The sequence below is a fragment of the Vibrio sonorensis genome (assembly GCF_001854765.1).
Taxonomy (GTDB): domain Bacteria; phylum Pseudomonadota; class Gammaproteobacteria; order Enterobacterales; family Vibrionaceae; genus Vibrio; species Vibrio sonorensis.
The window spans coordinates 1-57671 of the sequence record NZ_LJJE01000094.1 but is presented as its reverse complement, the minus strand read 5'-3'; the positions used below and the strand labels follow the sequence as shown (position 1 = coordinate 57671).

General features: G+C 45.2%; 52 protein-coding genes, 4 tRNA genes and 3 pseudogenes (1 of these 59 running past the window's edge). 26 read left to right on the top strand and 33 right to left on the bottom strand.

Annotation, left to right across the window (positions count from 1 at the left end):
• A protein-coding gene (locus tag BLO31_RS17845; protein WP_070969920.1) for a methyl-accepting chemotaxis protein crosses the window boundary here: on the bottom strand, nucleotides 1-43 show its 5' portion. Its footprint begins 1598 nt before the window's first position; only the first 43 of its 1641 coding nucleotides appear in the window; it begins with the start codon at nucleotides 41-43; its stop codon lies off the left edge, out of view.
• 609 nt (nucleotides 44-652) lie between these two features.
• Here BLO31_RS17845 and BLO31_RS17840 point away from each other — a divergent pair.
• The 9 genes from BLO31_RS17840 to BLO31_RS17800 all read left to right on the top strand — a co-directional run bounded on the left by BLO31_RS17840 (nucleotide 653) and on the right by BLO31_RS17800 (nucleotide 7995).
• Nucleotides 653-1867 (top strand): tyrosine-type recombinase/integrase, encoded by a 1215-nt coding sequence (locus BLO31_RS17840; protein WP_070969917.1) that lies wholly within the window; start codon nucleotides 653-655, stop codon nucleotides 1865-1867.
• Between the two features lie 85 nt (nucleotides 1868-1952).
• Nucleotides 1953-2396, top strand: a complete 444-nt coding sequence (locus BLO31_RS17835; protein WP_070969914.1) for a hypothetical protein — start codon at nucleotides 1953-1955, stop codon at nucleotides 2394-2396.
• A gap of 89 nt (nucleotides 2397-2485) precedes the next feature.
• Nucleotides 2486-2683, top strand: coding sequence for a helix-turn-helix transcriptional regulator (locus tag BLO31_RS17830; RefSeq protein WP_070969911.1), 198 nt, complete (start codon nucleotides 2486-2488; stop codon nucleotides 2681-2683).
• Nucleotides 2684-2685: 2 nt separating this feature from the next.
• On the top strand, nucleotides 2686-3234 hold the full coding sequence (locus BLO31_RS17825; RefSeq protein ID WP_070969908.1) for a hypothetical protein: 549 nt from the start codon (nucleotides 2686-2688) through the stop codon (nucleotides 3232-3234).
• A gap of 214 nt (nucleotides 3235-3448) precedes the next feature.
• Nucleotides 3449-6061 carry a DUF3987 domain-containing protein gene (locus BLO31_RS17820; protein ID WP_070969905.1) on the top strand — a complete coding sequence of 871 codons (2613 nt, stop codon included), beginning with the start codon at nucleotides 3449-3451 and terminating at the stop codon, nucleotides 6059-6061.
• 273 nt (nucleotides 6062-6334) lie between these two features.
• Nucleotides 6335-6613 carry a hypothetical protein gene (locus BLO31_RS17815; RefSeq protein ID WP_070969902.1) on the top strand — a complete coding sequence of 93 codons (279 nt, stop codon included), beginning with the start codon at nucleotides 6335-6337 and terminating at the stop codon, nucleotides 6611-6613.
• A 5-nt stretch (nucleotides 6614-6618) separates the two neighbouring features.
• Nucleotides 6619-7464, top strand: coding sequence for a hypothetical protein (locus BLO31_RS17810; RefSeq protein WP_070969899.1), 846 nt, complete (start codon nucleotides 6619-6621; stop codon nucleotides 7462-7464).
• Nucleotides 7465-7537: 73 nt separating this feature from the next.
• Nucleotides 7538-7720, top strand: coding sequence for a hypothetical protein (locus tag BLO31_RS17805; RefSeq protein WP_070969896.1), 183 nt, complete (start codon nucleotides 7538-7540; stop codon nucleotides 7718-7720).
• 53 nt (nucleotides 7721-7773) lie between these two features.
• On the top strand, nucleotides 7774-7995 hold the full coding sequence (locus tag BLO31_RS17800) for a hypothetical protein (RefSeq protein ID WP_070969893.1): 222 nt from the start codon (nucleotides 7774-7776) through the stop codon (nucleotides 7993-7995).
• A gap of 687 nt (nucleotides 7996-8682) precedes the next feature.
• On the opposite strand, the gene fis is transcribed toward BLO31_RS17800, so the two are convergent.
• The 9 genes and pseudogenes from fis to BLO31_RS17750 form a co-directional block, all read right to left on the bottom strand.
• Nucleotides 8683-8979 carry a DNA-binding transcriptional regulator Fis gene (fis, locus tag BLO31_RS17790; protein ID WP_000462885.1) on the bottom strand — a complete coding sequence of 99 codons (297 nt, stop codon included), beginning with the start codon at nucleotides 8977-8979 and terminating at the stop codon, nucleotides 8683-8685.
• A 19-nt stretch (nucleotides 8980-8998) separates the two neighbouring features.
• Nucleotides 8999-9970, bottom strand: a complete 972-nt coding sequence (dusB, locus tag BLO31_RS17785; protein ID WP_070969951.1) for a tRNA dihydrouridine synthase DusB — start codon at nucleotides 9968-9970, stop codon at nucleotides 8999-9001.
• Between the two features lie 139 nt (nucleotides 9971-10109).
• Nucleotides 10110-10997 (bottom strand): 50S ribosomal protein L11 methyltransferase, encoded by an 888-nt coding sequence (prmA, locus tag BLO31_RS17780; protein WP_070969887.1) that lies wholly within the window; start codon nucleotides 10995-10997, stop codon nucleotides 10110-10112.
• 138 nt (nucleotides 10998-11135) lie between these two features.
• Nucleotides 11136-12479 (bottom strand): acetyl-CoA carboxylase biotin carboxylase subunit, encoded by a 1344-nt coding sequence (gene accC, locus BLO31_RS17775; RefSeq protein ID WP_070969884.1) that lies wholly within the window; start codon nucleotides 12477-12479, stop codon nucleotides 11136-11138.
• Between the two features lie 15 nt (nucleotides 12480-12494).
• The gene (accB, locus tag BLO31_RS17770) at nucleotides 12495-12965 is read right to left on the bottom strand and encodes an acetyl-CoA carboxylase biotin carboxyl carrier protein (RefSeq protein WP_070969881.1); all 471 of its coding nucleotides are present in this window, start codon (nucleotides 12963-12965) and stop codon (nucleotides 12495-12497) included.
• 61 nt (nucleotides 12966-13026) lie between these two features.
• The gene (gene aroQ / locus BLO31_RS17765; RefSeq protein WP_070969877.1) at nucleotides 13027-13476 is read right to left on the bottom strand and encodes a type II 3-dehydroquinate dehydratase; all 450 of its coding nucleotides are present in this window, start codon (nucleotides 13474-13476) and stop codon (nucleotides 13027-13029) included.
• A gap of 300 nt (nucleotides 13477-13776) precedes the next feature.
• A pseudogene (acs, locus tag BLO31_RS17760) lies at nucleotides 13777-15725 on the bottom strand (acetate--CoA ligase).
• 176 nt (nucleotides 15726-15901) lie between these two features.
• Nucleotides 15902-16534, bottom strand: coding sequence for a 3'-5' exonuclease (locus BLO31_RS17755; protein WP_070969874.1), 633 nt, complete (start codon nucleotides 16532-16534; stop codon nucleotides 15902-15904).
• A 29-nt stretch (nucleotides 16535-16563) separates the two neighbouring features.
• On the bottom strand, nucleotides 16564-18390 hold the full coding sequence (locus tag BLO31_RS17750) for a DUF294 nucleotidyltransferase-like domain-containing protein (protein ID WP_070969947.1): 1827 nt from the start codon (nucleotides 18388-18390) through the stop codon (nucleotides 16564-16566).
• A 230-nt stretch (nucleotides 18391-18620) separates the two neighbouring features.
• Here BLO31_RS17750 and BLO31_RS17745 point away from each other — a divergent pair.
• Nucleotides 18621-19798 (top strand): annotated as a pseudogene (locus BLO31_RS17745) (3-phenylpropionate MFS transporter).
• A gap of 84 nt (nucleotides 19799-19882) precedes the next feature.
• Nucleotides 19883-23314: a NahK/ErcS family hybrid sensor histidine kinase/response regulator gene (locus BLO31_RS17740; RefSeq protein WP_070969871.1), complete on the top strand. Its 3432-nt coding sequence runs from the start codon at nucleotides 19883-19885 to the stop codon at nucleotides 23312-23314.
• Nucleotides 23315-23368: 54 nt separating this feature from the next.
• Here the strand turns inward: BLO31_RS17740 and BLO31_RS17735 are convergent, their stop codons facing one another.
• From BLO31_RS17735 to BLO31_RS17715, 5 genes are all read right to left on the bottom strand, one after another.
• On the bottom strand, nucleotides 23369-23851 hold the full coding sequence (locus BLO31_RS17735; RefSeq protein ID WP_070969868.1) for a hypothetical protein: 483 nt from the start codon (nucleotides 23849-23851) through the stop codon (nucleotides 23369-23371).
• Nucleotides 23852-23998: 147 nt separating this feature from the next.
• Nucleotides 23999-25726: a sodium:solute symporter family protein gene (locus BLO31_RS17730; protein ID WP_070969864.1), complete on the bottom strand. Its 1728-nt coding sequence runs from the start codon at nucleotides 25724-25726 to the stop codon at nucleotides 23999-24001.
• 12 nt (nucleotides 25727-25738) lie between these two features.
• The gene (locus BLO31_RS17725; RefSeq protein ID WP_070969862.1) at nucleotides 25739-26002 is read right to left on the bottom strand and encodes a DUF4212 domain-containing protein; all 264 of its coding nucleotides are present in this window, start codon (nucleotides 26000-26002) and stop codon (nucleotides 25739-25741) included.
• Between the two features lie 312 nt (nucleotides 26003-26314).
• The gene (locus BLO31_RS17720; RefSeq protein WP_070969859.1) at nucleotides 26315-26950 is read right to left on the bottom strand and encodes a response regulator transcription factor; all 636 of its coding nucleotides are present in this window, start codon (nucleotides 26948-26950) and stop codon (nucleotides 26315-26317) included.
• Between the two features lie 154 nt (nucleotides 26951-27104).
• The gene (locus BLO31_RS17715; RefSeq protein ID WP_070969855.1) at nucleotides 27105-28001 is read right to left on the bottom strand and encodes a LysR family transcriptional regulator; all 897 of its coding nucleotides are present in this window, start codon (nucleotides 27999-28001) and stop codon (nucleotides 27105-27107) included.
• A gap of 102 nt (nucleotides 28002-28103) precedes the next feature.
• Between BLO31_RS17715 and BLO31_RS17710 the strand changes: the two genes are divergently transcribed.
• On the top strand, nucleotides 28104-28565 hold the full coding sequence (locus BLO31_RS17710) for an OsmC family protein (protein ID WP_070969852.1): 462 nt from the start codon (nucleotides 28104-28106) through the stop codon (nucleotides 28563-28565).
• A 33-nt stretch (nucleotides 28566-28598) separates the two neighbouring features.
• On the opposite strand, the gene BLO31_RS17705 is transcribed toward BLO31_RS17710, so the two are convergent.
• The 10 genes from BLO31_RS17705 to aspA all read right to left on the bottom strand — a co-directional run bounded on the left by BLO31_RS17705 (nucleotide 28599) and on the right by aspA (nucleotide 41904).
• Nucleotides 28599-30365, bottom strand: coding sequence for a protein-disulfide reductase DsbD (locus tag BLO31_RS17705; protein WP_070969848.1), 1767 nt, complete (start codon nucleotides 30363-30365; stop codon nucleotides 28599-28601).
• Nucleotides 30366-30482: 117 nt separating this feature from the next.
• Nucleotides 30483-30971, bottom strand: coding sequence for an arginine repressor (locus BLO31_RS17700; RefSeq protein WP_070969845.1), 489 nt, complete (start codon nucleotides 30969-30971; stop codon nucleotides 30483-30485).
• 303 nt (nucleotides 30972-31274) lie between these two features.
• Nucleotides 31275-31739 (bottom strand): aspartate carbamoyltransferase regulatory subunit, encoded by a 465-nt coding sequence (gene pyrI / locus BLO31_RS17695; RefSeq protein ID WP_070969842.1) that lies wholly within the window; start codon nucleotides 31737-31739, stop codon nucleotides 31275-31277.
• Between the two features lie 18 nt (nucleotides 31740-31757).
• Nucleotides 31758-32687, bottom strand: coding sequence for an aspartate carbamoyltransferase (pyrB, locus tag BLO31_RS17690; RefSeq protein ID WP_070969839.1), 930 nt, complete (start codon nucleotides 32685-32687; stop codon nucleotides 31758-31760).
• Between the two features lie 429 nt (nucleotides 32688-33116).
• Nucleotides 33117-34127 (bottom strand): ornithine carbamoyltransferase, encoded by a 1011-nt coding sequence (locus tag BLO31_RS17685; RefSeq protein ID WP_070969836.1) that lies wholly within the window; start codon nucleotides 34125-34127, stop codon nucleotides 33117-33119.
• A gap of 87 nt (nucleotides 34128-34214) precedes the next feature.
• Entirely contained in the window at nucleotides 34215-35126 is a 912-nt protein-coding gene (arcC, locus tag BLO31_RS17680; RefSeq protein WP_070969833.1) for a carbamate kinase, read from the bottom strand.
• A 55-nt stretch (nucleotides 35127-35181) separates the two neighbouring features.
• Nucleotides 35182-36402, bottom strand: coding sequence for an arginine deiminase (arcA, locus tag BLO31_RS17675; protein ID WP_070969830.1), 1221 nt, complete (start codon nucleotides 36400-36402; stop codon nucleotides 35182-35184).
• A 695-nt stretch (nucleotides 36403-37097) separates the two neighbouring features.
• Nucleotides 37098-38546: a YfcC family protein gene (locus BLO31_RS17670; protein WP_070969827.1), complete on the bottom strand. Its 1449-nt coding sequence runs from the start codon at nucleotides 38544-38546 to the stop codon at nucleotides 37098-37100.
• Nucleotides 38547-39019: 473 nt separating this feature from the next.
• Nucleotides 39020-40327 carry an anaerobic C4-dicarboxylate transporter gene (locus tag BLO31_RS17665; RefSeq protein ID WP_070969823.1) on the bottom strand — a complete coding sequence of 436 codons (1308 nt, stop codon included), beginning with the start codon at nucleotides 40325-40327 and terminating at the stop codon, nucleotides 39020-39022.
• 125 nt (nucleotides 40328-40452) lie between these two features.
• On the bottom strand, nucleotides 40453-41904 hold the full coding sequence (gene aspA / locus BLO31_RS17660) for an aspartate ammonia-lyase (RefSeq protein WP_070969820.1): 1452 nt from the start codon (nucleotides 41902-41904) through the stop codon (nucleotides 40453-40455).
• Nucleotides 41905-42205: 301 nt separating this feature from the next.
• Here aspA and BLO31_RS17655 point away from each other — a divergent pair.
• A pseudogene (locus tag BLO31_RS17655) lies at nucleotides 42206-42723 on the top strand (FxsA family protein).
• A gap of 42 nt (nucleotides 42724-42765) precedes the next feature.
• On the opposite strand, the gene BLO31_RS17650 reads toward BLO31_RS17655, so the two are convergent.
• The 4 genes from BLO31_RS17650 to BLO31_RS17635 form a co-directional block, all read right to left on the bottom strand.
• A complete protein-coding gene (locus tag BLO31_RS17650) occupies nucleotides 42766-43245 on the bottom strand; it encodes a tRNA (cytidine(34)-2'-O)-methyltransferase (RefSeq protein ID WP_070969817.1) in 480 nt (159 codons plus the stop codon).
• 98 nt (nucleotides 43246-43343) lie between these two features.
• Nucleotides 43344-43961, bottom strand: a complete 618-nt coding sequence (locus tag BLO31_RS17645) for a superoxide dismutase (protein ID WP_070969814.1) — start codon at nucleotides 43959-43961, stop codon at nucleotides 43344-43346.
• Between the two features lie 125 nt (nucleotides 43962-44086).
• Nucleotides 44087-45463, bottom strand: coding sequence for an envelope stress sensor histidine kinase CpxA (gene cpxA / locus BLO31_RS17640; protein WP_070969811.1), 1377 nt, complete (start codon nucleotides 45461-45463; stop codon nucleotides 44087-44089).
• Entirely contained in the window at nucleotides 45463-46149 is a 687-nt protein-coding gene (locus BLO31_RS17635) for a response regulator (protein ID WP_070969807.1), read from the bottom strand. The genes cpxA and BLO31_RS17635 overlap by 1 nt, the downstream gene beginning before the upstream one ends.
• A gap of 204 nt (nucleotides 46150-46353) precedes the next feature.
• On the opposite strand from BLO31_RS17635, the gene BLO31_RS17630 reads away from it, so the two are divergent.
• From BLO31_RS17630 to pfkA, 3 genes are all read left to right on the top strand, one after another.
• Nucleotides 46354-46842 carry a CpxP family protein gene (locus BLO31_RS17630; protein ID WP_070969804.1) on the top strand — a complete coding sequence of 163 codons (489 nt, stop codon included), beginning with the start codon at nucleotides 46354-46356 and terminating at the stop codon, nucleotides 46840-46842.
• A 143-nt stretch (nucleotides 46843-46985) separates the two neighbouring features.
• On the top strand, nucleotides 46986-47894 hold the full coding sequence (fieF, locus tag BLO31_RS17625) for a CDF family cation-efflux transporter FieF (protein ID WP_070969801.1): 909 nt from the start codon (nucleotides 46986-46988) through the stop codon (nucleotides 47892-47894).
• Between the two features lie 277 nt (nucleotides 47895-48171).
• A complete protein-coding gene (gene pfkA, locus BLO31_RS17620) occupies nucleotides 48172-49134 on the top strand; it encodes a 6-phosphofructokinase (RefSeq protein WP_070969797.1) in 963 nt (320 codons plus the stop codon).
• Nucleotides 49135-49201: 67 nt separating this feature from the next.
• On the opposite strand, the gene epmB is transcribed toward pfkA, so the two are convergent.
• Nucleotides 49202-50224, bottom strand: a complete 1023-nt coding sequence (epmB, locus tag BLO31_RS17615) for an EF-P beta-lysylation protein EpmB (protein WP_070969794.1) — start codon at nucleotides 50222-50224, stop codon at nucleotides 49202-49204.
• Between the two features lie 33 nt (nucleotides 50225-50257).
• Here epmB and efp point away from each other — a divergent pair, with 33 nt between their 5' ends.
• The 3 genes from efp (at nucleotide 50258) to rraA (ending at nucleotide 52455) form a co-directional block, all read left to right on the top strand.
• Nucleotides 50258-50824 (top strand): elongation factor P, encoded by a 567-nt coding sequence (efp, locus tag BLO31_RS17610; protein ID WP_070969789.1) that lies wholly within the window; start codon nucleotides 50258-50260, stop codon nucleotides 50822-50824.
• Between the two features lie 112 nt (nucleotides 50825-50936).
• The gene (locus BLO31_RS17605) at nucleotides 50937-51854 is read left to right on the top strand and encodes a 1,4-dihydroxy-2-naphthoate polyprenyltransferase (protein ID WP_070969787.1); all 918 of its coding nucleotides are present in this window, start codon (nucleotides 50937-50939) and stop codon (nucleotides 51852-51854) included.
• Between the two features lie 76 nt (nucleotides 51855-51930).
• Nucleotides 51931-52455 carry a ribonuclease E activity regulator RraA gene (gene rraA / locus BLO31_RS17600; protein WP_070969944.1) on the top strand — a complete coding sequence of 175 codons (525 nt, stop codon included), beginning with the start codon at nucleotides 51931-51933 and terminating at the stop codon, nucleotides 52453-52455.
• A 50-nt stretch (nucleotides 52456-52505) separates the two neighbouring features.
• On the opposite strand, the gene BLO31_RS17595 is transcribed toward rraA, so the two are convergent.
• The gene (locus BLO31_RS17595) at nucleotides 52506-53846 is read right to left on the bottom strand and encodes an MATE family efflux transporter (protein ID WP_070969784.1); all 1341 of its coding nucleotides are present in this window, start codon (nucleotides 53844-53846) and stop codon (nucleotides 52506-52508) included.
• A gap of 113 nt (nucleotides 53847-53959) precedes the next feature.
• Nucleotides 53960-54733: a triose-phosphate isomerase gene (gene tpiA / locus BLO31_RS17590; RefSeq protein ID WP_070969781.1), complete on the bottom strand. Its 774-nt coding sequence runs from the start codon at nucleotides 54731-54733 to the stop codon at nucleotides 53960-53962.
• A 286-nt stretch (nucleotides 54734-55019) separates the two neighbouring features.
• Here tpiA and BLO31_RS17585 point away from each other — a divergent pair, with 286 nt between their 5' ends.
• Both BLO31_RS17585 and BLO31_RS17580 read left to right on the top strand, forming a co-directional pair.
• Nucleotides 55020-55367: a 5-carboxymethyl-2-hydroxymuconate Delta-isomerase gene (locus tag BLO31_RS17585; protein WP_070969778.1), complete on the top strand. Its 348-nt coding sequence runs from the start codon at nucleotides 55020-55022 to the stop codon at nucleotides 55365-55367.
• 68 nt (nucleotides 55368-55435) lie between these two features.
• Complete coding sequence (locus BLO31_RS17580; protein WP_070969775.1) at nucleotides 55436-55861, top strand: DUF805 domain-containing protein; 426 nt, start codon at nucleotides 55436-55438, stop codon at nucleotides 55859-55861.
• 80 nt (nucleotides 55862-55941) lie between these two features.
• Here the strand turns inward: BLO31_RS17580 and coaA are convergent, their stop codons facing one another.
• Entirely contained in the window at nucleotides 55942-56865 is a 924-nt protein-coding gene (gene coaA, locus BLO31_RS17575) for a type I pantothenate kinase (RefSeq protein ID WP_070969772.1), read from the bottom strand.
• A gap of 201 nt (nucleotides 56866-57066) precedes the next feature.
• Here coaA and BLO31_RS17570 point away from each other — a divergent pair.
• The 5 genes from BLO31_RS17570 to BLO31_RS23255 all read left to right on the top strand — a co-directional run.
• Nucleotides 57067-57142 (top strand) — tRNA-Thr (locus tag BLO31_RS17570).
• A gap of 34 nt (nucleotides 57143-57176) precedes the next feature.
• Nucleotides 57177-57261 (top strand) — tRNA-Tyr (locus BLO31_RS17565).
• Between the two features lie 35 nt (nucleotides 57262-57296).
• Nucleotides 57297-57370 (top strand) — tRNA-Gly (locus BLO31_RS17560).
• A gap of 13 nt (nucleotides 57371-57383) precedes the next feature.
• Nucleotides 57384-57459, top strand: a tRNA-Thr gene (locus BLO31_RS17555).
• 101 nt (nucleotides 57460-57560) lie between these two features.
• On the top strand, nucleotides 57561-57671 hold a 111-nt coding region (locus tag BLO31_RS23255; protein ID WP_239670767.1), incomplete at its 3' end, for a GTP-binding protein.

Sequence of the window (57671 nt, the reverse complement as noted above, 5' to 3'; positions counted from 1 at the left end):
AGCGTTGCCTGATATTGATCCTTCGCAAGCTAAACCGTTCCATAAAGACTCCTTGGTACAGTTAATGTGATTGTTGTAGTAAGAATTGCTCAAGCCTAATGTAACAAAGGATGACTTACCTCGTATATGCGACGAAAGGCGAGAGGAGATCAGTGTCAAACACACTATGTAATTACTTGCATTATCTTAATCAAAAGCGGGTAACAAGGCTTAGTTATTAGATGTCTTTTTGGAGAAAATCAGAGCAGACGTGAAAATTTGCACAGAATAATTGAGTACCTGCTGAATGACTGGGCTGACGACGATATGAAAAGAGTGGTGCGGAGAGGTGGGGTGATAAAGAAACAGCCCGTTAGAAATCTAACGGGCTGTTTGGAACGAAAAGGGTCAGAACTTTTTCTTAGTTCATGCCGTATTAACTGCTTTACTGACTCATTTTGTTTCGCATTATCTTTTCTTATCTATCATTAAACCTTTTTCTATAAGGGTTTACATTTCAATTGTGTCTGCTTATATCTCGCTTTATCCTATCAGGTAGAAGTTAAAATGTGGGTTTATTAGTGGGTTTGTCTGTAATTTGAACCCACACAGTGAGTTTTTAGGGGATACCCCCCCGACCTGCGAACCTGCGCTACCTGCGGAAAAGAAAATTATGGCACTGACAGACTCAAAACTAAGGTCATTCCTAAAGGGGCATGACTCCAAAACACCAAAGAAAGTAGCAGACCGAGACGGGCTAGCCGTATTGGTTAGAAGTTCTGGAAAGGTCTCTTTTATCTATCGCTACCGATACAACCAGAAGCCCCAGACCGCAACACTTGGACAGTTCACGGGTAAAGCTGGTGGCATGACACTGGCAGAAGCTAGAGCAAAAGCGGGTGAGTGCCGGGCGTGGCTTGATCAAGGTCGAAACCCTAGAACAGAGATTGAACTGAATAAGAGTTCATTCCGTGAGGCGGTTACGGTTCGACAAGCCTTAAGTTATTGGATTGATGACTTTGCTAGGCAAAAGAGAAGCAACGCAGACAAGCATCTTGCACAGTTTGAAAAGCATATCTTTCCATTTATTGGAGACCTACCAGTCGAAGAGGTTACAACTCGCTTATGGGTAGGGCTTTTTGATGACATTAAAAAAGGTAAGCACCATAGAGCCGCACCAGTGGCAGCAGGTTATATTTTTGGGAACGTCAAACAGGCACTTATCTATTGCCGCAAACGTCATTTCTGTACCAGTCACGCGCTGGACGATTTAACCGTAACAGATGCAGGAGAAAAGCAGGGGAAAAAAGACAGAGTTCTATCCCTTGATGAGACGTTAGACGTTTGGCAGTGGACTAATAACATGAAAGGCAATTGGTACTACAGGCAGTTAGTTAAGTTACTTATCTGTTTTGGAGCTAGAACCCAAGAAGTCAGGCTAAGCAAGGTTTCTGAATGGGATCTTGAAAGCATGGTTTGGACTTGCCCGAAATCACACTCAAAAAACGGTCAGGAGATAGTTCGACCGATTCCAGAGTCATTAAAAAGCTACTTAGTCAGCCTCATTGAGCAGTCAGAAGATGGTTATTTGCTTGGGGAGCTAAAGCAAGCCCCGACAGTTAGCGCATGGGCTGCAAGCCTACCTAAGAAACTAGGTCATATCGAAGAGTGGAGGTTGCACGATCTAAGACGAACGTTTGCAACTCACCTAAATGACTCAGGTATTGAGCCGCACATTATTGAGCAGTTGCTCGGGCATTCAATCAAAGGCGTAGCTGGCATTTACAACCGAGCGCAGTACCTAGAACAAAAGCGAGTAGCGTTAGAGCTATGGCAAGCGAAGTTAGAAAACAGTCAACAACAACTAAACGTGGTGGGTATTCGATGATAGATCCATATGAAGAAGAGCAGCAGCAAGAAGTTCAATATCTCAAAAGGTTGTGGGGAGAAGGCTGGGAGAATAAGCTACTTCAATGAAGAAAAGCGTTAGGGCTAGTGAGAGTTGCGATTTAGCAAGGCTTAGAGGTGTTTGTCAGCACTGGATAGATAAAGCGGAGACTGATGAGGAGAGGATTATTGCTAACACTCTTAGTTTATATATGTCTGGAGGAGATCCGTTCGAGCGTGAAAAAAACTTTTATCGTGAGTGTAAAAAACTGAATGAGCTTGAAGATCGTGGAAGGCACTATACGACTAGCTGGCAGTGGGAAGCTATGAAGCGTAGATGTGAGGGGGAAACATGGAAAGCTGTACTAGAAAGCACTAGGGAACAAGAAGTATGCGATCCAACTGATGAAAGCCATTTAAAAAGATCTCTTTATAACTATTTTAAGTGGAATTTGGAGTTACCAGAGAAGCAGAACATAAAGAAACTTGAGGAGATTTTTAAGCAAACATATGGACGCACCAAAAAATAGTACAAACGACTTACTGGTTTATCTGTACTTATGGCGAATATTGCGAGTTGATAAGGTACATACAGAGATAAACAAGAAGGAGTCTCGATATGACAGAAGTTCAAAAAGCCAGTTTAAAGTTAATCACTTACTCAGAAATGGAGCAGTTAATTTCACGCAACTACCGCACGATTTGGCGAATGGTGAAAGATGGTCGATTCCCTCATCCAGTAAAGGTTAATGGTCGCACTATTGGCTGGAAGCCGTCCGATTTTGAAGCGTGGCTAGATGCCAATCAGGGGGCTTAATTATGAAGTATTCAATTGAAACCCTAATGAGTAACCATTCTGAGTTGTGGCAAGAAGTGCGAAATATCCCAATGGATAAACTAGCCATTCTTATCGACTTGATGAACGGGGAAACAACAGAGCCAGCAGGGCGAGAAACAGCAACTAAGCAGTTAGATAAAGAGGATGCTTTGATTAGCAGCTTGAAGCTTGATCACTTAATGCCGATCAGTTCAGTGCTAACGGGCAAAGGTCAGCGAAAGGCTCATTTGATTTCACTCAATGACCTAGAGGACTTGCTTAACAATCGTGAGGCTCAGCGAAAGCGAATCAAGCGAGAACTGGCAGCAGAGCAAGAAAAGCGAACAGAGAAAGACTTGCAGCGTTCGATTGGACGCTACGGGCTGGACTGGACATTAAGACGAGCTAAAGCTGTAAATCGTAAGAGCCTCAAAACTCCAGAGTTAGATAATTGCTCTCGTTGTGGATATGAGCAGTTAGCTGATGATCTGTTTTATGGCGGTTGTATAAAGTGCGGTGAGTTCGAGGCAATGGACGCAAAGAGGGTTTAAAGGTGGGTTCAAGGAAAAAGTTTTTAGTTGTTATCTTGAGTAACCACTTAAATAACAGTCAGTTAATTTATGATGTTAGTTCATTAATAGTTAACTATATACATCCAGAAGAGAAAAAGCCCAACGCAATGCGTCAGGCTCTATAAGTAAATCAGGTTGTTGGTAGAAGTTTGGCGACAGACACCAACAACCATCATCAAAGAGAGTTTATACCATGACAGAGACTATTTCTGTAGCGGTGGTTCAGGATTGCGCTCAAAAAGTGTTAACGACTGGACGCGACCACAATCAAACAAACGGCTTTTCTCTAATTAGTCTCACTGACTTAGAGCAAGCAATTAGAAACCCTGTAGACCTAACAAAGTATCAACCAGACGAGAACCAAAAACTAAGACAGGCTAAAGCTCATTGCCCTTGGTTCTTACCTAGTGACATTGGTACATCAAAGAGAAAAAACGACTTAGAAAGTCACTCAAATTACACAATGTTAGTTGCTGATATTGATGATGGAAACAGCGAGATTAACGCTATTGAAGGTGATCTAGAGCTAAACGGCATCGACAGCTATCTTATTTACTCAACAATGAGCAGCAAGCCAGATGATAAGCGTTGGCGTGTTGTTGTTCCTATCTCTCAACCAGTAGACCTCGATCACTGGCAAGCATTACAAGCCACATTGGTTGTTTCTCTTAATGGTGATGACTGTACTAGCCGAAGCCAGCAGATCAGTTACTTACCTGCTTTATCTGTATTCAATAAAGAGTGTTACCAGTACACGGTGGAATCAAAACAGCCTCTAGATGTGTTTAATAGCTACTTTGCAGAACAAGCAGCTTTGTTATCTCAAGAGCAAGCAAGGGAAGCAGAAGAGCAAGCCGCAAAGGTAAAGCCTGCAAAGCAGAGCCCTATTAGCCTAGCTGGTGGACAAATATCACCTATTACCACATTTAACCAGGTGAACGATTGGAGTGATTTACTTAGCGGTCAGGGGTATAAAAAGCGCGGTAAGAAGTGGTTGCACCCTGATAGCACTAGTGGGTTAGCTGGCGTGTTGATCTCTTATCGTGATGATGTGAACGGGCGTTATATCAGTAGTCATGGGAGTGACCCACTAAGTGACGGATTCAGTCATGATAAGTTTGATTTCTATTGCTTACATGAGCACTCAGGAAATAGAGAAGCGGCTTTAATCCAAGTAGGTAACGACCTAAAGAACCAAGACGGGCTAAGTATTACGCAGCACAACCAGAAAGCACACGTCGAGAGTAACCAAGCTATAGCTATTCAAGCAGCAAACCAAGAGTTTAAAAACCTAGATAAAGAAGACAGCACCGATGAGTGGAGACAGCCAGAGCCGTTAGTTTCTGAGCTAAATCCAGTTGCTAAGTTTTGCCCAGAGCTACTACCCGAGCAGGTTCGTAACTATGTGACTGATTACAGTTATCGCATGGATAAAGCACCAACAGACTTTGCAGCTATTAGCGTGATCATTTGTGCCGGTGCTCTTATTGGTGGAAGTGCTGAGATTCAACCAAAGCGACTTGATACAGGTTGGCGAATAGTTCCTACAATGTGGGGCGGTGCGGTAGGTCAACCAAGTACAAAGAAAACCCCGTCTTTAAACTGTGGGCGTAAGCTATTGGAGCACTCTCAAAAAAGTGTCATTGATAAGCTAAACGCTGAAAAGGTGGATCTGTATGAGCTAGAGCTACAGCTATCAGAGGAAGAAGCAGACAAGGCAAAGGATAAAGCCAAGGAAGCACTGGCAGCAGGCAACAAGCAAGAAGCGTTACAGATACAAAGACAGGCTAGAAGTAGCCAGCCAAAGCCACCAAAGATCCGAAAGGTAATGATTAATGATTCAACCAGTGAGGCTCTAGCTATTCGACTGGAAGCTAACCCACTTGGCGCATTGATGTTTCGTGATGAACTTTCGTCATGGCTTGCCAACATGGAGCGAGCAGACAGGCAGCATGAAAGAGGTTTTTATCTAGAAGGCTTCAACGGTTCAGGCTCTTACTCTCAAGAGCGTGTAACCCGTAAGAACATTGAACTTGAGCGCGTGATTCTCTCAGTAATGGGAGGTATTCAGCCAGCGAAGCTAACACCATTGCTAACTGGTAAAGCTAACGGTACTGGCGATGACGGGCTATTAGAGCGCATCATGCAAATAATGGTTTATCCAGATTTCAGTGGGATGGAATACGTTGATAAAGCACCTGATGTAATGGCAGAAATGACAGCCAAGAGCACCTTTGACGCACTAGCCTATCTTGGTGAACGTGAGTTACCGCTAATCTGTAAGTTTGATAATGATGCTCAGAACTTATGGGAATCGTGGGCTAAAAATTTGGTTCATCGTAAGAACACATCAACAGCACAATGGCAGAGCATGATCGGTAAGTATGATGCTTTATGCGCAAAGTTAGCCTTGGTGTTTCACCTGATAGAAGAGGCAGGATCTACGCTAGTAGGGGAAGAACCAGAACCAAGCGCAGTGATAGCAATTCAGCACTTAGAGAGAGCTATCAAATGGATGGAGTATCTAGAGAGTCACGCTAATAGAATCATGACTTACTTTGATGCTGAAAAGGCACTAGCACCAGCTAAAACCTTGCTTGATAGATTGCCTCAAATATCACCGATGTTTACACGCCATGTATTGAGCCAGAAAGATTGGAAAGGGTTAACAAGCAAAGAGACTAGGGAAGAAGCATTAAACGAGCTAGTGAAGCGCGGCTTTATTAATGAAGTGTCTGTACCTCCAGCAAGTGGAAGAGGTAGACCAACAGTACAGTTTTGGGTTCATCCCGACTATCGAAACTAAGCAAATATAGACCGCTCGAAAGGGCGGTTTTTTATGTCAGTTAAGTAAGCATGAATTAACACACACTTAGTCAGGCTAGCAGAGTAAGGGCTGTAACAATTAATTCTAGAGAATTAACAACTATAAACCCACAATTAAACCCATTCTAAACAATTCACCTCTCAAAAATAAGTCTACTTTTAACCTCTTATATCTCATTCACTCAAAGCATCTATTTACTCAGATCTCCAATGGATACACTTGAAGAATCAAGTTATTTCAAAGGGGCAAAACATGGCGAACGGTTGGGGCGGTAAACGCGAGGGCGCAGGACGAAAGCGCACACCTTTACCCAAAGAGCTAACTGAAAAGGCATTAAAGAAGCTGGAAGAGTTATTAGACGCTGGCGAAGTTCAAGCGGTGAGAATGGTCATAGATAGGACATTCGCTCCACTGAAAGCGCAAACCCCTCCAGACTCACTCGATGCTGAATATTTACAGGCAAAAATCAAACAAGTTGCGGAGTTGGAAGAACGGATCGCAGCACTGGAAGAAAACCAAAACGAGGACTAACAACCATGCAAAAATTCAATGAAGCAATCAAAGCAATGGACGCAGCACAGCAACAAGTTAACGAACTATCAGCTAGCCTGACTTTGGCTGAATCGACGCTATTAGATGCCGTTAAACAGGCTTTTGAGGCATTCCCTTACGATGAACTGGCAAAACTCAAAGCAGAGCAGAGTAAGCACGACAGCGCACAAACTAAGGCGCTAGACGAACAGGCATCAAAACAGATTTTCGAGCACTCTCAACTGGATGTTTTCAAATCAAACATCATTGCTATTCGTGGATTTCTTGCATCACTCAAACATACCGAAGTTGGCAAGCTATTCATCAGTGAGCAGCAAGGCGGTTTGGGTGCTATCAATGGTCTAGCATTCTGGCGACATGTGGCAACTAATGACGAAAAACAAAAGATTGATGGAGGTCTACGCATGACAGGGAATGCAAGCGTCACAGACGCCCAACGTTTAGGACTCCAATCCAAAGCCTTCAGCAACACCAAACAGGCGCGCATTAGCGAGTTAGAGGCGTTTTTAAGTTGTTCTGTAGTTGCACCATTGATTGCAGAGCGAGAGGTACTGCAAGCAGCAGACGAACTAAAGCGGCTTAATGCTGACAACTCTTCACTTATCGCCAAATGTAACTTAAAGAAAGCGCCAGCATTAGGCAGCATGGATGAAGTGATCATCGTCAACACTACATCGAACGATGTGGACTTCTACGGGTTCAACGTTCCAGCTAACGGTCAAGAGAAGGTTAAACCGATCAACTATCAAATCCAGACTTGTAGCGAATCAATGTTTAGTCCACGCCGTGAAGAACAATTCAAGGTCTATTTGGTAAAGGTATTGATGTAGTCATCCGCACTGAACGAGGCGAATACTACAAAGCTAAGAAAGTAGACGATTCATTCAAGACGGGGATTTACGCATGGTGATGAGAACAGATCAGGCAGGGCGCGAAGCTTATCAAAAGCATGTGGAAAGCCACAACGTTCAAGCGCGGGCAGATAGCCAGTTTTACGGCAGTAAAAAACCAGAGAAGTGCAAAGATTTAGTTAGTGGTTTGACTGTTCAGCAGAAAGCAGACGCTAAATTCTATGCGAAAAAGTAAGCACAACTGAAGCCGTCACTTGTGGCGGTTTCATCTCAAGCGGAGTAAAGATAATGAAAGCATTTGATAGACGTCTAGCCAAACTGGAGTCGAAACAGAATGAGTCTGGTATCAGTGAGATATGGCTAGTACCAGAGGGGGCTTCACCTGATGAGGCAGCTTGTATTTACAGGGCAATGGTAACGACTCCAGCACCCAAGAAGAAAGCGCCGAAGTTATCGCCAGCAGAGCTTAAACAGGCAACCGAGGGTTACAAAAAACTTTTAGAGGGGTAGCTATGGCATCATATCTTCTCACCCACGAGCTGGACCAGTTAGCGCGAGCAGTCGCAGATGATGACAACACAACAAAACCCAGGCGATGGCTTGCAAGGCACACACTAATTGACCCCGTAGGCATCCCAAGAAAAGATCCATACTTTCAATTACTGCAAGATTATCGAGAGATGAGGAAAGCAGCCTTAAGGCTACTCAAATGACAGGCAAAAAAAGCCCAAGCCTACGGAGTTGCTCGGGACTTTTGCATTTAGATGAAAGTGCAACCATGCCGGATTGCCTGTTTATTATACCAATCCCTTATAACCAAATCCACAAAATAACTAATCACTTATAATTTTTTTATTTTTCGCAGGTAAGGCAGGTTCGCAGGTATAGCCGCATAGTTACTCTAGCCCGCCTGTTTATCGTTAGCTCTCAGAAACCATAATAATAATAAAACACTGTACAATTAATGGTTTCATAATGATTCTTACTGGCACTCAATAGGGGCTGAAACCCTTTGTATTAGCAAATGCTTATTTTAAAAAGAGAGGGTTATCAAAACAGACAGGCTAGCAAGATTATTTCTAATGCTAGAAACTGGACTCACACCATGAAAGTGGGTTTATTTGTGGGTTTGAAATAAAAAAAGGCTCAACCAATAAGGAAAAGCCTTTTTAATATCAGTGTGTTAGCTATAAACCTCTAGTTCATGCCGTATTTCTTAAGTTTCTTGCGAAGAGTACCGCGGTTGATACCCATCATAGTTGCTGCGCGAGTTTGGTTACCGCGAGTGTACTGCATGATGGTGTCTAGTAGTGGCTGTTCAACTTCAGCTAGAACTAATTCATATAGCTCAGTGACTTCTTGGCCGTTTAATTGAGCCAAGTAGTTTTTAAGAGATGCCTTAACAGAGTCGCGCAATGGCTTTTGCGTGATTTGGTCTTGTGAAGTTACGGTTGTTACTGTTAACGCTTCTGAAGTCAGATTTTGTTCGAACATATTCGGTCTAGCTCTTCTCTTAATTATTTGCAACGTTTTCAAAATAACCCTCTAACGCTTCGAGTTGCAGCTCTGCTGCGTCAATCGCGTTGAAGGTACGGCGAAACTCACTGGCTTGCTCATGCTCTTTTAGATACCAACCGACGTGTTTACGTGCGATACGTGGCCCTAAATACTCTCCATAAAATTGATGGAGGGCTTGAACATGTCCAAGCATGATATCTTTCACTTCCTCAACAGGTCGTTTGGACATCGTGGTGCCGTTTTCCAAATAGTGATGGATTTCTTCAAAAATCCAAGGACGTCCTTGGGCGGGACGACCAATCATCAAAGCGTCTGCACCAGTGTACTCCAGTACATATTTAGCCTTTTCCGGGCTATCGATATCACCATTTGCGATAACCGGTATGGAAATGGCATTTTTAACCGCTTTGATGCTGTCATATTCGGCCTCACCTTTGTACATACAAGCTTTTGTTCTGCCGTGCAGTGCTAGTGCTTGTATGCCGCAGTCTTCGGCTAATTTAGCGATCTGGACACAGTTTTTATTTTCTGTATCCCAACCTGTCCGGGTTTTTAATGTTACTGGAACATTAACCGCATCAACAACCGAACGAAGTATTGGTTCAATAATCTCCGGATATTTCAGCAGAGCACTACCGGCCAGCTTTTTGTTCACTTTTTTTGCCGGGCAACCCATGTTGATATCGATGATTTGAGCACCGTTTTCAACACTGAACTGAGCGGCATCGGCCATAAGCTGTGGATCTGAACCCGCAATCTGTACAGAGCGAATGCCCGATTCGCCTTCGTGTACCATGCGCTGTTGAGACTTAGACGTTTTCCATAGCTTTGGATTGGATGACATCATTTCACTGACTGCCATACCTGCTCCATAGCGCAGGCACAACTCTCGGAACGGTCTATCAGTAACTCCAGCCATAGGAGCAACGATTAATTTGTTCTTAAGTTGATAGTTTCCTATTTTCAAAACGTCTTCACAGTTCTGTACCAGCAAGGGCGCGCATTTTACGCATTTTTTTGGCTCGTGAAAAGACTAATATTTGAGCATTTACAAATTGTTTTGCGAATTTGCATGTTTTTCAGGCAATTGGCGCTGAAACTCTTATCTAGCCTTGCTTAAGACCTGATATGCGACACCATTCGCTTTGCTCAATAATAGGATCTATGTGAAGTTCGTCACGATAATAGTTTGCAACATCTTCGGCTTGCGTATCGAGTACACCTGACATAGCCAGCTGTCCATTTTCTTTGACCAATCCTTTAATAATGGAAGAAAGTTCACGAAGTGGACCTGCCAGAATGTTGGCAACAACGACATCCGCTGTCAGATTTTCAGGCTGGTCTTGAGGAAGGTAAACTTCCAATTGATCTTCAACACCGTTGCGCTGTGCGTTGTCTTTTGAGGCTAATAACGCTTGTGGATCGATGTCGATCCCGATGACTTTTTCCGCGCCCAGTTTGATCGCTGCGATCGCGAGGATACCAGAGCCACAACCAAAATCGATGACGGTTTTTCCTGATAGGTCGATACCTTCTAGCCACTCTAGACACAAAGCTGTTGTCGGGTGAGTGCCAGTACCAAAAGCTAAGCCAGGATCGAGCATGACGTTGACCGCATTTGGCTCAGGAATATCTCTCCAACTTGGGCAAATCCACAGACGTTCGCCGAACTTCATCGGGTGGAAGTTATCCATCCATTCGCGTTCCCAGTCTTTGTCTTCAAGCTGCTCTACTTTGTAAGCAAAATTCTCTGACAGCAGGCCACTGGCTTTGATTTGGGCCAAGGTCGTTTCTGTATCCACTTCAGCGTCATAGAGTGCGAGAATATCTGTATCGCCCCACAAACGTGTTTCGCCAGGCAAAGGCTCGAAGACAGGTGTGTCTTGCGCATCGAGAAAAGTCACCGATAAAGCACCAGTATCTTCCATCAGCATATCGCCAATTTGTTCGGCGTTTTCGTTGGTCGCGTTCAGTTTAATTTGAATCCAAGGCATGGTATTCGCTCTGTATAAGGATTGAGTTGGCGCAGAGTGTAGCAGAACTCAATGCGTTTCGACATATTGTCGATTATTCGTTCAAGGGACAAAAACAAAAATGCCCACCGAAGTGGGCATTTGACATAATTGTTCGCGTTATTGAAGGCCGAGCTTCTTCTCTAGGTAGTGAATGTTAGCACCACCGTGTTGGAAGTTTTCGTCGTTCATAATGCTCTCTTGAAGAGGAACATTGGTCTTAATCCCCTCAACGATCATTTCACTTAGAGCATTCTTCATGCGAGCAATAGCAACATCGCGGTTCTCACCGTAAGTGATTAGCTTACCGATCATTGAATCGTAATGTGGCGGTACTGTGTAACCCGTGTAAATGTGAGATTCCCAACGGATCCCCATACCACCTGGAGCATGGAAGCGATCAATTTTACCTGGAGAAGGTAGGAATTTAACCGGATCTTCCGCGTTAATACGACATTCGATTGCGTGACCGCTGATCTTGATGTCGTCTTGCGTGTAAGACAGAGGCTGACCCGCTGCAACGCGAAGCTGCTCTTTGATTAAATCGACGCCAGTTACCATTTCTGTTACTGGGTGTTCTACCTGAATACGAGTGTTCATTTCGATAAAGTAGAACTCACCGTTTTCGTATAGGAATTCGAAAGTACCTGCACCGCGGTAACCAATTTCGATACACGCACGTGTACAACGTTCACCGATGTATTTACGCATTTCCGCAGTAATACCCGGAGCTGGCGCTTCTTCCACTACTTTCTGGTGACGACGCTGCATAGAGCAGTCACGTTCACCAAGGTGAATGGCATTGCCTTGACCGTCGGCAATAACCTGCACTTCAACGTGACGAGGGTTCTCTAGGAATTTCTCCATGTAAACCATATCGTTGTTAAAGGCTGCTTTCGCTTCGGCGCGAGTCATTGCGATGGCTTCAACCAACTCGCCTTCACTGCGTACCACACGCATACCGCGACCACCGCCACCACCAGAGGCTTTGATAATTACTGGGTAGCCAATGCGCTTCGCGTGCGCTTTGTTTTTAGATTCGTCGTCGTCCAAAGGACCGTCAGAACCTGGTACACAAGGTACACCGGCTTTTTTCATCGCCGTAATAGCAGAGACTTTGTCGCCCATCATGCGGATAGTGTCTGCTTTAGGGCCAACGAAGATAAAACCACTGCGCTCTACTTGCTCGGCAAAGTCGGCGTTTTCAGAAAGGAAACCATAACCTGGGTGGATAGCAACCGCACCAGTTACCTCTGCAGCAGAAATGATGCGAGGAATGTTTAGGTAGCTGTCGATACCACGAGCTGGACCAATACAGATAGATTCATCTGCTAGTAATACGTGTTTTAGATCGCGGTCTGCTGTTGAGTGAACAGCAACGGTTTTGATCCCTAGCTCTTTACATGCGCGAAGGATGCGAAGTGCGATTTCACCTCGGTTCGCGATGACTAATTTATCTAGCATAGGAAGTGGCCTCTATTATTCGATAACAACAAGTGGCTGGTCGAATTCAACTGGTTGGCCGTCTTCAACTAGGATAGCGGTAACCACACCAGATTTGTCCGCTTCAATTTGGTTCATCATTTTCATCGCTTCAACGATACATAGTGTTTCGCCAGCAGTTACAGATTGACCTACTTCGATAAATGATTTCGCGTCAGGGCTAGGTGCACGGTAGAAAGTACCTACCATTGGAGAAAGAACTTGGTGACCCGCTGGCGCTGGTACTGGAGCCTCAGCTTCAGCAACTGGTGCCGCTGCTGGAGCAGGTGCCGCCGCTGGTGCCGGTGCTGCTACTGGCGCTGGTGCCGCTGCATACTGAACAGGAGCTGGTGCTGCAGTCCCGTTACGGCTGATACGTACCGACTCTTCACCTTCAGAAATTTCTAGCTCAGCAATGCCAGACTCTTCTACTAACTCGATAAGCTTCTTAATTTTACGGATATCCATCTTTTCTTTCTCTTTTATCTTGTGAATAAGACAGCCCCAAAGGACTGCAGAGTGTCTGTGTTTACTTGGCCTGCAACTGTTTTATCGCAGCAGACAAAGCGAAATCGTAACCTTGGGCACCCAATCCGCAAATCACACCTTGTGCCTTATCTGACAGGTATGAGTGGTGACGGAATGGTTCTCGTGCGTGCACATTCGATAAGTGCACTTCGATAAATGGAATAGCAACGCCTAACAAAGCATCGCGCAGTGCCACACTAGTATGAGTAAAAGCGGCGGGATTGATAATAATGAAATCAACGTTGCCATGGGCATTGTGAATGGCTTCAATCAGTTCGTATTCGCGATTCGATTGTAGATGATCCAACTCAACACTCGCACTTTTTGCTTGTTTGGCAAGGCTTTCAACAATCTGGTCAAGGGTTTGCGAACCGTAATGAGTCGGCTCTCTTAGACCAAGAAGGTTCAAATTTGGACCATTTAGAATCAGAATGCGTGAACTTGTAGCCATTGTGTCGATAACTTCCCGTTAATTGTTATGAACTGGAATCATCCTATATTCTTGCCTTAAAGGCACGAACTATAGGTGAGAATTCTCGCCGATTTTACTAAATTGACCAAGATTATAGACAATTCGCCACAATTAGCAGCAATTTACTGGTCTAATCACCTTGGTTCATGACGAATAATTGTTACATAGATAACAAAATTGGGATTAACCTTCCACTTCACATGGTTAAAATCAGAGCGGAGTTAAAGAAAAACCGCCACGCGAGGTGACGGTTTTGAGCTTATAGAGGGAATATAAGATTTAAGCGAGTTCAGCGTTTTCTGCGATTAGCTTGTCAACGACGCTAGGATCGGCCAATGTTGACGTATCACCAAGGTTACTGGTGTCGCCAGTTGCAATCTTACGGAGAATACGGCGCATAATCTTACCTGAACGAGTTTTAGGTAGAGAGTCTGTCCAATGCAGCACATCTGGTGTGGCAATTGGGCCGATTTCTTTACGGACCCAGTTCTTCACTTCTTTGTGCAGCTCGGCACTTGGGATCTCTCCATCATTAAGAGTGATGTAAGCATAAATAGCTTGCCCTTTAATATCGTGAGGAATACCAACGATGGCCGCTTCTGCAATTTTCTCATGTGCGACTAGTGCCGATTCGATTTCTGCTGTCCCCATTCGGTGACCGGAAACGTTGAGCACGTCATCGACACGGCCCGTGATCCAGTAGTAGCCGTCTTCATCACGTCTTGCACCATCGCCAGTGAAGTACATTCCTTTAAAGGTAGAGAAGTAAGTCTGCTCAAAGCGGTCATGGTCTCCGTAAACGGTACGCATTTGGCCCGGCCATGAATCTAGGATAACTAAGTTACCCTCTGTTGCGCCGTCTATAACGTTACCCATGTTGTCAACCAGTGCTGGTTGAACCCCAAAGAATGGGCGTGTAGCTGAGCCTGGTTTTAGCTCGGTTGCACCTGGTAGTGGTGTAATCAAGATGCCGCCAGTTTCTGTTTGCCACCATGTATCAACAATAGGTGACTTCTCGTTTCCTATTGTCTTGTAATACCACTCCCACGCTTCTGGGTTAATTGGTTCACCAACAGAGCCCATAATACGCAAGCTATCACGTGTCGTACCTTCAACCGCTTCGTTGCCTTTTGCCATCAAAGCGCGAATTGCCGTCGGTGCGGTGTACAGTATATTGACTTGATGTTTGTCTACCACTTCACTCATACGGCTAGTGTTAGGGTAGTTTGGCACGCCTTCAAACAAGATGGTTTTGGCGCCATTCGAAAGTGGTCCGTAAATTAAGTAAGTATGGCCAGTAATCCAACCCACGTCAGCGGTACACCAGAAGGTTTCCCCTTCTTGGTAATCAAAGACGTACTTGAATGTCATGGTTGCGTAGACTAGGTAACCACCAGTAGTGTGCAATACGCCTTTGGGTTTGCCTGTCGAGCTGAAGTGTAAAGAATGAAAAGTGGGTCTTCGGCTTTCATCTCTTCTGGTGGGCAGTTATCTGAAACATTGGCTGTCGCTTCGTGCCACCACACATCGCGATGTGAATGCCACTCAACATCACCACCTGTTCGCTTGAGCACCATAACTTTATCGATGGTTTTCACTTCAGGGTTGGTTAGGGCTTCGTCCACGTTTTTCTTCAGAGGGACAGCGCGTCCACCACGAACACCTTCGTCGGCAGTGATGACGACTTTCGCATCTGAGTCGATAATACGGCCAGCGAGCGCTTCTGGTGAAAATCCACCAAATACCACGGTGTGTACAGCACCGATGCGAGTACATGCCAGCATAGCAACCGCTGCTTCTGGAACCATTGGCATATAAAGACACACGACGTCGCCTTTGTGTACGCCTTGCTCTTTTAATGCGTTAGAAAAACGACACACTTCTTTGTGCAGCTCGTTAAACGTAAGAGTTTTGTCGTCGGCTGGGTCATCTCCTTCCCAGATGATTGCCACCTCATCACCGCGCTCAGCGAGGTGACGGTCAATACAGTTTTCCGACACGTTTAATGTACCGTCTTCAAACCAACGAATATCGACATGACCAGTATCAAAAGAGGTGCTCTTTACTTGAGTAAATGGCTTGATCCAATCAACAATCTTCCCGTGCTCACCCCAAAAGGCTTCTGGGTTGCTAACAGATTGCTCATACATGGCTAGGTAAGTGTCATTATCCGCGTGTGTTTTTGCTTTGATGTTTTCTTTTACCGGATAAACGTGGGCTTCACTCATTGCTTCTCTCCTTGTGAATTCAGCAAGTTTCCGTTTGTGCGCCGAATGCGCCTAAGGAAATTCCATATGCTTATAACTGTCATTCACTGCACTGTTTTAAACAATTAGACTTTAGGATGAGAGAGCGAAACTTCGCTTGTTTCTGGTCAGTTAAAGGTGAAAGTGAGAGCCAGATCCTATTGTGAATAGGGAACATGGAATTTCGGCAAGTCGCCTTTGGTTAATCTAACAAAAACTAAGGCGGCCGCGATGGCGTCTTGTAGAGCATCATGCTTGTCTTGTAGTGGCAGCTCTAGGTGGCGACAGATTGCATCAAGACTTAAGTCGAAGTAGGCGTTGGGTAAATGCTTTTCCAACTTGTCGTGATAGATCTGACTGACTTCGATCAACGGGTTGGGCAACGGAAACCCCAGATGCTTTAGACAGGCAAGATCGAGGATCTTCTTGTCGTAACGGATGTGATAACCAACCAGTGGCCTGTTGCCGATAAAGGCTAAAAGTTCAATCAATGCTTGCTTTTCATCTATGCCATCTATGAGATCTTTATGGCGGATTTTGTGAATTTTAATCGAGCCAGAATCAAGAGATTGAGGGGCTCTTAAGCGAACTTCAAACGGCTGACTGGTTAAGATGCGATTATCGATAATTTTGGTGGCGGCAATCGTAACCAACTCGGCGCGATTGGGGTCTAGGCTGGTAGTTTCGCAATCAAGAGAGACATACTCCCCGCGTTGAACTTTGGCGAAAAGGGGCTGATAAGGCGAACCTTTTAATTTGTAGTACCAGTATTTACGACGTAACCAGTTCATAGTTTTTCCTATATCGCGTAAGTGATGCGCTAGTCCCTTATCTGATAATGATAGCCGAGAAACTGCTTAAACTTTTTCACCACGTGAAGACTGTGACGGAGCAGATCTCGTTCGGTACGCTCTAGCTCAGAGGTGTCTATTCGATTGTGAGAGTGCTGATTGGACAACTGCTGGGCGAGTCGAAGTTTAAAGAAAAGCTTCAAAGCTTCCGTTAAATTGTCAGCGGTCTCTGGTTCTAAGATTCTTTTTCGGTTGAGCGCATTGATTCGGTCAAACGTGTTTTTCTCTTCAATTCTATGTTCTAACGATAGCGCGCGAATACCGTGGACAATCGGGAATATCCCACCGCGTTTTATATCTAGCCCTTCTTTGTCCTTTTTGACATTGCCAAACAGGGTCAGCGGTATAGAGAACTGCAAAGCGGGTCGGGTAAATTCTTGCAGCACCAGCATTTTGTTTTCCATCAGGTTACTGAGATGCTCGGTAATCGGATCTAATAGTTGTTTGTTTCCAGCCACTGCGTGAGCATCGGCAACAATGGCTAAGTCCATCGCGGTTTCTGGTTTGGCGGACTGTATCCAACCACTGATGATCTGTTTCCATTCGCTTTGAGAGTGCACCCACTTGGGGTTGTTTACCATGACATTTCCGGGGCAGAGTGGGTAGCCAAGCTTGAGCAGCGTTTGGGTAAAACTTTCCATGATGGTTTGGCACTGAGACCACTGGAGACCGTCTTTGATGATCAAGGCATTGTCTTGGTCGGTTTTTAAAATTTGCTCCCCGCGGCCTTCTGAGCCTAGAACGATCAAACAACAGTGATCGTGAAGGGCAGGGGGAACAACTAATTCAAATGCTTTCTCTATGATCTGTTCGTTGACCGCGGATATGAGCTCCATGATGAATCTGGTTCGTATTCCATTGGCGAGCAAACTTTCCACCAATTGTCGCTGACGGTTAGAAGCCATGGCCAGTTCTTCGATGCTACTTGCTCTGGCTATGCTCAGGGTCAAAACGTGAGAATGGGTAGAGAAAGCACTGAGAATCTGAGTCATATCCAGCATGCCTACTGCTTCTTTGCCATCGCATACCATCACCCGCTTCATACGGTTTCGGGTCATAGTGATCATTGCGTTAAACAGAAAATCTCCTTGATCGACATGGAAGACGGGAAAAGTGGCGATGTCTCCCACGGGCGCATTGAGCGGGAAGCCATCGATCATGACCGCGTGGAGCATATTGGTTCGAGTAACAATGGCGTAGGGTAACTCATTAACTTTGTCTTTTAGCCTTTCATCATCGTCGTTGAGGCGAACCAGCGCAGAATCAATCGCATTGTTTTTTAGCTGCGCCGTCACTTCGTTAATGGGCTGGTTGGGCGACAAGATCATAGGGGGGTGATAAATACCACTATCTACTTTGGTTAAAATAAACTCAGCAAGATTTTGTTGCTGCTGAGCGGCATCGATTAGCGCTTGTCTTTTGGCTAGGTTATTGTCGAAGTAGGCGGCAAATTGGCCATTTTCATTGTAGATATCGAGAAAGATCTGTTTTGGCAGTAAATAGGATAAGGTGTCTTCTAAAGCCACATAATGGTGCTTACAGCTTCCTTCAAAGAGGGAGCGCACATCGAAAAGATCATCATTGGCGTAATGGGCGAAAACCTCTTTGCCATCAGCACTACGCTCCTCTACAGCGCCTTTGATTAAAATGTGAAGATGTTGACTCTCTTTGCCTGTTTGCAGCAGGGGTTCTTTTTCGCGAAAGTAAGCGACGTCAAGTGAAGTGCGCAACCGTTCCTGCTGGTTTTTGTCCAACCGGTCAAAGGGAGGAGACTGCATATTGAATTTATCTGGCATAGTAGGCTCGCACTTCACTGTTTCACTTAAAGCAAGTGTGACAAATTTTTCGCTAACCTCCAGACGACTTTGGTCGAATTGGCAAATCATCTCAGTTTGATTTGTGATGCCTTCATACTGTAAACGAGTGAGAAATACAGGAAATAGTTAGTTTCCGAATATTCCCTTTTTATCTTATGGAGATGGGAGCATAATGCGCCCATGTTCCCCAATGGTATTAAGGCTGATCGATGTTGTCTCCTTCCCCTTACGGCTGGATATCTCAGTATTTCGTAGGTTTTTTCTTCACATATGGCGTTTATTTGCCATTTTGGGCACTTTGGTTTGAAGGCCAAGGTGTATCCGCAACCGATATTGGTCTGTTAATGGGTATCTCTTTTGCGACGCGATGTGTGGCAAATATGGTGATTACTCCAAGGATCCACAAAGTGGAGCACTTAATTCCCGCTCTGCGCTGGCTAAGTGTTGCGTCTCTGATCTTTATCTTCTTCCACTTATTTACCGGTGGTAACTTCTGGATGTTAGCCGTCGCCAGTGTGTTGTTTAACTTGGCTTGTGGTCCAGTAGTACCTTTATCGGACGCGATGACAAACCACTATTCGCGATTAAAAATGCTCGATTACGGTAAAACGCGATTATGGGGCTCGATTGCCTTTATTGCTGGCTCAACCGTAGTGGGTTATTTAGTCGCGGAGTATGGCAGCGATATGATCGTATACACGGCGCTTGCTGGCTTGATTGCCTCTCTGATATTGAGTTTGCGCAACGTCAACCCAATGCCCGTATCGCAGACCGAAGAACATACAGAGCGCCCTAAACTCATTGAGTTGTTAAAAGAGCTGCCCGTTATCAAGTTCCTTGTATTAGTGGCATTGATTCAGGGTAGCCATGCGGCTTACTACAGCTTTAGCGCCATATATTGGAAAGAAGCTGGACATTCAGAAGCGATTATTGGCTACCTTTGGAGCTTAGGTGTTATTGCCGAAGTCGGCGTGTTTGCCCTTAGTGGCCGCCTATTTTCTGGATGGAGTATTCGGACACTGTTTGCGATTGCCGCACTGGGTGTATTGGTTCGCTGGGGGATTACCGCTTCGACGACAGCAGTGATAGGTTTGGTATTAGTTCAATTACTGCACGGTGTGACATTTGCTATGGCACACATTGCTGCGATTCAATACATTCAAAACTCTGAGCCGAACAAAGTGGTTGCACTTCAAGCCTTGTACAACGCTATTCCGTTAGGGGCATTTATCGCTTTAATGACCACTCTAAGTGGCTGGGGCTACGAAAATTGGGGTGCAAATGTATTCTGGGCAATGGCATTGATGGGCGGTTTAGCTTGTTGATCAAGGTGGATTCGAAAGATGAAACGCCGGAATTGAAAGCGGAGCCTAAACCACAGAATTAACTTTAACCATTTGAGCTTATTGTTAATCCTTAGTTAAATAAAACTTCTTCCACACGGAAGAAGTTTTTTATGGAAGGAAGATAAATGCAAGGATGGATTGTCATTCCCGTATCGCTTACGTATCTGGTGATACTGTTTCTAATTGCTTGGTACGGCGACCGTCAACAGAACTGGTTAGCGAAGTGGCGACCGTGGATTTATAGCCTTTCCATTGCGGTTTATTGTACTTCATGGACCTTCTACGGCACGGTTGGCCAAGCGAGTTCAAACCCTTGGTCCTTCCTACCCATATACCTCGCCCCTATTATTGTCTTTACCTTTGGATGGCGGATCTTAGCTCGGTTAATTTTAGTGGCTAAGCGCGAGCATATTACTTCTATTGCTGACTTTATTGCTGCGCGTTACGGCAAGTCTCAGGGCCTCGCTGTCGTTGTCACTTTAATCGCTGTCGTGGGTATTTTGCCTTATATCGCTTTGCAGCTTCGCGGTATCACTATGGGATTGGAGATCATCGCTCCTGATCTGCCCAGTCAACTCGGTGCACAAGAGTTAGATGCTTCTTGGTTTGTGGTATTGGCTTTAGCCGTGTTTACCATGTTGTTTGGTACTCGCCATATTGATAACACTGAGCACCACCGAGGTATGATGAAAGCTATCGCTTTTGAATCCTTGATTAAGCTGGTGGCTTTTTTGGTAGTGGGCTTCTTTATACTGTACCTCGCTATCAACAGACCTGACGTCCATTTGATTGATATCGCCAAGCAAACCTATCAATCGCCCAATTTACCCACTCTGTTTATACACACCCTTTTGACCATGATGGCGATTGTCTGCCTGCCCAGACAGTTCCACACTATGGTTGTTGAGAATGAACGAGCACAAGATCTGCACACGGCTCGATGGCTTTTTCCGCTTTATTTAATTCTGATGGGGCTGTTTGTTCTGCCAATCGCTTGGGTTGGGCAAAGCCTATTAGACAGCGCTGCACCAGATACTTACGTGATCAGTTTGCCAATGTCAGTGGGCGCATCGGACATTGCTTTACTCGCTTTTTTAGGCGGCACATCGGCTGCAAGTGGTATGGTTATCGTATCGACTATCGCACTGGCTATTATGGTTTCTAATGACTTGGTGATGCCTTTGCTTTTACGGCGAATGAAGTTGTCCCAGAGAAATCATCGCCACTTCTCCGGTGTTCTATTAGTGATACGCCGTGCGCTTATATTACTTTTGTTATTAGGGGCTTGGGGTTTCTATCAAGCATTAGACAGCATTCACTCTCTTTCGGCGATTGGCTTCCTCTCTTTTGCTGCTATTACCCAGTTTGCCCCTGCACTATTGGGCGGCATGTACTGGCGTCAGGGCAATCGCAAAGGAGTATATGTTGGGCTCGCCTTGGGCTTTACCATCTGGTTGATCACCTTAATGAGCCAAACCGACATGTTGGCCGGTGATGCGGATACCAACTTTTTATTGTGGATAATCACGCCACCAGATTGGTTTGGTGACATGGGAATACAGCGATCTGATTGGGGAATGATCCTCAGTGTGACTGCCAACACCTTGTGTTATGTCGTTGTTTCGCTACTCACTCGCGCTAGTCTTAGCGAGCGATTACAATCCGCTTCATTTGTGGGCACGCCACTTCCAGAAAGCGAAAATATGAGCTTGTATCAGAGCCGAGTGACGGTGGGTGAGCTGGAGATGTTAGCCTCCCGTTTTGTTGGTCGAACTCGGGTGAGAAGTGCCTTTCATCAGTATTGGGGTCAGCAAAGGGAAACACTATTGCCCAATCAACAGGCTCCCTCTACCTTGATTCGTCACACGGAAAGGGTACTCGCTGGCGTGTTTGGTGCATCGTCGGCTAAGCTGGTTTTAACTTCAGCACTGCAAGGTCGAAACATGCAGTTGGAAGAAGTGGCGACTATCGTGGACGAAGCGTCGGAACTATACGATTTCAGCCGTGGCTTGCTGCAAGGGGCAATAGAACATATTGGACAAGGCATTGCGGTGGTTGATAAACAACTCAGACTGGTGGCTTGGAACCAACGATATTTGGAGCTCTTTACTTTTCCTGCCGGCCTTATTCAGGTTGGGCGTCCCATTGCCGATGTGATTCGTCACAATGCTGAGCAAGGGCTCTGTGGTCCGGGAGATCCAGAAGATCACGTACGTCGTCGAATCTTCCACTTAGAGCAAGGCAGTCGCCATACCTCTTCTCGTGTTCGCCCCGATGGTCGCGTGATTGAGGTACAAGGCAACCCCATGCCGGGCGGTGGTTTCGTGATGAGTTTCACTGATATCACGGTGTTTAGAGATGCCGAACAAGCCCTAAAAGAAGCTAATGAAACCTTAGAAGAACGGGTGAAAGTTCGTACTCAAGAGCTCGAAAAACTCAACAAACAGTTGGTGAGCGCTACTCAACGCAGTGAACAAGAATCTCAGTCCAAATCGCGTTTTCTTGCCGCAGTGAGCCACGATCTTATGCAGCCTCTTAATGCGGCGCGTTTGTTTGCTTCTTCACTGTCAGAGGTGGCGGTAGACAAAGAAACAAAAGACCTTTCCCATCATATCGAAAGTGCGCTGGGGGCGGCTGAAGAGTTGATAGGCGACTTGCTCGATATTTCTCGATTGGAGTCTGGTAAGCTCGATGTCAATGTTCAAAGCTTTGCGGTCAAGGAGGTGCTCAACAACCTCAATGCGGAGTTCAGTGCTTTGGGTAAACAACAGGGTATCGACTTCAGTATGATGCCGTCTGAGTTATTGGTTAAGTCTGATCCAAAATTACTGCGCCGCGTGGTTCAGAACTTTCTAACCAATGCATTTCGATATAGCCCTAACGGCAAAGTGATTCTCGGAGTGCGTCGTCATCGAGGTCAGGTCCGGATCGATGTTTGGGACAATGGTATGGGTATCGATGAAGATAAGCAGCAGGAAATCTTTGAAGAGTTTACCCGAGCCAGTCAAGTCCGTTCAGATCAAGGTTTGGGATTGGGACTTGCCATATCCAAAGGCATTGCTCACGTACTGGGCCACGAAATCTCGATGCGCTCGTGGCCGGGAAGGGGCAGTGTTTTTTCTATCGCTTTGCCACGAGCGGCAGAGGCGTCTAAACCTACAGTGGTCACTGAAAGTGCAAACGTCTCTAGCTTAAGTCATCTCAATGTACTGTGTGTTGATAATGAACCTGAAATTCTGATTGGAATGGAACAGCTTTTGGCGCGCTGGGGGTGTAATGTACGCACAGCGCAGGACATAGTTAACAGCTTGAAGTGCATCGATGAAAATTGGGTACCGGACGTCATTTTGTCAGACTATCGACTGGATAACGGGCGCACGGGCTTGGAGGTGTTACAGCAGTGCAAATTGCGTTTGGGCGATAGTTTTATTGGTGTCATTATCAGTGCAGACCGAACCCCAGATATGATGGACGGTATTGAGTCCAATGGTTTTAGTTTTATTCCCAAGCCGGTTAAACCGCTCAAGCTCAGAGCCATTCTGAATAGGGCAAACTAAATTGTTACAGCCATAAAAAAGAGGAAGCACAGCTTCCTCTTTTCAATTCTGGGCTTAGTTATTGGTCAGTGTTTCATAAACCACAAATTTGGTTTGAGTGTCGCCATAGTAGGTGGTCCCCTGAGATTGAACCACAACTCTTAGCCATGTTTGGTCAGACTTAGGCGCTTCTAGAACGACACGCCACTTTTGAGGAGAGTCATCAACCATTTCCATGCTAGTGGGGGTGTTGCTCTCGTCCATGGAGTCGGCTAGAGAAACGGCAATGCCTTGCAGAGGAATGGCGGAGGTTAAACTGAGTTCAAGCTGGCTGTTTGTCAGACTCTCAGAACGGAATTTAATCTTGAAGTCGCCATTTTCCATATCACACAGCCCGCTGGTGTAGCGACAGTTCGATTTAGAGACCAGTTTGTAAGTTCCACCTTCTTTTGCAGCGTGAGGTTTTTCGCTGACCGCCATATCAGTGCCAAAGTAAGCGATGATAGAGAGAATGGGGGCAACCAATAAAGCAATGATAAAATGCTTATTTTTGAACATAGGGGCTTCCTTGCAACGACTTTCATTTTTTATTTTCTATACCTAAGCCACCTCGCAGATGAAAGTCACTTAGGTATAGGTAATTAAGATAACGAATAATGGTGAAGAAAAAAGCCCCCGAAGGGGCTTTGTGATCAAGAGATGTGATTAGTGTGACTGAGCTTCACCCGCACCAGCTGGAACGCGTACGTGTTCCACCAGATCTTTCACTTCTTGTGGTGTTTCAGCCGTTACACGAGATACTGCGAACGCCACGATAAAGTTGAACAGAGCACCAATTGCACCAAACGCGTTTGGCTCAATACCTAGGAACCAGTTGCTACCCCAGCTTTCTAGGTATTTCCAGTCGGCAATAAACAGGATGCCTTTGTGTTGGAATACGTAGAATAGGGTGATACTAATACCCGCGATCATACCTGCGATAGCACCTTCTTTGTTAATACTCTTACTGAAGATACCCATCATCAGAGCCGGGAAGATAGAGGACGCCGCGAGACCAAAGGCCAGTGCTACCGTACCGGCGGCGAAACCTGGTGGATTCAGCCCCAGATACCCAGCTACCGCAATGGCGACCGCCATGGCTATCCGGCTGGCGAGCAGCTCTTTCTTCTCGGATATATTCGGGTTTATTACCCCTTTAATTAAGTCATGGGATATGGCGGAGGATATCGCCAACAATAAACCTGCTGCCGTGGATAGCGCGGCTGCCAGACCACCGGCTGCAACTAGAGCGATGACCCAGTTAGGCAGTTTAGCGATCTCTGGGTTAGCGAGTACCATGATGTCACGGTCAACGCGTAGTTCGTTGGTTTCTTTGCTTGAGGTGTACTGGATTTCACCATCGCCATTTTTGTCTTCAAAGCCTAGTAGCCCTGTTGTTTCCCAGTTCTTGAACCAAGCTGGACGCTCATCGTAAGCCAAGTTTTGGCCCGGTGCTGGATTTACTGTATCCATCAGGTTTAGACGAGCCATCGCCGCTACAGCAGGTGCAGTAGTGTAAAGAATCGCAATAAACAGTAGTGCCCAACCTGCCGAGGTACGAGCGTCGCGTACTTTAGGTACAGTGAAGAAACGGATAATAACGTGTGGCAGACCCGCAGTACCGATCATCAGTGACATGGTGTACACAAACATGTTGAGAGTGTCGCCCCGCACTTGGGTGGTATATTCGGTAAATCCGAGTTCGGTCACCACTTGATCGAGCCGATCGAGTAGATAGACGTCGGTTCCAGTCATGGTACTACCTAGACCAATCTGTGGAAGTGGGTTACCTGTCAACTGCAGAGAGATAAATACTGCTGGAATAGTGTATGCAAGAATGAGTACACAGTATTGTGCTATCTGCGTATAGGTAATGCCTTTCATCCCGCCCATAACGGCGTAGATGAATACGATACACATACCGATACCAAGACCTGTTGCGTAATCAACTTCTAGGAAGCGACCAAATGCAACACCAACCCCTTTCATCTGACCGATAACGTAAGTTACCGATGCGATGATCAAACACACTACCGCTACAATTCGCGCAGCGTTAGAGTAGAAGCGTTCGCCAACAAATTCTGGAACGGTAAATTTACCAAATTTGCGAAGGTAAGGTGCTAAGAGTAGTGCGAGAAGAACGTAGCCACCCGTCCAACCCATAAGGAAGACGGAACCGCCGTATCCCATAAAGGCAATCAGACCTGCCATCGAAATAAATGAAGCAGCCGACATCCAGTCCGCAGCCGTTGCCATACCGTTAGCGATAGGGTTTACACCACCACCGGCAACGTAAAACTCTTTTGTTGACCCCGCGCGAGCCCAGATCGCAATACCGATATAAAGAATAAAGGTTGCGCCTACAACGAGATACGTAATCGTTTTCAAATCCATCTGACCAGCTCCTTACTCGTCAACGTTAAATTCGCGGTCAATCTGTCTCATTTTCCACGCGTAGTAGAAAATAATACCTAGGAAGGTATAGATTGAGCCTTGTTGTGCAAACCAGAAACCAAGCTTGTAGCCGCCGATTTGAAATTCATTGAGTACATCTACGAATAAGATACCGCAGCCGAAAGATACAACGAACCAGACGACCATTAAGTTGATCATCAGTTTTACGTTCTTGTCCCAATAGGCTTTGGCACGTTCCTGACTTTCAAACGCCATTGCCGTCTCCTTACGTTGGTTGTTAAAAATATGTTTCACGATTTACAATAGCAAGGGTAAGGCAAGAACTCTTTTCAACTTTAGTCGGGGCGCTAAATGGTTTTAGAGCCCTAAAAATGGGCAATGCAATGCGTTTAGTATGGAAAATGTGATGTTAACCGGATGTTAAATTAGCCAAAGGTCTAACACGGTTTTGTCGTTGAAGAGTGTTTTATCGCTGGATCGCGATCTGAATCTAACAAGGTCAAGGGGTATGCAGTGCATACCCGTGACACTAAACAATGATGGAGAGAGGGAGAGTGACGATTCGGTTTAAGATTCCGCTTCGAGCTGCTGGAGAAGGATCACCGCTTGAGTTCGGTTTTTAACTCCTAGTTTGCGAAAGATAGCGGTCATATGCGCTTTAATTGTCGCTTCTGAAACATTTAACTCATAGGCGATTTGCTTATTTAGCAGACCATCGGAAAGCATGCCGAGTACCTTGTATTGCTGAGGAGTTAAGGTCGCCAACTTATCGGCTAAATCGTTGCAAGCGGCATTTTCAGTCAATGAGCCTTCTGGAAAAAACGGGTCGCCATTTAATACTTGATTGAGGGCGTTGACCAGTTCTCTCATATCGCTCGATTTGGGGATAAATCCAAAAGCGCCATGACTCTTCACTTGGGTGACTACCGAAGGTTCTTCACTGGCAGAAACGACGACAATCGGAAGGTCTGGGTGCTCTGCTCTCAATTGGATCAAACCAGACATACCATTGGCTCCCGGCATTTTTAAATCCAGTAGCAGTAAATCGGGCTCTTCTTCTTTGGCAAGCAAAGCAAGCAGGGCATCTAATGAATCTGCTTCAAGCAAATTTGCACCACTGATCGCCATGTGCACCGATTGAAAAAGGGCATTGCGGAACAGTGGATGATCATCAGCGATGATAATTGTGTAAGTCGAGTCCATGACGATTAGCGCTTTGTTACTACGAAGTTAAATTAATTATTGTCACCTTTCGTCATCTGGACAATGTTTACCCGCTAAAAGTCTGATGCGCATCGACTTTCTTAAGCCTTTCTCGTCAGGAAATGTTAATCGATACCTTTTTACAATTAAAACACTATCGATTTGGCTCTGTAACAGTGAGCAACCAAGCATAAAGCTTGAGAAGCTTTTCATCTTGCCAAGCATCTTCCGTGGCGGCGAGGAAATAACTAAATGCGGTTTTGGTTTTGTCTTCAGTTAGCGCAACTAATGATGGTCCTAAGTGCTTTGAGCACAACTGGTGGCGAGCGAGAAAGAGGCCTTGCATCTGCTTTGCCGCTTCCATTGTCATGGCAACATTGTTCATGATGAGTGAAACCGTGTATTGGCTTAGTGAATAGCCCCGCTGCGACATCCATTGGCGCCAATTTGGCGCTCCTGGCTGATCTTCAACGTTACCACGGTATTCAATTAAAGGGTATGATGTGAGTAATTGTTCAATCTCACTACTTTCTAAACTAAGAGACGCGGGTCCCGCTGGGTATACCCACTCATCACAAATATGCTTTGCTCTGGCTCCTGAATATTGCCCATCGCCAAAATGGATATGACAATCGATATGAGAGTTATTGAAATCAGCAATTTTATCGAGAGCGATAATTTCTATCGCCTGATTTGTGAAATGCGCTTTGAGTGAATCGATGTTGGGAAGTAAAACCAAGTCTACAAAACTTGGGATAGCGGCGATGACAAACGGCGTAAGTGTTGATGTACTTACCTCTGTCAGGCCTGAATTGATTAAACTCATTCCCTTTTTTACTCTCTCATATAGTTGAGAACCCGCTTTTGTTAGTTCTATCCCCTTAGATTTTCGTTCGATAAGCTTGACTGAGAGTTGCTGCTCAAGACGCTTCATTTGGTGGCTAACGGCACTGGGAGTAATGTGCAGGATATCACTCGTACGACTGAGGTTTTTCTCCTCAGCGACGATGACAAACGTTTGTAAAAGGCTAAGGGTATGATGATTTTTCATACTTTGATGTGAATTATTTTCAAAACAGATTGATACATTATCGCTTCACTCTCGATAGGTAAAGGCCAGATAATTGCCACAAAATCTATAAAAGGAGACGTTATGTCAGTACACCTAGCAACCGTTAATTGGAAGAGATCGGAAAATGAGGCGTTTATTGATGGCCGCTACAGTCGCGTTCATCAGTGGACTTTTGATGGGGGTGTGACTATGGATGCCTCTCCTTCCCCTTCTGTTGTTCCGGCACCTTATTCAGATGAAACCTGTATCGATCCAGAAGAAGCTTTTGTCGTCTCACTATCGAGCTGTCATATGCTGTTCTTTTTACAATTTGCAGCAAAAGCTGGTTTAGTCGTCGACCATTATCAGGATGAAGCACGCGGAGTATTGGCGGCGAATGAAAAAGGTGATTTGGTGATGGCAGAAGTGTTTTTAAAACCGAAAGTAACCGTTGTTGGCGATGTTGCAGATCTTAGCCAAGTGCTAGATTCGCTTCACCATAAAGCACATGAAAGTTGCTTTTTAGCGCGCTCAGTCAACTGTAAAATTACGATTGAACGATAGTATAAAGGCCGGTAACTACCGGCCTTTAAATCATTAAGGGTGCACTTGTTGAAGATGTGCAAGAAACGGCTCGGCGGGCATAAATCCAGTGATTCGAGCGGTTGGAATATGTTGGCCTGACGCATCCCAAAACTCTATGGTAGGAAGCCCTAGCACATTTAACGATTGAAGAAGCTCGATATCCTGAGGACGGTTCTTGGTGACATCCGCTTGAATAAGCACGAATGACGAAAGCTTTTGTTCGACATTGGCTTGGTGGAAAGTGTATTTTTCAAACTCTTTACACGCCACACACCAATCGGCATAGAAGTCGAGCATTACTGGCTTTCCAGAGAGTTTGGCCAGTTGAAGTTGCTGCTCAAGTTCGCTGACGGTTTCTATGTAAACAAAGGATATTTTGGATTCGGCTGTCTCTTGCTGGGGTGCAAACCAAAGGTTTAGAAGAGGCTGGCTTGAGGCAAAAAGCCCCAGAACGGCGATGATCCCAAGCGCGCTTTGCTTCCAACCGCCAAATGGCAAACTGTTTTTACTATGGTACAGCCAGCCAAACGCCAAAATCCCTAGTATCGACCACAGTATGCTCGACCAAAATTCCGGTAAGATACGCTCTAATAAGAAGATGGGTGCGGCCAGTAGGACAAAGCCAAATAGGGTTTTTACTTTGTCCATCCAGCTTCCCGCTTTTGGCAGCAGTTTATTGCCAAATACCGCCACAATTATCAGTGGGATCCCCATCCCTATCGCTAGGGCGTAGAGTGTTGCAGCACCAGTGAGTAAATCGCCGCTTTGGGCGACATAAAGCAGAGCACCAGAGAGAGGGGCTGTTGTACAGGGAGAGCAAACTAATCCCGAGATGGCACCCATTGCAAAAACGCCGACACTACTGCCACCAGTTTGCTTGTTGCTTAAATTGTTAAGCCAAGTTTGGGCCGCTGCGGGTAACTGTATGGTGTATACCCCAAACATGGACATTGCGAGAGCCACAAATAAGAGACTTAAGCCTATAAGTACGTAGGGGTGTTGCATTGCAGCTTGAAACTGCAGACCCGCAGAAGCCACGATTAATCCAAGTAAGGTGTAAGTGAGCGCCATTCCCTGTACATACAAGAATGACAATCCAAGAGCGCGCTTGGTGTTTAGCTTACCGCTACCTAAAACAATCGAGGTTAAAATCGGGTACATTGGGAGGACACAAGGTGTGAAGGCGAGCCCGATACCCAGCGCAAGGAAAAGGATAGGGGTCCACCAATTGTCAGCTAACTTACTTGCCAGCGAAGCGTCTTGAGAATCAAAGGTGCCATTTTCAGCGGTGTTATTGGCCGATGGTTTTGAAGTGTCACTAGACGCATTAAAGGGTTGCAGTTCAACGATTCGAGTTTCGGGGGGATAACAGAATCCCGCTTTAGCACATCCTTGATACTGAACAATCAGCGTTGCCCCATCTTTAAAGTTTTCTAGTGTTACTTTGGCAAACAGTGGTGAAGTGTATATGTGAACATCACCGAAAAACTGATCAGTGTAGGGTTCGCCATCTCGCATTTCTACGCCGCTGACAGTAACGTTTTCCCCGCTGATTGAGATGCGTTCTTGATACAAGTAATACTCAGATTTTACCTGCCAATCGATGTTGATCGCGTTGCTGTCTTGATAGTAATTAAACGGAAATGCCTCACCGACCGGAACAAAGGTATTACTATTGTTTGAGAGTGCATCGAGCGTATTGTTATTGTCAAAAAGCGCCATGCTAGGCATGGAGACCAAAAAAGTTAGCAAGAGTAATAGTGAAGCTAGAATACGCATGATTTGAAACACTTGATGATTTTATCGCTTATGGTAACTCAATCAGACAGGGAATGTCGGCAAGAAGTTTCAACGGAGAGACAAAAAAGCCTGTCGCTTAAGCGACAGGCTCAGTGTTTAACCCACCCCTAGGCGAGTGCGAACAATGCGTTCACAGGCGTCGATATTGGAAACATCTTTTGGAATGATCAGAACGGTATCATTTCCGCCAACAGTACCGAGTATCTCGGTATGTGGGTCGATGTCGACTAATCTAGCGACCAGTTGAGCACTTCCCGGATGCGTTTTTACCACCACGGTTGATTGGTTGTGGGTAATAAACTCTATCTGAGAAGCGATAGAGGATTCCACTCGCACTGGGGCACTCTCTACAGTGATGCAGTACACTTTTTTACCGCATGCATTCTGCACTTTTACCACGCCAAGCTGAGATAGCAAACGAGAAACCGTGGACTGACTGATCCCAGTAAAGCCGATTTCGATGAGCGCTTCGCGCAGCTCATTTTGAGTAGCAAAACTTTGCTTTTGAAGAAGACGTTTGCAAGCCGCAGTAAGAGTTTTATCTTCTGATTCGGTTATACGATTGTTTTGTAGAGTTTCGCTCACGGGAACTCCTTACATTAAGCGTCTGGATACGATCTTTCCCTGCATTTACAAGACCTTCCCAACCCCTGGAAAGTCGCCTTTGTTGAGCGCTCACATTTTGCACACAAGTGTGTCTAATTTTTATAAATGTAAGTATATCAGTAAAATTTGTAAGGCGTTTTGAATCGGATCACCAAATAATAATCCATTTTATAACTGATTATATGGTGTTTTATTCTGAATATTGATTGTATATCCGTCGAATAGAATAAATATCCAAAGATTTGAGGAAGATAGGGTGGCGCGCTCACCACCCCAGAGTGACTAGCGGATTTCAGTCATAATTTCACGAGAGAATACTTTTTCACAGTAGAAGCATTTGAGCTGAATTACGCCATTTTTGACAATGACTCTAAATTTACTTTCCACTGGTTCACCGTGAGAAATACAGTTGCTATTAGGGCAGGCAAAAACGCCTTCAATGACCTCAGGGAGCTCTAGGGTAAGCTTGTCAGCGACCTTGTACTCGGTGATTTGATTTACGGTTGCGTTGGGAGCGTAGAGGGCCAATTGGTTGGCTTGCTCTTCAGTGAGATACAGATTTTCGATTTTAATTAGATCTTTCGTACCTAGTGCCGAAGAAGGCAGATTTAAGCCCATTGTGATTCGTTGCTCGCTTTTGTGCATACGGAAGAGCTTAAGGATCTTAATCCCCATGTTGGCTGGAATATGGTCGATCACCGTGCCATTGCGGATTGCTTCTACCTGTAGTTGTGTCTCTTTTACCATGATAACGTCTCCTGCAATTTATAGGCTTTGGTTTAAAACTAGAGCGAGTAGCGCTTCGCGTGCATATACGCCATTTTCGGCTTGCTCAAAATAGTAAGCGTATGGGGTTTTATCCACATCAGTGGTTATTTCGTCGACACGTGGCAGTGGGTGCAACACTTTTAAGTTGTCTCTTGCCTCAGTCAACGTTGCTGCCGTTAGGATATAGGCCGATTTCATATGGGCATATTCAGATTCGTCAAAACGCTCTTTCTGTACTCGCGTCATATAAAGGATATCAAGTTCTGGTGTGACTTCTTCAATATTGTTGTGGCAAGAATAAGGGATTCCTGCCTCTTCAAGTTCTTCACAGATGTATTCAGGCATGGCTAGTGCGTCGGGAGCGATAAAGAAGAAACGCGGGTTGTTAAACTTGGCTAGCGCTTGAGTCAAAGAGTGGACAGTGCGTCCGTATTTTAAGTCACCGACAAAGGCAACGTTCAGGTTGTCTAGTGTCTTTTGCGTTTCGTAGATAGAGAACAAGTCGAGCAGAGTTTGAGTTGGATGCTGATTCGCTCCGTCGCCGCCATTGACCACAGGCACGCCGTTTGAGAACTCTGAGGCCAGTCTCGCTGCGCCTTCTTGTGGGTGGCGCATCACAAACGCATCCACATAAGAAGAGATAACTTGAACAGAGTCAGCCAGCGTTTCTCCTTTTTTGGCCAAGGAAGTGTTGCCACCATTGTCAAATCCGATAACGGTACCGCCTAAGCGTTGAACCGCTGTTTCAAACGACAAACGGGTACGCGTCGAAGGCTCGAAGAAACAGCTCGCCACTACTTTGTTTTTAAGTAGCTCTGGATTTGGCTCCGCTTTCAGGCGAGCAGCAGTTTCGACGATAAGCTCAAGTTCTTCACGGCTTAGTTCAGGAATGGAGATAATGTGCTTGTTAAACAACGAATGCGCCATAACGTTTCTATCCTCGTCAGTGTAAAGGCAAAAAAAAGCCCCCTAAAAATAGGAGGCTTGAATTGGGATCAATTGAGAAGAATAACGGCGAAGATGACGCTTGTTTGAAGCGACATGTTGCGCGGTGAGATAAGCAAGATTGCTGATTCATTTTCTCTTCTCTGTAGACAAATTGCGGAGGATTATACGGACAAATTTACGCCTTTCAACCGTTTTAGAAAACTATCCACAAATTGGATATTTATGCAAAATTACTGTTATTTAACAACAGTTAGCGACACTTTTGTTAAACGGCTCTCGCTCTAAAATCGGCAATGTTCAGGTGAAAAAAAATGCGGGCTTTATTCCGAGTCCATCGAAGTTAAACTCAAAATGCCACCCGCATTTCCCTGCGTGATCCCGAGAGGTGAGAATCACATTCATTGGTGATTAATCACCGAGTGTTGCTACCATCACAGCTTTAATGGTGTGCATGCGGTTTTCCGCTTCGTCGAAGACAATTGAGTGCTCAGACTCCACGACTTCATCCGTTACTTCACAACCGTCTTTCAGTACAGGGTACTCTTGTGCCAACTGCTTACCTACCGTAGTGTCTTCACCGTGGAATGCTGGTAGGCAGTGCATGAATTTCACATGCGGGTTGCCAGTGGCCTTAATCATTTCCATATTTACTTGGTAAGGAAGCATGAGATTAATGCGCTCAGCCCACGCTTCTTTTGCTTCACCCATCGATACCCACACATCGGTGTATAGGTAGTCACAACCTTGAACGCCTTCTTGAACGTCTTCGGTTAGCGTAATTTTTGCACCAGTGCTCGCTGCGATTTCGCGGCACTGACTGACAAGTTCTTCTTCAGGCCAGAACTGTTTTGGAGCTACTAAGCGGATATCCATACCCATTTTCGCTGCGCCAACCATTAGTGAGTTACCCATGTTGTTGCGAGCATCACCTAGATAAGCAAACTTCATCTCGTGAAGCTGTTTACCGCGACCGTGTTCCATCATGGTTAGGAAGTCAGCAAGGATTTGTGTTGGGTGGAACTCGTCGGTCAAGCCATTCCACACTGGAACGCCAGCGTATGCGCCTAGCTCTTCGACAATCTCTTGACCAAATCCGCGGTATTCGATGCCATCGTACATGCGGCCGAGAACGCGAGCAGTGTCTTTCATTGACTCTTTGTGACCAATTTGAGAGCCAGAAGGGCCTAAGTAAGAGACCAATGCTCCTTGGTCAAAGGCTGCCACTTCAAATGCACAGCGCGTACGAGTTGAGGTTTTTTCGAAAATTAGGGCAATGTTTTTGCCTTTCAATCTTGGCTGCTCATAGCCGTTGTATTTTGCTTTTTTCAGCTCGGCAGATAAATCCAACAAGTGTTGAATTTCACGAGGAGTAAAGTCTAATAGTTTTAGGAAGTTACGGTTACGTAGATTAAAAGCCATGTTATTTTCCTCTTTTGATTAGCGCCTTCTTATTTGCAGGGAAAAAGAGGTAAGAAAGCGCTGAAATAGTTAATTGGTATAGATGAGTTAACCTTTGGTGATGTTAGTACCAGCTTGGCCTTGAAGAATGCGTAAACCATCTTCTAAAGCACCGATACCCACAAGCTTTCCACCTTGTCGAATAAACTCGCAGGACGCTTCGATCTTTGGCCCCATCGAGCCCGCATCAAACTCGTAGTTGGCTAATTCGCTAGGGGTTGTACTTCTCAATGCGTGTTGAGTTGGGGTTCCCCAGTCTAGATACACTGCATCTGCATCGGTAAGGATAAGCAGCGCGTCGGCATCCAGTTGCTTGGCAAGGAAAGCCGCAGACATGTCTTTGTCTATCACTGCTTCAACACCGACCAATTTTCCACCCTCACGTTTCACGGGAATACCGCCACCGCCAGTACAGATCACAAGGTGCCCTTCGTCGATGAGCTTAGTAATCGCTTCGTGTTCGATGATCCCAGTTGGTTGTGGGCTAGGTACGACTCGGCGGAAATGTTTGCCATCTGGTTTGATGGTCCACTGATATTTCTCTGCCATTTCACGAGCTTCTGCTTCTTCGTAGATCGGGCCGATCGGTTTTGTAGGATCCGCAAACGCAGGATCTTCAGGATCAACCGTCATCTGAGTCAACATACAAGTGACATTGGCAGAAGGGATCTGATTCTTAAACTCTTGCATCAGCATGTATCCAATCATACCTTGAGTTTCGCTACCCAATACGTCTAGCGGGTATGGACTGACTTTTTTGTACTCTAGGCCTTGTAGGGCCAGAAGACCGACTTGGGGGCCGTTACCGTGAACCAGTACCACGTTGTAATCTTTAGCAATCTCCGAGATGGTTCTTACTGCAATCTCAATGTTCTGGCGTTGTACTTCTGCTTCTAATGGCTCGCCGCGACGCAGTAGTGCATTTCCACCTAGGGCTACAACAACAGTTTGTTTTGTCATAACTCGAATCTCTTTATCAGGGCTGAGGTTGTTACCTCAGCCAGTTAAACAAGGGTTAAATACCGTCACGCTCAATTGGGCAGCTCATGCAACGTGCACCGCCGCGACCACGTCCAAGCTCATCTCCAGGGATTGGCAGAACAGTGATGCCCGCTTTGTCGTATTTTTCGTTGGTATAAGTGTTGCGCTCGTAACCAATAACAACACCTGGCTTAACAGTTAGTACGTTGTTGGCATCGTTCCACTGTTCACGCTCTGCTTCAAAGCTATCACCACCAGTGGTGATTAGATTGAGTTGACCTACGCCTAGCGCTTTCTCAATGGTATGGATGTAAGAATCCTGTTGAGACACGCGTACCGCACCAGACTCATCACCTGTTAAGCTCCAGCAGTTCACATCATCTGGAATAACATTTGGATAAATTGAGAAAGTATCTTCGCGCATATGTGTCATGACGGTATCTAGGTGCATGCAAGAACGATCTTTTGGCAGTTCTAGTGCTATGACTTGCTTAGCTTGACCGTGTTTGAATAGGCTTGATGCCAACTGTTCAACACCTTGTGCCGTTGTACGCTCAGACATGCCAATCAGTACAGCGCCTTTACCAATGACTAGAACATCACCGCCTTCAATGGTCGATAGGTCGTAGTTCTGCTCTTGGTCACCGAAGTACTTGATAAAGTCTTGGCCAGCAAACGTTGGATGCCAGCGATAGATAGCGCGAAGATGGTTGGTTTCACGCTGACGAGCCACTTTCGCCATTGGGTTGATAGATACGCCGCCATATACCCAGCAAGAGGTGTCACGGGTAAATAGGTGGTTCGGCAGAGGCTCAATGATAAAGTCGGTTGGTTTATGCATAGCTTGCAGCATAGAAGAAGACTTCATTTGCATTTCGCCGTAAGACAGACCACCAGTAAGGATTTTTGCTAGTTCTATATTGGGTAGGTCACCCAAGTAGCAACGTACGTCATTGGCGAAAGTTGGACCAAAACGGTAGTTGGAAATCTGTGTGTTTAACAACCACTCTTTTGCTTCAGGAATGGCTAGGGTTTCTGCTAAAAGGTTAGTTAGCAGTAATACTTCTACGCCTTGGTCACGTAGTGTTTTTGCAAACACATCGTGCTCTTCACCCGCTCTATCAACAGCAAGTACATCATCAAAAAGCAAATCATGGCAGTTAGATGGTGTTAAATGAGTGAGAGCGCGTCTTGGACGGTGAATTAAAACGCGACGTAATTGACCGATTTCAGAACCTACGTATAGCTTACTCATAGTCGTATCTCTCTTATTTAGACTGGCAGATTAATTTATATTGCCAATATTATTATGTAGGGATTTAAGTGAGTTAAATAATCACTAACTTTGTTTCTTGAGATATATATTACGACTCGATTTAAGTTATTTCCGTGCGTTAATCACACTTCGATTTTATTCAGAATTTGTGTGTTTTTAATCCATTAACAATATATATTCAATGTCATGGTTAAATGTTATGTACTAACTATTTAATTAAGAGGGAAACTTATGCATATAAGACTCGTAAGTGACTAAGAAAAGTTATTGGTTGGGAAGTTTATTCACTATCAAATCGATAATTTTTCATTTTATTAAGTGAATTTATGCAGTCTTGCGCTTTATCTATATGTTTTTAGTGGGTGAATTAATTTGTTGTTAACAAACATTTGTTCGCATTGTTTAACTGGATCACGTTTGAGCGGGTTGCAACTAGGTTTTTTGATAGTGACAAAGCCGGTGTTTAACTTGTGATTAAGTATATTTGAGGTAATTATTCCACCGGACTAGCGGCAGAGTATTTGATGGGTGATAGTGGGTTGATTAAGGCTTTAATAGCGCAATGAACCGTTGGAGGTGGAGCTGAGAAAATCGCAGAAAATAGCTGAGCTTTTTACGCTTTACACAAAAAAACCGCCCAATATAGGGCGGTTGTCTATTAGACCAAGTTGGGGTTATAGCAGAGCACCTAAACTTAAGGCGATCACACAAAACACGGTGAGTATACCGAGTAATGGCGCTACCCATTTCACCCAGCGTACATATGGGACTCGTGCAATAGCAAGGCCCCCCATCACAACGGCGGAAGTAGGCGTCACAAGGTTTACTATGCCAGATGCTGATTGGTAAGCAGTGATCACAAGGTCGCGACCTACACCGGCAAAGTCAGCTAATGGCGCCATAATTGGCATGGTAAGTACCGCAAGACCAGAAGTTGACGGAACCAAGAAAGACAACAATATTTCTAGGAAGAACATAACGTTAATAAATACAACGGAAGATAAGCCTGTCACCATCTGCTCTGCGGAGAACAGGATAGTGTCGGTGATCATACCGCGGTCCATCACTACAACGATGCCTCGTGCGATACCGATAATTAGTGCAACGCCAAGTAAATCACGTGCGCCGTCAATAAAGCTGCTAGTAAATTCTTCTTCGCTCATGCGAGCAACCAGTCCGACAAGAATAGTAGCGGCTAAGAACATAGCTGAGATTTCAGCCATCCACCAGCCAGCAACAGAGACGCCGTAGATCATTACTGCAAAAGAAGCACCGAAGATAGTGAGTATTAACTTACGAGTGCCAGTGAACTCCAGTCTCTCACCGTCTTGGTTACCTAGGAAATGGGCTTTGTTCTCTTCGTATTTGTCATAAACAATGGATTTACTTTGGTCTGCTCGAACCATACGAGCGTAACGCATAACATAAGCGACACAGATGGCCCAGCCAATCACCAGCATAATTACGCGAAGCATGATGCCATCTGTAAATGGAATGCCTGACGCGTTGGCAGCAATAACAGTTGCAAACGGGTTAATCGTGGAACCAAGACAACCAATACCCGCGCCCAGTAATACCGTTGCAGCGGCAACCAGTGGGTCAAACCTCGCTGCCATCATTACTGGAACCAAAAGCGTATAGAACGGCAACGACTCTTCGGCCATGCCATAAATGGTACCACCCGCAGCAAACAGGGCCATGAGTATTGGTATCATTAATTCTTCTCGCCCTTCCAAACGAGTGGTGACTCTTTCGATACCCGCATCAATGGCACCTGTTTTAGTGACTAGACCAAGAAAGCCGCCAATGACTAGTATAAATAGGGAAACGTCAATGGCTGCCGCTTCATAGGTATTGTGGTCGTAAAAGCCATCAATAGGAGCAAGTAGTACATCAATAACGCCTTGAGGGTTACCCTCAACCGCTTGATAGGTTCCGGTTACAGGCACTTCACGGCCTAAGTCGTCATTCATCTCTCTGTCGTATTGGCCTGCTGGAACTATCCAAGTCAACATAGCAACAAGAGCAATTAATACGAAAAGAATGGTATACGCTGAAGGGAATTTAAAATTGGCGAAAAACCCGCCTTTTTTTTCATTTGTCGGTACAGTTTGGGTTGTCATGGCTATCTCCTTACTCTAATTAATTTCGTATTAATTAAAGCGAGTCAGCGACTCATATATTTAAGATGGAATAAAGCAAAGTATTTTTATAAGAACAAAGTTATTGAATTATTAAATCAGTTAAGTGATTTATTGTTAATTGTATTAAAGTGGAAGAGAGGCAACTTTGTGGATCTTCACAAAAAGTAAGTGATTTTACTTGGGTAAAATTTAGAATTTTTTTATCAAGGGTAAGTTTTTACACAAGACGGATTTATATTCCATATGTCGTAGCGCAAACAAGGTGTGTAAGGCGAGTGTTCAATCAATAAGAATAAGTAGTGGGAATTTTATTCATTAGGAGTGAAAAAGTGAATAATTAGACTTTTGACTGGATTCTTGATTAGGGTCAAAATTTTATTGTGATCTCGGTATTTTTATTTGCTTCAAAATAAAAAAGAGGGGCGAATGCCCCTCTTCATTTTTGTGATTTTTTATATGACTAAACCGCCAAAGGCGAAACCTAATGCAACCGCAGAAGTGATAGTCACTACGCCGGGAATAAAGAACGGGTGGTTAAAGACATACTTACCAATACGAGTTGAGCCGGTGTCATCCATTTCAACTGCTGCCAGAAGTGTTGGGTAGGTAGGTAGTACAAAGAGCGCACTGACGGCCGCAAAAGATGCAACTGCGGTTAACGGTGCAACACCAATGGCCAATGCTGCAGGCATAAGTGCAACTGTCGTCGCGCCTTGTGAGTAAAGTAGCATCGAAGCAAAGAAGAGCACCATGGCAAGCATCCATGGATAATCGGACAACAGTTCTCCGGCGACTTCCTTAATGCCATCGACATGGGCATTGACAAAAGTCGACCCCAACCAAGCGACTCCAAGCACACATACACAAGCTGTCATACCTGAACGAAATGTTGAGGCGGCAGGAATTTTTGACGCATCAATTTTCGTTAGTAATACGATAAACGCTGCGGCTGCGAGCATGACTGCCATAATCGCTTCATTTCGGCCCAATGCTGGATCTTCAATTAGGCCAACAGACTTGGAAATTGCCGCGGCATAGCAGACCACAAAGGCAATAGCACCTAGGAAAATAAAGGTCGCTTTTTTAGCCGTTGGTAAGATCTCACGCTTGGTTTCTGTATTGAGTTTGATAAGACCTTGTTCTAATCGCTGTTGATAGACAGGGTCGTCTTTTAGCTCACCACCCATAAAGTTAGCCACAAAAGCGCCAACCATACAGGCGATAAAGGTAGTAGGAATGCAAACGGCCAATAAGGTTAAATAGTCGACACCCATTGGAGAAAGCATAGCTGCAAAAGCAACAACAGCCGCAGAAATAGGGGATGCGGTAATCGCAATTTGAGAAGCGACAACAGCAATGGAAAGTGGACGCGACGGACGAACCCCCTGACCTTTTGCTACTTCAGCGATTACGGGAAGTGTTGAAAACGCAGTATGGCCGGTTCCCGCCATTAGTGTCATCAGAAACGTAACAATGGGAGCATAAAAGGTAATACGTTCTGGATTTCTGCGTAAAAAGTTTTCGGCTATTTGAACTAACCAGTCCATGCCACCTGCAACTTGCATCGCGGCGATGGCGGTGATAACCGACATGATAATAAGAATGACGTCCACGGGGATATACGCCTGACTAGTGGGCACTCCCATGACCAAAGATAAGGCGATAACCCCCGCGCCACCTGCTAGGCCTATGCCTATTCCGCCGATTCGTGCTCCTAAGTAGATAAAAAGCAGAACGACAAAGAGTTCGACTGCAACCATATTGATACCTCATTGATTTATTATGATTTTGTAAAGGCTTACGACTTCAAGCCTTTATAAAATCAAACAATACAGGTAGTCCGTTACCTAGAGATGGGAAAGGGCTCCAAGGAGCCCTGAGTTGTTTATTCGTAACGTTTGGCTTTGTATTTGGGGTGCATAAAGTTATCAACAGTAAGGATTTCGTCTAACTCCTCAGCTGTTAATAATCCACGTTCTAGAACGACTTCACGAACACTCTTTCCGGTTTCTGCACATATTTTTCCTACGATGTCACCTTCGTGATGCCCGATATAAGGGTTTAGATAGGTAACGATACCGATAGAGTTATAGACGTAGTTTTCACAAACCTCTTTGTTGACGGTAACGCCGTCAATGCATTTATCGCGAAGGTTAACACAAGCGTTAGTTAGAATGGATAGCGATTCAAACATGCTTTGTGCGATTACTGGCTCCATAACATTAAGCTGAAGCTGTCCACCTTCTGCCGCAAAAGAGATGGTGTTGTCGTTGCCTAGAACTTTGAAGCAAACCTGATTCACTACCTCTGGTACGACAGGATTCACTTTCGCAGGCATAATGGAAGACCCCGCTTGGAGTTCTGGCAGGTTGAGTTCATTTAATCCCGCACGTGGGCCAGAAGAGAGCAAGCGCAAGTCATTGCAAATCTTAGATAGCTTCACCGCCAAGCGCTTTAAGGCGCCGTGGGTCATGACGTAAGCTCCGCAATCTGACGTTGCTTCAATCAAATCTTCGGCGGGTACTACTTTAAGTCCCGTTACCTCAGCGAGGTGTTTTACTGCGAGCTGCTGATAACCTTCCGCCGCATTGAGACCAGTGCCAATCGCCGTCGCGCCTAGGTTCACTTCTAGTAGTAGTTTAGATGTGTAGTCAAGGGCTCGAATTTCTTCGTTTAGTGTCACCGCCCAAGCGTGAAATTCCTGTCCTACTGTCATTGGTACCGCGTCTTGTAATTGGGTACGGCCCATTTTGAGAACATTGTTAAACTCTTGGCTTTTAAGTTCAAACGCGCCTTTTAGATATTCAATCGCTTCAATGAGTTTTTGAACACTGTTGTACACGGCTATTCTAAAACCAGTAGGGTAGGCGCAGTTAGTGGATTGGCTTTTGTTGACGTGATCGTTAGGGTTGACGAAGTCGTATTGACCTTTCTCTTTTCCCATCAATTCCAAAGCCACGTTTGCTATCACTTCATTGGCATTCATATTTACCGATGTGCCAGCGCCGCCTTGGAAGACATCGGATGGGAATTGGTCCATACACTTGCCCGTGTCCAATATTAGGTCACAAGCTTCGATGATATAACGAGCGACATCTTTGGGGATAACACCCAGTTCTCTATTGGCAAGAGCAGCGGCTTTTTTGGTCATTACCATACCGCGCACAAACTCAGGTACGTCAGAGATAGTGGCATTAGAGATGTTGAAGTTTTCAATGGCTCTTAAGGTATGGATACCGTAATAGGCATCTGCTGGAACGTGACGCTCACCGAGTAGATCTTCTTCAATGCGTGTAGGGGCAACAGCCGCTTTTGGGGAATCAGTTAGAGTAGTCATAACAGGATCCTTAGGTAATTATTCTTAAAATAGTTTGCGAAGCTAGCCATTCTGCAGTTAAGAATCCTTTCGTCAGAATTTAAGGCTGTTAAATCCGTCCTGACTTATGCCGCCTATGATACTTTGCCCAGTGTGAAAAAATAGTGACTAGATCACTATTTTGGCTTTTATAAGGTCAATAATTTGCAAAGATTTTTAGAAGTTGGATTTTTCACCTAGTTTGCCTTATCACTCTTTTTTACAAGATTAAATTGAGCTGTAGAGGGGGAATGCATACACTGAAGAAAACAAAGGAGGGCGTGTGTTTCCTATCTTATTACTACTGTTTATTTTTGTACCTATTATAGAAATTGGCCTGTTTATCCAAGTAGGCGGATTTCTTGGGCTTTGGCCTACCATCGGGTTGGTTCTGGTCACAGCGTTTGTCGGTGCGTCATTAGTGCGCAGTCAGGGGATTCAGACTTTGCTTTCAGTGCAAGGTAAGCTTCAGCAAGGCGAGTTACCAGCCAGCAAATCTTAGAGGGTGTGATGTTAGCCGTGGCGGGTGTGTTATTGCTCACCCCGGGCTTTTTAACCGATGGTCTGGGTATGCTTGTGCTCTTGCCTGCTCCGAGAGCGGCAATCGCTAAATACTTGATGAGTAAAATGGTGGTGAGATCGGTTGGCGGTGGTCAGTTCCAAGGTGGATTCGGTCAAAGCCCATTTGACCAAGACCCTTTTCATCGAGACCCATTTCAGCGCAACGACGATGGAAATACGTTCGAAGGTGAGTACGAACGCAAAGAACAAGAGAACGACCACGATAAGCGATTGCGCTAGACTACAGACAGGCGGGTGATTATCACCCGCTTTTTTAATGAGTTATTGCGCCCCTGGATAATCCATTTGACGCCATGCTTCAAAAGCAATAATGGCTACTGCATTTGAAAGATTTAGACTTCTCGCATCGGGCATCATTGGGATTCGAATACGCTGAGGCGTTGGTACACTTTCGATCACGTCCATAGGCAAGCCACGAGTTTCTGGGCCAAAGAGTAAAACGTCGCCTTGCTGATACTCAGCTTTGTGATGGTGCTGACTGCCTTTTGTGGTACATGCAAAAATGCGGTACCCCTCAGGCCTGTTCTGTTCTAGATATTTAAGAAAACTAGGGTAGTCTTTATGACGAGTCACTCGCGCTAAATCGTGGTAATCCAGCCCCGCTCTTCTTACTTTTTTCTCTTCTAAATCAAAGCCCAAAGGTTCAATTAGATGAAGGTTGGCGCCACAGTTGGCACTTAGTCGGATAATGTTTCCCGTATTTGGGGCAATTTCTGGCTCGTATAGCGCGATATCAAACATGGTCTTGTACAACAAAGTAATAATTGGAAGTTAGTATACCCTGATTTAACTATGTTCAGTAGATAAGAAAAAGGCGATGTAAACATCGCCTTTAATCTCTATGCGCCCTGTTCTAGAGCACTTGCGTAAAACTCGTCGATGGCTTTCCAGTTGACGACATTCCACCACGCGTCGATGTATTCTGGTCGACGGTTTTGGTAACTGATGTAGTAAGCGTGTTCCCACACGTCTAAAGCGAGAATAGGTTCACCCTGAACCGTCGCTACATCCATCAGTGGGTTGTCTTGATTACTGGTTGAGGCAATTTTTAACTGGCCGTCTTTAACAACTAGCCAAGCAAATCCAGAGCCAAAAGTATTAATTGCAGCTTGAGCGAATGCTTCCTTGAAAGCGTCGAAGCTGCCAAATGTTTCGTTAATCGCTTGAGCTAGAGCGCCTTGTGGTTCACCACCAGTATTGGGAGCCATGCAGTTCCAATACAGTACGTGGTTATAGAAGCCACCGCCGTTGTTGCGAATCGCAGGGGCTTGCTTAGAAATGTTGGCAAATATTTCTTCCAGTGGGGCACTTTCGAGCTCAGTTCCCTTAACTGCGGCAATAAATTTGTCGTAGTACGTTCGATGATGCTTGCTGTAGTGGACTTCCATGGTTTTAGCGTCAATATACGGCTCTAGTGAGTCGTAAGCGTATGGAAGTTCTGGGAATACATGAGACATAGTCAATCCTCCTTAGTGAGAGGATTACTTTAAATGATAATGAGATCTATTATCAACTGAAAATTAATAAGGTTATTAAGACTTTGTCGCTTTCTGTTTACATAGTGACAACAGGCAGAGTGTGGTCAACTCATTGGTAGACAGATTGTCACTTGTAGCCCACCTAGCGCGCTGCGCTGTGCGGTAATAGTACCATTGTGTTGTCTAACTGCGCTTTCAGTGATGGCTAACCCCAACCCCGTTCCCCCGCTATGGCGGTCTCTGGCGGTTGATACGCGATAAAACGGTCTGAAGATTGATTCAAGTTCTTCATCGGGTACACCGATTCCATCGTCGTCGCATTGCACGATAATTTTTTTATCTTCAGTGCTAATACGTACTTCAATTTTTTTCTCCGCGTAGGAGATGGCGTTGCGAATAATATTTTCTACCGCACTCATTAACAGTTTAGGGTGACCTGTTAGGTTGACCGCGGGGATCTCACTGGCGACAAACACTTTGTCTATTTGATTCGCTTCAAATTCAGCGTCTTGAAGAATGGCTTCCCACAAACTGGATATAGGGTGTGTTTCTCTGACAAGATGGCTGTCTGCCTGCATACGAGAAAGCGCCAACAATTCACCTATCATCTGTTCTAATCGCTGTGCCTCGGTGTCGATACGGGTCAACTCTTGACTGTCTCCTTGCTTGCGGCTGGCTAGGGCAGTGGCCATTCGCAGACGTGTAAGAGGCGATCTTAGCTCGTGGGAGATATCAGAAAGCAATCGCTGCTGTCCCGATAACATTTGATTGACCGCCTCTACCATCTGGTTAAAGCTCGCCCCTGCTTGACGAAATTCAGTGGTGCCTTTTTCTAGTTCGGGATCGACTTCAAATTCACCGTTCGCCACGCGTTTGGCGGCTCTTTCTAGTTTGCGAGCTGGCTGACTTAATGCCCAAGCTAACCAAAGTAGCAAGGGCGTACTCACAGCCATAACGGCCAACAATAGTTGGAAAGGCTTGTCGAACAAGCGAAGGAGTAGCGGTGGTGGTTGATTCCACTTTAAGCCCACATAGAGTTTCAGATTTTGCCCTGCGAGCTCAATGGGTAGCGGCCCCGCCATCATATAGTTGCCGTATAGTTTCTGTTTTGGAACGGAAGGATCTTCAATGCTAGTAATAAAGTTTTGCAGTACTCTGAGTTTGAAATCTGGGTGTTTCAACGTAGTCAGCAATTGACCGTCTTCATCGGTGATAAAAAACCGGGGGCGTTTGTTTTTTTGCGAACGTCCATTTTCTTCAATCCGCATTAAAATTCGGCTTAGATTATCTTGATGGGCAAAGCGCTTTTCTAATGAAGTCTTGAGCTTAGTGATTCTCTGTAGGTGATCATCTGGAAGTTCACGAACCTTGCGAGGATCTAAATGGGGTAAGGTCAATACGGCAATCAGCACCAGTAGCATAGTGAACCAAAAGATGGCAAAGATACGGCCGTATAAACTGGTAAACCTCGGAAAGCGCATCAGTCTTCCTCAACCAGTAGGTAGCCGCGTCCTCTTAACGTTTTGATACGCGCTTTACCGTCTGATCTTTCCGGTAGTTTTTTTCTAAGGTTAGACACGTGCATATCGATTGCGCGGTCAAATGCGGCAAGTCTTTTACCCAGCACATCTAGGCTTAATGTTTCCTTGGTCAGTGTTTGTCCCGGGTGCTGGATAAAGTGACTGAGTAGAGCGAATTCTGTTGTAGTGAGGTCGAGTAACTCCCCAAGGCAATAGGCTTCTTGTTTACCGGGAAACACTTGAATATCTTGATAAGAAAGGCTTTCCTGAGATTTACTGTTCTTTTGATTTTGTGTCCTTCGAAGTATGGCGCGTATACGCGCTAGCAGCTCACGGTCACTAAATGGTTTGGGTAAATAGTCGTCAGCGCCCAGCTCTAAGCCAATCACTCTGTCTATTTCTTCTCCCTTTGCCGTTAACATTAAGACGGGAGTCTCCCAGTTCTCTCTCAATCTTTTTAGGGTTTCTGTTCCGTTGAGCTTGGGCATCATCACATCGAGAAGAATCAGGTCGATATCTTCAGAAAGCGCTTTAAGTCCAGCTTCACCATCATTGGCTTCTGAAACTTGGTACCCTTCATATGTGAGCACTTCTTTTAGCAAGCTGGTTAGCTCGATATCGTCATCGATCAGTAGAATGTGTGCCATGGCCTAATCTCTTCAAGAATGTCTATGTGCTTATATTAATGCTATTTGGTCGAGAAATTTAGCAACTCAACGGCTCTTTACGTTGATTTACGCTCTCTAGACGTCACTTTACCTGCCAAGTCATATTCTAGAATCAAGCGCTGTGAACAACACCTTGCAGCGAGTAACAAAACTGATTACAGGTAGAACGGATAGGGTACGATTATGAAACTAACAAAGAAACTGGTATTAGCTGCGGTTGTTGTTCCTCTCACACTTGGCAGTGCGAGCGCACTTGCTTTTGGTGGTAAAGGCAAAGATAACGGTGGTAAGTGTGGGGGCTTTAACAAGTCTATGTTGCGTCAATTGGAACTTACTGATGAACAGCAATCCCAGATGAAAGAGCTGCGCCAGTCTGCGAAGCAGAATAGAAAATCGGGATGGGATGAGAGTCGACGCGCTGAGATGCAAAGTTATCAGGCTGAGCTGGATGCGTTGATTTTGTCTGATTCATTTGATCAACAAGCGGCACTGGTACTAGCGAGCAAAATGGTTGAAAAGCAGACCGAGCGCCGAGTTGAAATGATGGAGAAACAACATCAGATGCTGAGCATTTTGACGCCAGAGCAAAAAGCGAAGTATCAGGAGTTGAGACAAGAAAAAATGCAACAATGCGTTGAAAAACGAGCATCACGTAGCGCTGATAATGCATAGTTTTACTTTTTCTGAAGGTGCCTTTGGGCACCTTTTTTCTATTTTCATCAAGGAGATTGTGACAATCCACTGGCTATCGCTGTCTGGAATCTTGGTCACTCTTGGGTATAATCTATTCAAACACTTTGTTTTAACCTATACCTATGAAAACTGAATACGCCCGTTTAGTAACACTTGCAGCTTGGACCGCAACCGTCGTCGCCACCATTCTGTTGATTGCTAAAGTGGCCGCTTGGTGGATAACTGGCTCAGTCAGCTTATTGGCATCTTTGATTGATTCGATGCTTGATATAGCGGCTTCGCTCGTCAATTTGATCGTAGTGAGGTATGCGCTACAACCCGCCGACAGAGAACATACCTTTGGCCACGGAAAAGCAGAATCTCTTGCTGCTCTGGCTCAGGCCATGTTTATTTCTGGTTCAGCTTTTTTCCTTATCCTTAACGGTATTGACCGCTTCTTTAGACCCGAACCTCTAGAGTCAATAGAGCTTGGCGTATACGTCAGTCTGTTTGCCATCGCGATGACCTTTGGGTTGGTGCAATTCCAAAAATACGTGGTGCGGAAAACTCAAAGCCAAGCTATTGCCGCAGACTCTCTTCACTATGAGTCTGATTTATATATGAACCTAGCCATTGTCGCGGCACTGGCATTGAGCTGGTACGGAGTGACTCAGGCCGATGCCCTGTTTGCTGTTGGCATTGGGTTTTATATCCTTTTCAGTGCTTTTAAGATGGTTTGGGAAGCGGTTCAAACCCTTTTAGATAGACAACTGCCAGAAGAAGAGATCGCAGAAATACGAGAAATATGCTGTAAGGTAGAAGGCGTTCTTGGGGTACACCAAGTCAGGACTCGAATGTCAGGTCCGGTGAGATTTATCCAATTGCATTTGGAGTTAGGCGATCACATTCCACTCATTGAAGCCCATCGTATCTCCGATGAGGTGGAAGATAGGCTATTAAAAAGATTCCCATATGCTGACGTTTTGATTCACCAAGACCCCTATTCGGTAGTACTTAGTTCTGAAAAAGAACAAAAATCGCAAGGTTGGTAGAGGAGCACATTGGTATAGGGCGACAAATCAGCAGTTATTGACTATCTTTTCTTCGTTCTAGTTAATGACCCGCATACTGATATGTATCAACAAAGTCGTTAATTAAAACTGTAATACTCTTACATAAGTAGAAAAGTTACATAATTCGGTGCAAATAAAAGTAGTAATCCTCTTAGTTAGAGGTAACATAATGCACAGATAGAAGGATTTTGTTGGAGGCTTGTAAGCCTCTGACGTAAGTTTTGAAATTGGATTCCCAAAAGTATCGAGGGTGAGCATGATTAAGAAGATTGGTGTTTTGACCAGTGGCGGTGACGCACCTGGTATGAACGCAGCGGTTCGAGGTGTAGTACGTACTGCCCTTTCAGAAGGTTTAGAAGTTTATGGTGTATACGATGGCTACCAAGGCCTATACGAAGACCGTATCGAAAAACTGGACCGCTCAAGTGTTTCTGATGTCATCAACAAAGGTGGTACCTTCCTAGGCTCCGCTCGCTTCCCAGAATTTAAAGAAGTTTCAATCCGTGAGAAAGCGATTGAAAATCTGAAGAAGCACGGCATCGACGCTCTTGTCGTTGTTGGTGGTGACGGCTCTTACATGGGTGCAAAGAAACTGACTGAAATGGGTTACCCTTGTATCGGTCTTCCTGGCACTATCGATAACGATATTGCAGGTACTGACTACACAATCGGTTACCTAACAGCACTAAACACAGTTATTGATGCGATTGACCGTCTGCGTGATACGTCGTCTTCTCACCAGCGTATTTCTATCGTTGAAATCATGGGCCGCCATTGTGGTGACCTTACTCTAACATCGGCGATTGCTGGTGGTTGTGAGTACATCATTACGCCAGAAACAGGCTTAAATAAAGAGCAGCTTATCGCTAATGTCCAAGACGGTATTAAGAAAGGCAAAAAGCACGCTATTATCGCTCTAACTGAGCTGATGATGGATGCGAATGAGCTAGCGAAAGAAATCGAAACAGCAACAGGTCGTGAAACTCGTGCGACTGTTCTTGGTCACATTCAACGCGGTGGTCGTCCTACTGCATTCGACCGTGTGTTAGCATCTCGCATGGGTAACTACGCTGTACATCTATTGATGGAAGGCCACGGTGGTCGTTGTGTCGGCATTCAGAAGGAACAACTTGTTCACCACGATATCATCGACGCGATTGAGAACATGAAGCGTCCAGTGCGCGATGACCTATACAAGGTCGCTGAAGAGCTGTTTTAAGAAGCATCTCTCCATCATTGCAAAAGCCACCCTAGGGTGGCTTTTTTGTTTTTCTAATTGGGGAAAATTACTCCAAGTGAAGATCAAGCGGCGTTTTACTCGCTCTGCCACCAATCTCGCGAGTTAGCTTTGGAACGAGATAGCCAGACACTTGCTCTATCATAGTGGTCATGATCTCTCGGGCTCTCTCGTCGCTGATGTAAAAGTGCGCCGCTCCTTGTACCTTATCTAATACATGGAGGTAGTAGGGTTGAATGCCAGTGTCAAAAAGCGCTTCACTTAAGTTGACTTGTGCGTCTACGGAGTCATTGACCCCTTTGAGCAAAACGCTTTGATTTAACATAGTGACACCGGCGAGCTTTAGGTGCGCGATCGCTTCGGCAAGCTCACGGTTTATTTCATTGGCATGATTAATGTGAGTAACCATAATGACTTGCAATCGAGAGTTGCTAAACAATCGGCAAAGTTCGGGAGTCACTCGTGCAGGGATGACGACAGGTAGCCGCGAGTGAATTCTCAACCGCTTGATATGGGGGATAGCGGCGATTTTTTCCAGCAACCAAATGATTTCTTCGTCTTTGGCCATCAAAGGGTCGCCGCCAGATAAAATCACTTCATTTAATTCGTTGTGCTGGGCGATATAATCGAGGTTTTGCTGCCAAATTGACTTACTACCTTTGTTTTCTTGGTAAGGAAAATGTCGTCTAAAGCAGTATCGGCAGTTGATTGCACACCCCCCTTTAAGGATCAACAACACTCGATTGCGGTATTTGTGCAGCAGACCCGGTTGATCGTTGTCTTGCTCTTCAAGAGGATCATTGGAGTATCCGGGCTGAACGTCAAATTCTTCGCTCAAAGGGAGAACCTGGCGCAGAAGTGGGTCAAGAGCGTTACCTTTCTCCATTCTATCGACAAAACTTTGCGGCACTCGCTGCGCAAAAAGCTTGCGCGCAGCAAAACCTTTTCGCCAAGGATCGGGGTCTATCTCGAGATATTCCAAAAGCTTTACAGGATCTGAGATCCCACTCGCGAGTTGTTTGAGCCAGTTTTGCTCAACAGATTCAACTTTTCGGGTTATGATATGCGGCATTAAATTTAACTCGAAGAATGGTAAGAGGAAAAAATGGCTTCTGTTAGCACGAATGAATTCAAAGGCGGTCTTAAAATTATGCTTGATAATGAGCCTTGTGTCATTCTCGAAAACGAGTATGTAAAACCAGGCAAGGGTCAGGCATTTAACCGTGTAAAAATCCGTAAACTGCTTTCGGGTAAAGTTCTAGAGAAAACCTTTAAATCAGGTGAATCAGTAGAAGTTGCTGACGTAATGGATATTGATCTAGATTACCTGTACAACGACGGTGAATTCTACCACTTTATGAATAACGAAACATTTGAGCAGATTGCCGCTGATGAAAAAGCAGTAGGCGAAAACGCTAAATGGCTAGTAGAAAACAACACTTGTATGTTGACATTGTGGAACGGTAATCCAATCGCTGTCACGCCACCTAACTTCGTAGAACTAGAAGTTGTTGAAACGGACCCAGGTCTAAAAGGTGATACGCAAGGCACTGGTGGTAAACCTGCTACATTAACAACGGGTGCTGTTGTTCGCGTTCCACTGTTTATTCAAATTGGTGAAGTGATTAAAGTGGATACTCGTTCAGCTGAATATGTAGGTCGAGTAAAATAATCTCTCTCATATTGATAAAAAGGTCACTTTGGTGGCCTTTTTTTGTGTCCATAAAAACGAAACATGATATGACACAAAGTCTTTATGCATTGAAGTGATTACACTCGATCCTATGAAATCGTCACTAAGAATCTGGCTAGATGCCGCCAGACCTAAAACACTGCCATTGGCTCTTGTCTCTATTTTGACAGGGAGCGCATTGGCATTTTCAGATCATCGGTTCTCTATCGGCGTGGCTGTACTTGCCTTTTTGACGGCGACGCTTCTTCAGATCTTGTCTAACCTTGCCAACGACTACGGGGATGCGGTTAAAGGAACGGACAATGAGCAGCGCCTTGGACCTGTTAGAGCGATTCAATCTGGTTCTGTTACACCTGCGCAGATGAAGCGCGCAATGGTTCTCAACGTTGTCTTGACCATTATGGCGGGTTTGTCCCTAGTGTTTTACGCATTGGAAAGCTTGCAAAGCATACTGGCATTTATCGGCTTAGGGATGTTGGCGATTGTTGCGGCCATCGCATATACCGTGGGGAAAAAGCCTTACGGCTATGTCGGTCTTGGAGACATTTCGGTATTTATCTTTTTTGGTTTACTAGGTGTGGCGGGTACGTACTTTCTTCATACTGGAATTGTGGCTTACTCTCTGATTTTACCCGCGGTAGGGTGTGGTTTGTTAGCCGTAGCAGTACTCAATATCAACAATATGCGCGACATTGAAAACGACGCAGTGTGCGGAAAGAAAACTGTTGCTGTTAGATTGGGTCAGAAGAACGCAAAGAAATATCACTTTATTCTGTTGGGTGGGGCGCTGGTGGCCTTCTTAGTCTATCTACTGCTTCAGCCTTCACCAGTTTGGATAAGCCTCCCCTTTTTATTTAGTCTATATGTGGCGACTCAGCACGGTAAAGCCGTGTGGCAAGCACAGCAACCTGCTCAAATAGCCCCTATGATGCCCGTAATTGTGAAATGCTCCTTGCTAACTAACTTATTGTTTGCAGGAGTGGTTATAGCTCAAACTCTGGTGAGTTAATAGTGTCTTGTCATTGCATTGACTTAATGACCCTATATACTCGAAAGTGAAGATGATCGGTATGAGAAAAAATGCTATGGAATACAACACCTCTGCGCTTTGCGATATTTACCTAGATCAGGTTGATGTAGTCGAACCTATGTTTACTAACTTTGGCGGTAGTGCATCTTTTGCAGGTCAAATAACAACAGTAAAGTGCTTTGAAGACAACGGCTTGATTCGAGATGTTTTAGAGCAAGATGGTCTAGGGCGGGTGTTGCTTATCGATGGTGGTGGTTCTTTGCGCCGTGCTTTGATCGATGCTGAGTTGGCTACGATTGCGGAAGAAAACGAGTGGGAAGGCATCGTGGTTTACGGTTGCGTACGCGAAGTGGACGAGCTTGAAGATATGAGCATTGGTATTCAGGCTTTGGCGTCTATTCCCGTTGGGGCAGGGCAGCAAAGTAGCGGAGAGCTAGATGTTGCAGTGAACTTTGGTGGCGTCACCTTCATACCAGAAGATTATCTCTACGCCGATAACACTGGAGTAATCCTCTCTCAAGAAGCCCTTGATATCGATATAGAAAGAGATGAAGAAGAGTTGGATGACATCGAAGAGTGATTCAGCTTTGATATTGGCTTAAAACCGACCTTTTGGTCGGTTTTTTGATTCTAGATAGCGCTTAAGGTTTCTCGTCGTATCTTTAAAGCATAGAGGTAACTGAACACTCCAGCCAAAATATTACTTACCGCAAGGCCAACAAACATACCTTCAATACCACACCACAGACTGCCCAACCATGCGGAGGGAAGAGTGAATAAAAACAGCCTGATAAAGCTCCAAGCCAAAGCAGTATTCGGCCGATGTAAGGCATTTAAACCAGAAGTCAGCATCATTGCGACGCCTTGGAACCCATAACTAAACGGAACTACCAGTAGATAGTGCCAAAGTAGTTCGCGTACGGCTTGCTCTTGAGAGAATAAAGCGGCTAAAGGAACACTGAGCGGAACCATCATGAGAAAAACGCCCAGTTGGAAAAGAATAGAGAAACGCATGCTGACAAATAGGCCCGAAAAGCTGCGTTGAGGGTTATTGGCCCCAAGGTTTTGCGCCATAAATGGCGTCAGAGCCGAAGTGAGGGACATAAGTACAATCACTAAGATAGATTCGATGCGCTGAGCGGCACCATAGGCGGCAACAGCCTCTGTACCGTGGCTAGAAATCATGACCATCAGCAGAGCCGCAGAAATCGCCCCAACTGCATTTGATAGGGCGGCGGGCGTCCCAATAGTCAGTAGCTGCTTCCAATCCGCGGCAATATGGCGCGGTTTCAGCCAGCCAAGTAGTTTTTCTCGGACGACAAGAACGTATAGGGAGCCGAACAATGCACCTAACCAGCTAAGTGCGCTAGCGATAGCAGCACCTTGTATTCCCAGTTCGGGAAATGGCCCAATCCCAAAAATGAGCAAAGGATCTAAGACGCCATTTATTAGCCCTGCCAATGTCATAATTTTCGCGGGCGTTTTGGTGTCTCCTGTTGCGCGGATCGCGCTGTTTCCCGCCATGGGTATCACCAGCAGAGGGATAGTGAAATACCAAATAAACATATAGTCGTGTATTAGCGGGATCAAGTTAGGCTCAGCGCCTAGCATGAGAAACAGCGGTTCAATAGTGACTAGACCAAGGGAAGAAGTGGCACAAACCAACAACACGGCAAGTAACAGTCCGTGGGTCGAAAATCGAGCGGCATCTTCCCCTTTACCCTGCCCGAGTAAGCGGCCAATACAAGTCGAAAGACCCATACCAATGCCCATGGTGATGCAGTTGACAGCAAAAGTGACGGGGAAGGTATAGCTAACCGCCGCTAAAGCGTCGGTGCCGAGCAGAGAAATAAAGAAGGTGTCTACTAAGTTAAACATCAGAATAGCGATCAAACCGAAAGTCATCGGTATCGTCATCTGACGCAGCACTTTTGGAATTGAACCTGTCAGCAGGCCGTGTTTATCGTGCATTTAGGAGTACAGGGCTTCAAGTGTAAAGCGCTAGCATACTTGATTCTGATTTTACGCGCTAGCAGAGACAAAAAAGGCCGGCTTAGTGCCGACCTTTTCAGAATAAAACGCGATTATGCGCTTTTAGCTGCTGCCGCTGCTTTTGCGATAGCTGCAAAGCTTTTCGCGTCTAGAGAAGCACCACCAACTAGAGCACCGTCGATGTCTGGCTGTGAGAAGTAAGCTTCAGCATTTTCTGGCTTAACACTACCGCCGTACTGGATGATTACTTGCTCAGCAACTGCTGCGCTTTTCTCTGCGATTAGAGCACGGATAGAAGCGTGGATGCGCTGTGCATCTTCAGCTGTAGCCGCTTTACCAGTACCGATAGCCCAGATTGGCTCGTATGCGATGATAGCGTCGTTAAGAGCTTCTACGCCGTAAGCATCGATAACTGCATTGATTTGACGAGCACATACCGCTTCAGTTTCGCCTGCTTCGTTTTGAGCTTCAGACTCACCGATACAGAAAACAGGTTTTAGGCCGTTCTCTTTTAGGAAAGCAAATTTCTTCGCGATGAACTCATCGGATTCGTTGTGGTACTCACGACGCTCAGAGTGACCGATGATGATGTGAGTAGCACCAAAATCTTTAAGCATTTCTGGAGACATGTCGCCAGTGAATGCACCGCTGTTGTTTAGGTCGGTGTTTTGTGCACCAAGGATGATCTTACTGCTGCCTTCAGCGATTACGCGCTCAGCTAGATCGATGTATAGCGCTGGTGGAGCAACGGCTACGTCAACACCTTCAACACCTTCAAGTTCAGCGTTAAGACCAGTTAGTAGCTCAGTTACCATTGCTTTGCTACCGTTTAGTTTCCAGTTACCCATCACTACAGGACGACGCATAGGAATATCTCCAATTTCTATTTAATGTAAAAAACAAACGTTATTGCGAAAGAATATAACAGATTAATCGCATCAAATCATGACTCCTGTCATGTCTTTATCGGATCTAAGACCAGAAGAGGAGTCAGTCGGTAATCGTTTGCTTATTGAACAAGAATATTCAGTGATCTCACTGACAGATTCCGGCTGGTTGACTCGGTTTTTATCCTTAACCTTGCTATTAGTGATGGGCAAAAGGGATTGAAAGCCCTTATGAAAATAACTTACACAAGAATAGGGAAGTAGCATGCCAAATCTAGTCATGGAGTATTCAAACTCAGTTGATGAGCGAGTCAATGTTCAAGGTTTATTAGAAGACTTACATGAGGTCGCATTACATTCAGGTTTGTTTGATGCGCCATCGGTTAAGTCCAGAGCTTTGCGTTGTCATCACTGGCTAGTTGGCGAAGAGGGAGACAGCGTTGATTTTATACATATCAGCTTTGAACTGCTTGATGGTCGTACGGATGAGCAAAAACGGGAACTTTCTCGCGAGTTGATCAAAGTATTGGAGCAACAGGCTGGTCATGTGAGAAGTCTGACCGTTAATATTCGGGATATGGATAGAGCATGCTTCCAAAAAGTCCTTAATTGAGCCGTTATTGATTAGACTCATTGGGGCAAAGATACGTAGTTAGCACATTGTTATTAAGGTAGTTGTAGATGTCGATTAAAGAACTCCTGTTCTCTTTTGAAGGTCGTATAGGTAGAAAAACATTCTGGATGTGGAATGTAGTGTATTACATGTTTATTGCTGGCTTTATTGTTGGTATCAGCACACTGTTCCCCAATATGGCACACTTGCTGCTCCCCATTTTTTTACTGATTATCTTAGTACCAGACCTCGCCATTACTGCAAAGCGCTGGCACGACAGAGATAAGTCCAGCTGGTGGTTGCTACTCAATATTCCTCTTCTCGTTGGACGTATGGCGGCGCCGATTGGTGATCCGTCATTGGCGACAGAAGCCGGTGTAATTGATATGCTAAGTTCAATTGCCGCCTTGGCGTGTGGGGCGTACATTTTGTTTGAGTGCGGTTTGATGAAAGGAACCAGCGGTCCAAATAAATACGGGCAACCACCTCAATAGAATGAGAACAAAAGTGAGCCGGGTGATTGCCCGGCTTTTTTATGTCATGTATTTATCGCAATAGAGAGAAAGTCGTTTGACTATTTTCTAAGTAGAATTTGCTCAACTAAATGGTCTTGGCCTTTTTTCAAAACAAGCTGAGCTCGTCCCTTTGTTGGCAGAATATTATTGCTTAGATTAATACCATTGATTGACCGCCAGATACTTCTTGCCTTATCAATCGCTTCGTCTTTTGAAAGCTGAGTATAGTGACTGAAATAGGAACCCGGCTTAGTAAAGGCGCCTAATCTAAACTCCAGAAAACGCTCGATGTACCACTGCTCGATCACATCGCACTCCGCATCGACATAGATAGAGAAGTCGATAAAATCAGAAACGAAGACTCGATGAGGGGCGTGAGGGTAGTCCATACCACTTTGCAAAACGTTTAGGCCTTCGATAATGAGTACGTCAGGCCTATCAATGGTCTTAACTTTATCGGTAATGTCATAGGTAATGTGAGAATAGACCGGCACTTCTAAGTGAGGCTTACCCGCTTTTACGTCAGATACAAAGGTTAGAAGGCGCTTTATATCGTAAGATTCAGGGAAGCCTTTTTTCTCCATTATCCCTTTGTCGTTAAGGGTTTTCTTGGGATACAAAAAGCCATCTGTAGTGACCAGTTCCACCTTTGGATGGTTTTCCCAGCGCGATAACAGCGCTTTTAGCAGACGAGCCGTAGTGCTTTTTCCCACCGCTACACTGCCAGCGATACCGATAATAAAGGGAGGTGGATTACCTTCATTACCAAGGAATTGTTGGAGCACTGTGTTGCGATTCTGACGAGCTTCAATATAAAGGTTGAGTAAACGAGCCAAAGGAAGGTAAATCTCAACGGCTTCTTCCATGGTTAGCTTTTCATTTACCCCCTGAAGTTCCTTTAGGTCTTCCAGAGTCAGCGTCATGGGAACTGAGTTTCTAAGCTCTGCCCACTGTTGACGATCAAAAGAAAGATATGGGGTCATAGTCCTGCCACCGAAATAAAGTCCAGCTGCGAACATACATTAAGTAGTAGAGAATGCAAATTACAGTGGTGACGATTGAGGTAAAACGGCTAATTTTGCACGAAAAAACATCAAATAAGCGAAAACATGACAAAATGCGAATTTTTTTTAAATTACCTATTGCAAGGGATAAAATCATTCAATAGAATGCGCACCACTTATGCCGACTTAGCTCAGTAGGTAGAGCAACTGACTTGTAATCAGTAGGTCACCAGTTCGATTCCGGTAGTCGGCACCACTTTCTCCGCTATAGTAGTGAAAGTGAAAAATTTGGAGGGGTTCCCGAGTGGCCAAAGGGAGCAGACTGTAAATCTGCCGGCACTGCCTTCGATGGTTCGAATCCGTCCCCCTCCACCATATTCTTTAGGAAATAGCTCTCAGAGTTACGTGTTGCGGGCATCGTATAATGCTATTACCTCAGCCTTCCAAGCTGATGATGCGGGTTCGATTCCCGCTGCCCGCTCCACTCTAATTTGAGTGCTGATATAGCTCAGGTGGTAGAGCGCATCCTTGGTAAGGATGAGGTCGGCAGTTCGAGTCTGCCTATCAGCACCAGCTCTTAAGCAAAGTTTTCCTTTTGATATATACTTTATTACCAAATATTTTGGTTGCGTGGTCATTCAAGCCACCTAAATCCGTACCTAGAGGGACAACTCATGTCTAAAGAAAAATTTGAACGTACGAAACCGCACGTAAACGTTGGTACTATCGGCCACGTTGACCACGGTAAAACAACTCTTACTGCAGCTATCTGTACTACTCTTGCA

Coding starts and splice junctions, on each gene's coding strand:
- BLO31_RS17725 (WP_070969862.1), bottom strand. CDS start 26,002: ATGGCGTTTGAAAGTCAGGAACGTGCCAAAGCCTATTGGGACAAGAAC.
- BLO31_RS17835 (WP_070969914.1), top strand. CDS start 1,953: ATGAAGAAAAGCGTTAGGGCTAGTGAGAGTTGCGATTTAGCAAGGCTT.
- BLO31_RS17635 (WP_070969807.1), bottom strand. CDS start 46,149: ATGGCACACATTCTACTGATCGATGACGATATCGAGCTAACCAGCTTG.
- BLO31_RS17630 (WP_070969804.1), top strand. CDS start 46,354: ATGAAACTAACAAAGAAACTGGTATTAGCTGCGGTTGTTGTTCCTCTC.
- BLO31_RS17670 (WP_070969827.1), bottom strand. CDS start 38,546: ATGACAACCCAAACTGTACCGACAAATGAAAAAAAAGGCGGGTTTTTC.
- efp (WP_070969789.1), top strand. CDS start 50,258: ATGGCTTCTGTTAGCACGAATGAATTCAAAGGCGGTCTTAAAATTATG.
- fieF (WP_070969801.1), top strand. CDS start 46,986: ATGAAAACTGAATACGCCCGTTTAGTAACACTTGCAGCTTGGACCGCA.
- accB (WP_070969881.1), bottom strand. CDS start 12,965: ATGGATATCCGTAAAATTAAGAAGCTTATCGAGTTAGTAGAAGAGTCT.
- BLO31_RS17585 (WP_070969778.1), top strand. CDS start 55,020: ATGCCAAATCTAGTCATGGAGTATTCAAACTCAGTTGATGAGCGAGTC.
- BLO31_RS17830 (WP_070969911.1), top strand. CDS start 2,486: ATGACAGAAGTTCAAAAAGCCAGTTTAAAGTTAATCACTTACTCAGAA.
- BLO31_RS17825 (WP_070969908.1), top strand. CDS start 2,686: ATGAAGTATTCAATTGAAACCCTAATGAGTAACCATTCTGAGTTGTGG.
- BLO31_RS17750 (WP_070969947.1), bottom strand. CDS start 18,390: ATGCCAGATAAATTCAATATGCAGTCTCCTCCCTTTGACCGGTTGGAC.
- accC (WP_070969884.1), bottom strand. CDS start 12,479: ATGCTAGATAAATTAGTCATCGCGAACCGAGGTGAAATCGCACTTCGC.
- rraA (WP_070969944.1), top strand. CDS start 51,931: ATGGAATACAACACCTCTGCGCTTTGCGATATTTACCTAGATCAGGTT.
- BLO31_RS17665 (WP_070969823.1), bottom strand. CDS start 40,327: ATGGTTGCAGTCGAACTCTTTGTCGTTCTGCTTTTTATCTACTTAGGA.
- arcA (WP_070969830.1), bottom strand. CDS start 36,402: ATGAGTAAGCTATACGTAGGTTCTGAAATCGGTCAATTACGTCGCGTT.
- prmA (WP_070969887.1), bottom strand. CDS start 10,997: ATGCCTTGGATTCAAATTAAACTGAACGCGACCAACGAAAACGCCGAA.
- coaA (WP_070969772.1), bottom strand. CDS start 56,865: ATGACCCCATATCTTTCTTTTGATCGTCAACAGTGGGCAGAGCTTAGA.
- BLO31_RS17705 (WP_070969848.1), bottom strand. CDS start 30,365: ATGCGTATTCTAGCTTCACTATTACTCTTGCTAACTTTTTTGGTCTCC.
- BLO31_RS17815 (WP_070969902.1), top strand. CDS start 6,335: ATGGCGAACGGTTGGGGCGGTAAACGCGAGGGCGCAGGACGAAAGCGC.
- BLO31_RS17800 (WP_070969893.1), top strand. CDS start 7,774: ATGAAAGCATTTGATAGACGTCTAGCCAAACTGGAGTCGAAACAGAAT.
- fis (WP_000462885.1), bottom strand. CDS start 8,979: ATGTTCGAACAAAATCTGACTTCAGAAGCGTTAACAGTAACAACCGTA.
- BLO31_RS17685 (WP_070969836.1), bottom strand. CDS start 34,127: ATGGCTTTTAATCTACGTAACCGTAACTTCCTAAAACTATTAGACTTT.
- BLO31_RS17710 (WP_070969852.1), top strand. CDS start 28,104: ATGTCAGTACACCTAGCAACCGTTAATTGGAAGAGATCGGAAAATGAG.
- BLO31_RS17820 (WP_070969905.1), top strand. CDS start 3,449: ATGACAGAGACTATTTCTGTAGCGGTGGTTCAGGATTGCGCTCAAAAA.
- BLO31_RS17735 (WP_070969868.1), bottom strand. CDS start 23,851: ATGTTCAAAAATAAGCATTTTATCATTGCTTTATTGGTTGCCCCCATT.
- pyrI (WP_070969842.1), bottom strand. CDS start 31,739: ATGGTAAAAGAGACACAACTACAGGTAGAAGCAATCCGCAATGGCACG.
- BLO31_RS17840 (WP_070969917.1), top strand. CDS start 653: ATGGCACTGACAGACTCAAAACTAAGGTCATTCCTAAAGGGGCATGAC.
- BLO31_RS17715 (WP_070969855.1), bottom strand. CDS start 28,001: ATGAAAAATCATCATACCCTTAGCCTTTTACAAACGTTTGTCATCGTC.
- aroQ (WP_070969877.1), bottom strand. CDS start 13,476: ATGGCTACAAGTTCACGCATTCTGATTCTAAATGGTCCAAATTTGAAC.
- BLO31_RS17805 (WP_070969896.1), top strand. CDS start 7,538: ATGGTGATGAGAACAGATCAGGCAGGGCGCGAAGCTTATCAAAAGCAT.
- pyrB (WP_070969839.1), bottom strand. CDS start 32,687: ATGGCGCATTCGTTGTTTAACAAGCACATTATCTCCATTCCTGAACTA.
- BLO31_RS17580 (WP_070969775.1), top strand. CDS start 55,436: ATGTCGATTAAAGAACTCCTGTTCTCTTTTGAAGGTCGTATAGGTAGA.
- BLO31_RS17730 (WP_070969864.1), bottom strand. CDS start 25,726: ATGGATTTGAAAACGATTACGTATCTCGTTGTAGGCGCAACCTTTATT.
- tpiA (WP_070969781.1), bottom strand. CDS start 54,733: ATGCGTCGTCCTGTAGTGATGGGTAACTGGAAACTAAACGGTAGCAAA.
- BLO31_RS17645 (WP_070969814.1), bottom strand. CDS start 43,961: ATGTCTCATGTATTCCCAGAACTTCCATACGCTTACGACTCACTAGAG.
- epmB (WP_070969794.1), bottom strand. CDS start 50,224: ATGCCGCATATCATAACCCGAAAAGTTGAATCTGTTGAGCAAAACTGG.
- BLO31_RS17595 (WP_070969784.1), bottom strand. CDS start 53,846: ATGCACGATAAACACGGCCTGCTGACAGGTTCAATTCCAAAAGTGCTG.
- cpxA (WP_070969811.1), bottom strand. CDS start 45,463: ATGCGCTTTCCGAGGTTTACCAGTTTATACGGCCGTATCTTTGCCATC.
- BLO31_RS17605 (WP_070969787.1), top strand. CDS start 50,937: ATGAAATCGTCACTAAGAATCTGGCTAGATGCCGCCAGACCTAAAACA.
- arcC (WP_070969833.1), bottom strand. CDS start 35,126: ATGACAAAACAAACTGTTGTTGTAGCCCTAGGTGGAAATGCACTACTG.
- BLO31_RS17755 (WP_070969874.1), bottom strand. CDS start 16,534: ATGAACTGGTTACGTCGTAAATACTGGTACTACAAATTAAAAGGTTCG.
- BLO31_RS17720 (WP_070969859.1), bottom strand. CDS start 26,950: ATGGACTCGACTTACACAATTATCATCGCTGATGATCATCCACTGTTC.
- BLO31_RS17740 (WP_070969871.1), top strand. CDS start 19,883: ATGCAAGGATGGATTGTCATTCCCGTATCGCTTACGTATCTGGTGATA.
- BLO31_RS17810 (WP_070969899.1), top strand. CDS start 6,619: ATGCAAAAATTCAATGAAGCAATCAAAGCAATGGACGCAGCACAGCAA.
- aspA (WP_070969820.1), bottom strand. CDS start 41,904: ATGACTACTCTAACTGATTCCCCAAAAGCGGCTGTTGCCCCTACACGC.
- pfkA (WP_070969797.1), top strand. CDS start 48,172: ATGATTAAGAAGATTGGTGTTTTGACCAGTGGCGGTGACGCACCTGGT.
- BLO31_RS17650 (WP_070969817.1), bottom strand. CDS start 43,245: ATGTTTGATATCGCGCTATACGAGCCAGAAATTGCCCCAAATACGGGA.